General features: G+C 42.4%; 55 protein-coding genes and 1 pseudogene (2 of these 56 running past the window's edge). 26 read left to right on the forward strand and 30 right to left on the reverse strand.

The window, feature by feature from the left end:
* The 5 genes from pyrF to cmk form a co-directional block, all read right to left on the reverse strand.
* A protein-coding gene (gene pyrF / locus A391_RS0105615) for an orotidine-5'-phosphate decarboxylase (protein WP_019897967.1) crosses the window boundary here: on the reverse strand, positions 1 to 287 show its 5' portion. The gene continues 442 nt to the left of window position 1, outside the view; 287 of the gene's 729 nt are visible here — the first part of the coding sequence; the start codon lies at positions 285 to 287; the stop codon falls past the left edge of the window.
* Between the two features lie 16 nt (positions 288 to 303).
* On the reverse strand, positions 304 to 1,476 hold the full coding sequence (lapB, locus tag A391_RS0105620; protein WP_019897968.1) for a lipopolysaccharide assembly protein LapB: 1,173 nt from the start codon (positions 1,474 to 1,476) through the stop codon (positions 304 to 306).
* Positions 1,477 to 1,669: 193 nt separating this feature from the next.
* A complete protein-coding gene (locus tag A391_RS0105625) occupies positions 1,670 to 1,951 on the reverse strand; it encodes an integration host factor subunit beta (protein WP_015832458.1) in 282 nt (93 codons plus the stop codon).
* A gap of 41 nt (positions 1,952 to 1,992) precedes the next feature.
* The gene (gene rpsA, locus A391_RS0105630; protein WP_019897969.1) at positions 1,993 to 3,495 is read right to left on the reverse strand and encodes a 30S ribosomal protein S1; all 1,503 of its coding nucleotides are present in this window, start codon (positions 3,493 to 3,495) and stop codon (positions 1,993 to 1,995) included.
* Positions 3,496 to 3,816: 321 nt separating this feature from the next.
* Positions 3,817 to 4,503, reverse strand: a complete 687-nt coding sequence (gene cmk / locus A391_RS0105635) for a (d)CMP kinase (protein ID WP_019897970.1) — start codon at positions 4,501 to 4,503, stop codon at positions 3,817 to 3,819.
* A 108-nt stretch (positions 4,504 to 4,611) separates the two neighbouring features.
* Between cmk and A391_RS0105640 the strand changes: the two genes are divergently transcribed.
* Positions 4,612 to 4,836 (forward strand): DUF2061 domain-containing protein, encoded by a 225-nt coding sequence (locus A391_RS0105640; protein ID WP_019897971.1) that lies wholly within the window; start codon positions 4,612 to 4,614, stop codon positions 4,834 to 4,836.
* Positions 4,837 to 4,892: 56 nt separating this feature from the next.
* Here A391_RS0105640 and aroA read toward each other — a convergent pair whose 3' ends face one another.
* The 4 genes from aroA to aat all read right to left on the reverse strand — a co-directional run bounded on the left by aroA (position 4,893) and on the right by aat (position 8,751).
* Positions 4,893 to 6,173, reverse strand: coding sequence for a 3-phosphoshikimate 1-carboxyvinyltransferase (gene aroA / locus A391_RS0105645; RefSeq protein WP_019897976.1), 1,281 nt, complete (start codon positions 6,171 to 6,173; stop codon positions 4,893 to 4,895).
* A 104-nt stretch (positions 6,174 to 6,277) separates the two neighbouring features.
* Complete coding sequence (locus A391_RS0105650) at positions 6,278 to 7,159, reverse strand: prephenate dehydrogenase (protein WP_019897977.1); 882 nt, start codon at positions 7,157 to 7,159, stop codon at positions 6,278 to 6,280.
* A 78-nt stretch (positions 7,160 to 7,237) separates the two neighbouring features.
* Positions 7,238 to 7,972 carry an arginyltransferase gene (locus tag A391_RS0105655; RefSeq protein ID WP_019897978.1) on the reverse strand — a complete coding sequence of 245 codons (735 nt, stop codon included), beginning with the start codon at positions 7,970 to 7,972 and terminating at the stop codon, positions 7,238 to 7,240.
* Positions 7,973 to 8,061: 89 nt separating this feature from the next.
* The gene (aat, locus tag A391_RS0105660) at positions 8,062 to 8,751 is read right to left on the reverse strand and encodes a leucyl/phenylalanyl-tRNA--protein transferase (protein ID WP_019897980.1); all 690 of its coding nucleotides are present in this window, start codon (positions 8,749 to 8,751) and stop codon (positions 8,062 to 8,064) included.
* Between the two features lie 222 nt (positions 8,752 to 8,973).
* Here aat and A391_RS0105665 point away from each other — a divergent pair, with 222 nt between their 5' ends.
* From A391_RS0105665 to A391_RS0105675, 4 genes are all read left to right on the forward strand, one after another.
* Positions 8,974 to 9,261: a hypothetical protein gene (locus A391_RS0105665; RefSeq protein WP_232416143.1), complete on the forward strand. Its 288-nt coding sequence runs from the start codon at positions 8,974 to 8,976 to the stop codon at positions 9,259 to 9,261.
* Positions 9,262 to 9,388: 127 nt separating this feature from the next.
* A complete protein-coding gene (locus tag A391_RS14570) occupies positions 9,389 to 10,003 on the forward strand; it encodes a TolC family protein (RefSeq protein WP_232416144.1) in 615 nt (204 codons plus the stop codon).
* Between the two features lie 8 nt (positions 10,004 to 10,011).
* Positions 10,012 to 10,785 carry a TolC family protein gene (locus tag A391_RS14575; RefSeq protein WP_232416145.1) on the forward strand — a complete coding sequence of 258 codons (774 nt, stop codon included), beginning with the start codon at positions 10,012 to 10,014 and terminating at the stop codon, positions 10,783 to 10,785.
* On the forward strand, positions 10,785 to 12,191 hold the full coding sequence (locus A391_RS0105675; RefSeq protein WP_019897985.1) for a multicopper oxidase family protein: 1,407 nt from the start codon (positions 10,785 to 10,787) through the stop codon (positions 12,189 to 12,191). Before A391_RS14575 ends, A391_RS0105675 begins: the two co-directional genes overlap by 1 nt.
* Positions 12,192 to 12,211: 20 nt before the next feature.
* Here the strand turns inward: A391_RS0105675 and A391_RS0105680 are convergent, their stop codons facing one another.
* Positions 12,212 to 12,841: an exopolysaccharide biosynthesis protein gene (locus A391_RS0105680; RefSeq protein ID WP_019897988.1), complete on the reverse strand. Its 630-nt coding sequence runs from the start codon at positions 12,839 to 12,841 to the stop codon at positions 12,212 to 12,214.
* 206 nt (positions 12,842 to 13,047) lie between these two features.
* On the opposite strand from A391_RS0105680, the gene A391_RS13745 reads away from it, so the two are divergent.
* Both A391_RS13745 and A391_RS0105690 read left to right on the forward strand, forming a co-directional pair.
* On the forward strand, positions 13,048 to 15,201 hold the full coding sequence (locus tag A391_RS13745; protein ID WP_019897989.1) for a YgiQ family radical SAM protein: 2,154 nt from the start codon (positions 13,048 to 13,050) through the stop codon (positions 15,199 to 15,201).
* 39 nt (positions 15,202 to 15,240) lie between these two features.
* Positions 15,241 to 16,092, forward strand: a complete 852-nt coding sequence (locus A391_RS0105690) for a TraB/GumN family protein (RefSeq protein WP_019897990.1) — start codon at positions 15,241 to 15,243, stop codon at positions 16,090 to 16,092.
* Positions 16,093 to 16,110: 18 nt separating this feature from the next.
* On the opposite strand, the gene A391_RS0105695 is transcribed toward A391_RS0105690, so the two are convergent.
* From A391_RS0105695 to aqpZ, 4 genes are all read right to left on the reverse strand, one after another.
* Entirely contained in the window at positions 16,111 to 16,701 is a 591-nt protein-coding gene (locus A391_RS0105695; RefSeq protein ID WP_019897991.1) for a lipocalin family protein, read from the reverse strand.
* A gap of 91 nt (positions 16,702 to 16,792) precedes the next feature.
* Positions 16,793 to 17,377, reverse strand: coding sequence for a DUF502 domain-containing protein (locus A391_RS0105700; protein WP_019897992.1), 585 nt, complete (start codon positions 17,375 to 17,377; stop codon positions 16,793 to 16,795).
* Positions 17,378 to 17,488: 111 nt separating this feature from the next.
* Entirely contained in the window at positions 17,489 to 18,214 is a 726-nt protein-coding gene (locus A391_RS0105705) for a 16S rRNA pseudouridine(516) synthase (protein WP_029144018.1), read from the reverse strand.
* A gap of 118 nt (positions 18,215 to 18,332) precedes the next feature.
* The gene (gene aqpZ, locus A391_RS0105710; protein ID WP_029144019.1) at positions 18,333 to 19,022 is read right to left on the reverse strand and encodes an aquaporin Z; all 690 of its coding nucleotides are present in this window, start codon (positions 19,020 to 19,022) and stop codon (positions 18,333 to 18,335) included.
* 141 nt (positions 19,023 to 19,163) lie between these two features.
* Between aqpZ and A391_RS0105715 the strand changes: the two genes are divergently transcribed.
* On the forward strand, positions 19,164 to 19,955 hold the full coding sequence (locus A391_RS0105715; RefSeq protein ID WP_019897995.1) for a TrmH family RNA methyltransferase: 792 nt from the start codon (positions 19,164 to 19,166) through the stop codon (positions 19,953 to 19,955).
* 7 nt (positions 19,956 to 19,962) lie between these two features.
* A complete protein-coding gene (locus A391_RS0105720) occupies positions 19,963 to 20,487 on the forward strand; it encodes a pilin (protein ID WP_051089070.1) in 525 nt (174 codons plus the stop codon).
* 89 nt (positions 20,488 to 20,576) lie between these two features.
* Here the strand turns inward: A391_RS0105720 and hslO are convergent, their stop codons facing one another.
* The 5 genes from hslO to A391_RS0105745 all read right to left on the reverse strand — a co-directional run bounded on the left by hslO (position 20,577) and on the right by A391_RS0105745 (position 26,550).
* The gene (gene hslO, locus A391_RS0105725) at positions 20,577 to 21,488 is read right to left on the reverse strand and encodes an Hsp33 family molecular chaperone HslO (RefSeq protein WP_029144021.1); all 912 of its coding nucleotides are present in this window, start codon (positions 21,486 to 21,488) and stop codon (positions 20,577 to 20,579) included.
* Positions 21,489 to 21,812: 324 nt separating this feature from the next.
* Complete coding sequence (locus A391_RS0105730; protein ID WP_019897999.1) at positions 21,813 to 24,053, reverse strand: TonB-dependent receptor; 2,241 nt, start codon at positions 24,051 to 24,053, stop codon at positions 21,813 to 21,815.
* Between the two features lie 106 nt (positions 24,054 to 24,159).
* Positions 24,160 to 25,044 (reverse strand): tRNA glutamyl-Q(34) synthetase GluQRS, encoded by an 885-nt coding sequence (gluQRS, locus tag A391_RS0105735; protein WP_019898001.1) that lies wholly within the window; start codon positions 25,042 to 25,044, stop codon positions 24,160 to 24,162.
* Positions 25,045 to 25,053: 9 nt separating this feature from the next.
* On the reverse strand, positions 25,054 to 25,365 hold the full coding sequence (locus A391_RS0105740) for a DUF3301 domain-containing protein (RefSeq protein ID WP_019898002.1): 312 nt from the start codon (positions 25,363 to 25,365) through the stop codon (positions 25,054 to 25,056).
* Between the two features lie 15 nt (positions 25,366 to 25,380).
* On the reverse strand, positions 25,381 to 26,550 hold the full coding sequence (locus A391_RS0105745; RefSeq protein ID WP_019898004.1) for a PilT/PilU family type 4a pilus ATPase: 1,170 nt from the start codon (positions 26,548 to 26,550) through the stop codon (positions 25,381 to 25,383).
* A 170-nt stretch (positions 26,551 to 26,720) separates the two neighbouring features.
* Between A391_RS0105745 and A391_RS0105750 the strand changes: the two genes are divergently transcribed.
* The 6 genes and pseudogenes from A391_RS0105750 to A391_RS13750 all read left to right on the forward strand — a co-directional run bounded on the left by A391_RS0105750 (position 26,721) and on the right by A391_RS13750 (position 32,982).
* The gene (locus A391_RS0105750) at positions 26,721 to 27,395 is read left to right on the forward strand and encodes a hypothetical protein (RefSeq protein WP_019898006.1); all 675 of its coding nucleotides are present in this window, start codon (positions 26,721 to 26,723) and stop codon (positions 27,393 to 27,395) included.
* Between the two features lie 180 nt (positions 27,396 to 27,575).
* On the forward strand, positions 27,576 to 28,766 hold the full coding sequence (locus tag A391_RS0105755; protein WP_019898008.1) for an ammonium transporter: 1,191 nt from the start codon (positions 27,576 to 27,578) through the stop codon (positions 28,764 to 28,766).
* 281 nt (positions 28,767 to 29,047) lie between these two features.
* Positions 29,048 to 29,875 (forward strand): transporter, encoded by an 828-nt coding sequence (locus A391_RS0105760; protein WP_157261327.1) that lies wholly within the window; start codon positions 29,048 to 29,050, stop codon positions 29,873 to 29,875.
* A 97-nt stretch (positions 29,876 to 29,972) separates the two neighbouring features.
* The gene (ispD, locus tag A391_RS0105765) at positions 29,973 to 30,662 is read left to right on the forward strand and encodes a 2-C-methyl-D-erythritol 4-phosphate cytidylyltransferase (RefSeq protein ID WP_019898010.1); all 690 of its coding nucleotides are present in this window, start codon (positions 29,973 to 29,975) and stop codon (positions 30,660 to 30,662) included.
* Positions 30,662 to 31,135 carry a 2-C-methyl-D-erythritol 2,4-cyclodiphosphate synthase gene (gene ispF, locus A391_RS0105770; protein ID WP_019898011.1) on the forward strand — a complete coding sequence of 158 codons (474 nt, stop codon included), beginning with the start codon at positions 30,662 to 30,664 and terminating at the stop codon, positions 31,133 to 31,135. The genes ispD and ispF overlap by 1 nt, the downstream gene beginning before the upstream one ends.
* Positions 31,136 to 31,156: 21 nt before the next feature.
* Positions 31,157 to 32,982 (forward strand): annotated as a pseudogene (locus A391_RS13750) (ABC transporter ATP-binding protein).
* A 115-nt stretch (positions 32,983 to 33,097) separates the two neighbouring features.
* On the opposite strand, the gene A391_RS0105780 reads toward A391_RS13750, so the two are convergent.
* A complete protein-coding gene (locus tag A391_RS0105780) occupies positions 33,098 to 33,478 on the reverse strand; it encodes a flagellar protein FlaG (protein ID WP_019898012.1) in 381 nt (126 codons plus the stop codon).
* A gap of 414 nt (positions 33,479 to 33,892) precedes the next feature.
* Here A391_RS0105780 and A391_RS0105785 point away from each other — a divergent pair, with 414 nt between their 5' ends.
* From A391_RS0105785 to ccoG, 5 genes are all read left to right on the forward strand, one after another.
* Positions 33,893 to 35,368, forward strand: coding sequence for a SulP family inorganic anion transporter (locus A391_RS0105785; RefSeq protein WP_019898014.1), 1,476 nt, complete (start codon positions 33,893 to 33,895; stop codon positions 35,366 to 35,368).
* A 60-nt stretch (positions 35,369 to 35,428) separates the two neighbouring features.
* Positions 35,429 to 36,859 carry a PLP-dependent aminotransferase family protein gene (locus A391_RS0105790; protein WP_019898017.1) on the forward strand — a complete coding sequence of 477 codons (1,431 nt, stop codon included), beginning with the start codon at positions 35,429 to 35,431 and terminating at the stop codon, positions 36,857 to 36,859.
* A gap of 135 nt (positions 36,860 to 36,994) precedes the next feature.
* On the forward strand, positions 36,995 to 38,755 hold the full coding sequence (locus tag A391_RS0105795) for a nitrite/sulfite reductase (protein ID WP_019898018.1): 1,761 nt from the start codon (positions 36,995 to 36,997) through the stop codon (positions 38,753 to 38,755).
* Positions 38,748 to 39,272, forward strand: coding sequence for a DUF934 domain-containing protein (locus A391_RS0105800; protein ID WP_019898020.1), 525 nt, complete (start codon positions 38,748 to 38,750; stop codon positions 39,270 to 39,272). Before A391_RS0105795 ends, A391_RS0105800 begins: the two co-directional genes overlap by 8 nt.
* 88 nt (positions 39,273 to 39,360) lie before the next feature.
* Positions 39,361 to 40,797 carry a cytochrome c oxidase accessory protein CcoG gene (gene ccoG, locus A391_RS0105805; protein WP_019898022.1) on the forward strand — a complete coding sequence of 479 codons (1,437 nt, stop codon included), beginning with the start codon at positions 39,361 to 39,363 and terminating at the stop codon, positions 40,795 to 40,797.
* 124 nt (positions 40,798 to 40,921) lie between these two features.
* On the opposite strand, the gene A391_RS0105810 is transcribed toward ccoG, so the two are convergent.
* The 3 genes from A391_RS0105810 to A391_RS0105820 form a co-directional block, all read right to left on the reverse strand.
* Positions 40,922 to 41,455 (reverse strand): Smr/MutS family protein, encoded by a 534-nt coding sequence (locus A391_RS0105810; protein ID WP_019898023.1) that lies wholly within the window; start codon positions 41,453 to 41,455, stop codon positions 40,922 to 40,924.
* A 74-nt stretch (positions 41,456 to 41,529) separates the two neighbouring features.
* Positions 41,530 to 42,480: a thioredoxin-disulfide reductase gene (gene trxB, locus A391_RS0105815; RefSeq protein ID WP_019898025.1), complete on the reverse strand. Its 951-nt coding sequence runs from the start codon at positions 42,478 to 42,480 to the stop codon at positions 41,530 to 41,532.
* A gap of 168 nt (positions 42,481 to 42,648) precedes the next feature.
* Positions 42,649 to 43,113, reverse strand: a complete 465-nt coding sequence (locus A391_RS0105820; protein ID WP_019898026.1) for a Dps family protein — start codon at positions 43,111 to 43,113, stop codon at positions 42,649 to 42,651.
* Between the two features lie 140 nt (positions 43,114 to 43,253).
* Between A391_RS0105820 and A391_RS0105825 the strand changes: the two genes are divergently transcribed.
* The 5 genes from A391_RS0105825 to A391_RS0105845 all read left to right on the forward strand — a co-directional run bounded on the left by A391_RS0105825 (position 43,254) and on the right by A391_RS0105845 (position 49,973).
* Positions 43,254 to 45,566, forward strand: coding sequence for a DNA translocase FtsK 4TM domain-containing protein (locus A391_RS0105825; RefSeq protein WP_019898027.1), 2,313 nt, complete (start codon positions 43,254 to 43,256; stop codon positions 45,564 to 45,566).
* A 94-nt stretch (positions 45,567 to 45,660) separates the two neighbouring features.
* Positions 45,661 to 46,311, forward strand: coding sequence for an outer membrane lipoprotein chaperone LolA (gene lolA, locus A391_RS0105830; RefSeq protein WP_051089102.1), 651 nt, complete (start codon positions 45,661 to 45,663; stop codon positions 46,309 to 46,311).
* A 26-nt stretch (positions 46,312 to 46,337) separates the two neighbouring features.
* Positions 46,338 to 47,645 carry a replication-associated recombination protein A gene (locus A391_RS0105835; RefSeq protein WP_019898031.1) on the forward strand — a complete coding sequence of 436 codons (1,308 nt, stop codon included), beginning with the start codon at positions 46,338 to 46,340 and terminating at the stop codon, positions 47,643 to 47,645.
* 120 nt (positions 47,646 to 47,765) lie between these two features.
* Complete coding sequence (gene serS, locus A391_RS0105840) at positions 47,766 to 49,040, forward strand: serine--tRNA ligase (RefSeq protein ID WP_019898032.1); 1,275 nt, start codon at positions 47,766 to 47,768, stop codon at positions 49,038 to 49,040.
* A gap of 60 nt (positions 49,041 to 49,100) precedes the next feature.
* Positions 49,101 to 49,973 carry an EamA family transporter gene (locus tag A391_RS0105845; protein ID WP_019898034.1) on the forward strand — a complete coding sequence of 291 codons (873 nt, stop codon included), beginning with the start codon at positions 49,101 to 49,103 and terminating at the stop codon, positions 49,971 to 49,973.
* Between the two features lie 101 nt (positions 49,974 to 50,074).
* On the opposite strand, the gene mltF is transcribed toward A391_RS0105845, so the two are convergent.
* From mltF to A391_RS0105880, 7 genes are all read right to left on the reverse strand, one after another.
* Entirely contained in the window at positions 50,075 to 51,472 is a 1,398-nt protein-coding gene (gene mltF / locus A391_RS0105850) for a membrane-bound lytic murein transglycosylase MltF (protein WP_088177635.1), read from the reverse strand.
* A gap of 32 nt (positions 51,473 to 51,504) precedes the next feature.
* Positions 51,505 to 52,176: a ribose-5-phosphate isomerase RpiA gene (rpiA, locus tag A391_RS0105855; protein ID WP_019898036.1), complete on the reverse strand. Its 672-nt coding sequence runs from the start codon at positions 52,174 to 52,176 to the stop codon at positions 51,505 to 51,507.
* 127 nt (positions 52,177 to 52,303) lie between these two features.
* A complete protein-coding gene (gene efp / locus A391_RS0105860) occupies positions 52,304 to 52,864 on the reverse strand; it encodes an elongation factor P (RefSeq protein ID WP_019898041.1) in 561 nt (186 codons plus the stop codon).
* 36 nt (positions 52,865 to 52,900) lie between these two features.
* Positions 52,901 to 54,022 carry an elongation factor P maturation arginine rhamnosyltransferase EarP gene (gene earP / locus A391_RS0105865; protein ID WP_019898043.1) on the reverse strand — a complete coding sequence of 374 codons (1,122 nt, stop codon included), beginning with the start codon at positions 54,020 to 54,022 and terminating at the stop codon, positions 52,901 to 52,903.
* 6 nt (positions 54,023 to 54,028) lie between these two features.
* Positions 54,029 to 54,379, reverse strand: coding sequence for a DUF3147 family protein (locus tag A391_RS0105870; protein WP_019898045.1), 351 nt, complete (start codon positions 54,377 to 54,379; stop codon positions 54,029 to 54,031).
* Positions 54,376 to 54,870, reverse strand: a complete 495-nt coding sequence (gene greB / locus A391_RS0105875) for a transcription elongation factor GreB (RefSeq protein WP_019898046.1) — start codon at positions 54,868 to 54,870, stop codon at positions 54,376 to 54,378. Before greB ends, A391_RS0105870 begins: the two co-directional genes overlap by 4 nt.
* Positions 54,871 to 54,877: 7 nt before the next feature.
* Positions 54,878 to 55,270: a hypothetical protein gene (locus A391_RS0105880; protein WP_019898047.1), complete on the reverse strand. Its 393-nt coding sequence runs from the start codon at positions 55,268 to 55,270 to the stop codon at positions 54,878 to 54,880.
* Between the two features lie 75 nt (positions 55,271 to 55,345).
* On the opposite strand from A391_RS0105880, the gene A391_RS13755 reads away from it, so the two are divergent.
* Positions 55,346 to 57,671 carry the 5' portion of a PD-(D/E)XK nuclease family protein gene (locus A391_RS13755; RefSeq protein ID WP_019898048.1) on the forward strand. 386 nt of this gene lie beyond the right edge of the window, so only the first 2,326 of its 2,712 coding nucleotides appear in the window; the start codon lies at positions 55,346 to 55,348; its stop codon lies off the right edge, out of view.

The raw sequence follows: 57,671 nt of genomic DNA on the forward strand, positions 1-57,671 counted from the left end.
ACGTTCAGCATCCATACCCCTAAATTACTTGCTGCGGTACAGGCTTTAGCGACGGTATTAGGAATGTCGTGGAATTTTAGATCTAAAAATACACCGAAATTTGAGCGAGCTAAGGTCTCAACAAATTGCGGACCTGCACTCGTAAATAACTCTTTGCCTACTTTTAATCTGCAAAGCGCAGGGTCTAATTGCTCAACAAGTGTGAGTGCGCTTGCACTATCAGCGTAATCTAGTGCGACGATGATTTTTGGGTCAGGTTGTTTGGGTGAGTTTAGTGATGTAGTCATGGTGTGAGTAGATTTATTAAATGGCAGTCGGTTCTGATGGGAGCGCTTCCCACGCGTTGCAAGCTGGGCACTGCCAGTGATGGTATTTAGCTTTAAAGCCGCATTGTCCGCAATGGTAAGCGGTTTTGTTGCCAATTGCATGGCGTACTGCCTGTTGCATGAGTTGCGTGTCTTGAAGGGTGCTAAGCTCTGGTTGATTGTTCTCAACAATAGCTCGCGCCTGTAGTAGTAAATCCAATGTGTTTAAGCTAGGCATTTTGATCAGTTCAGTACGTGCCAGTCTAGCGGCGTTTTCAGCACCTTCTTCTACTAAGGTAGCTTCATACAATACGTTGAGTAATGAACTGAGTTGGTATGTTTGTAAGTAAGTGCTTAATAAAGCAAGGCCTTCTGATGTTGCATTTAAAGCGCGGTAACTTGTCAGTAGTTTCGGTGCGATAAGACCTAAATATTCTGGTTGCTGAAACTCTACGCGCTTCCAGGTAGAGATTGCAGCTTTATGCTCACCAGCTTCAGCTTCTAAGTCTCCTAGCAGTACATTCGCCCGCACGCAATTCTTATTAGCACTCAGGGCTAAGTCCAGTTCAAATCTTGCGCTATGTGTGTCATTAGCGAGCTTGGATTTAACTGCCATTTCGCAATAGTAGTGTGAGATTTCAACACGGAATGGCACGCCTGAAAGACGCTCTAGTTCTGTTGCAGCCTTGATTGCACGTTCCCACTCACGTTCACGTACATAAATTTCAAGTAAAGCGCGAAGTGCTGGTTGGCGATAGCGGTCATCGTCCAATGTTTCAAAAAGCTCTTCAGCTCGGTCAAGTAAGCCAGCTTTCAGATAATCTTGTGCGAGCTCTGCTGTTACGGCAAGTTTTTGTTGTGGTTCTAGTTCTTTTTTCGAGAGTAAGTTCAGGTGTAAATGAATAGCGCGATCTACCTCACCGCGTCTTCTGAACAAGCTACCTAATGCAAAATGTAGCTCGAGCGAATCTGTATTGGCTTGCACAGCCTCTGAAAAAGCTTCAATTGCTTTATCGTGCTGATTGGTGATGAGGAAATTAAGGCCTTTAAAGTAGGCGGCGGGCAGGGCAGTTGATTCAGCTAAGAGTTGTTTAAGGTCAACGCGAGCGGCTATCCAGCCTAAGCTAAAGAATAAAGGTAATGCTAATAGCCACCAAAACTCGAATTCCATTTTATTCTACTTTATTAATTGATTAAGGATGTTGCGTTAAATGTGAGTGCTTAATACATATAGCATGCGACATTTAAGTCTGATTAAGAGGTTTAATCTAGCGTTAGCGTTATTTTACCTTAATTGTATATCCCATCATAAAAAAAACGGCAACCAAATGGTTGCCGTTTAGACTGGAACTTAAAAGCAAATGCTAGCTTAAATCCACACGTTCACGTAATTCTTTACCAGCTTTAAAGTGAGGTACATGTTTCTCAGGTACCTCAACTTTGCTACCAGTTTTTGGGTTGCGACCCAAACGTGGTGGACGGTAATTTAAGCTAAAGCTGCCAAAGCCTCTTATTTCAATGCGTTCGCCTGTCGCTAGGTTGTCAGACATTGCGTCTAAGATTGCCTTCACTGAAAGCTCTGCATCTTTCATCACTAATTGCGGAAAACGTTCTGCAAGTAGTGTGATTAGCTCAGATTTTGTCATGCTTATATGCCTTTTTTCTTGATACTAAAATAACGGGCTAATTATTTCTTGCTGTCTAACTTAGCTTTTAACAATGCGCCTAAGTTAGTTGTACCAGCAGCAGCACCGTCATCAGGCATTGGAGCAGGTTCTTTTGTTTTAGCAGATTTAGCTTTAGGTTTAGCATCTGATTTTTCTTCAGAAGTTGCGCCTGAAGGATCAGCAGACAATTGTTTAACGCCTAAAGAAATGCGCTCTTTTTCAACGTCGATTGCCAAGATCACAGCTTGCAACTCGTCACCTTTTTTGAAGTTACGGATTGCTTCTTCGCCAGTTTGAGTCCATGATAAATCTGACAAGTGAACTAAACCATCAATGCCACCTGGCAAGCCAATGAACACGCCGAAGTCAGTGATAGATTTGATTTGGCCTGAAACTTTGTCGCCTTTAGCGTGAGTTGCAGAGAAGTCATCCCAAGGGTTAGCTTGGCATTGTTTCATACCTAAAGATAAACGACGACGAGCTTCGTCGATTTCAAGAATCATTACTTCAACTTCGTCGCCTAATTGAGCGATTTTGCCTGGGTGAATATTTTTGTTTGTCCAGTCCATTTCTGAAACGTGAACTAAACCTTCGATACCTGGTTCGATTTCAACGAATGCACCGTAGTCAGTCAAGTTAGACACTTTACCGAACAAGCGTGTGCTTACTGGGTAGCGGCGTGTTAATGCAACCCATGGGTCGTCGCCTAATTGTTTGATACCTAATGAAACACGGTTTTTCTCTTGATCGAATTTCAATACTTTAGCTTCAACTTCTTCACCTACTGTTAATACTTCAGATGGGTGTTTTACACGACGCCATGCCAAGTCAGTAATATGTAGCAAGCCATCGATGCCACCTAAGTCTACGAACGCGCCGTAGTCAGTAATATTTTTAACGATACCTTTAACAACAGCACCTTCAGCCAATGTACCTAGTAAAGCTTCGCGGTCAGCACCAGCAGAAACTTCCATGACAGCGCGGCGTGAAACAACGATGTTGTTACGTTTACGGTCTAGTTTGATCACTTTCAAATCACATTCTTTGTTTTCGAATGGAGTAGTGTCTTTTACTGGACGTACGTCAACTAATGAACCTGGTAAGAATGCCATGATGCCGTTTACAGATACGCGTAAACCGCCTTTAACTTTACCGCTTACGAAACCTTTAATGATGCGGCCTTCGTTCATTGCATCTTCTAGGTCTAACCATGTTTCCATGCGTTTAGCTTTTTCGCGTGAAAGAACAGTTGAACCGAAGCCGTCTTCTAGCTTCTCAATTGCTACTTTAACAAAGTCGCCCACTTGAACTTCAAGTTCACCTTGAGCATTACGGAATTCATCAGCGTTGATTACGCTTTCAGATTTAAGACCTGCGTTAACGATCACATGATCATTATCAACAGAAACAACTTCAGCAGTGATCACTTCGCCAGAACGCATTTCTTGGCGAGCTAAGCTTTCTTCGAAAAGCGCAGCAAAAGATTCCATAGATGAAGCAGTAGAATTAGAAGTAGAAGCCATTAATTAAAATTACCTAAAATATCCCACCTAGCAGTGGGGTAGTTAAAAAGCTACGAATCGGTGCGATGCGTAGGACGATACCGAGTTTTAGAAACCCAAAGATGGAATTATAACTAAAACATTGAAAAATAAAAGACTATTTACAAATTTTTGCTAATAATTTTGATATAAATAATACTTTTTAAGTACTATTTTTGGCGAAATCAAGATGTTGCAATGTAAACTTGATTCTATTTCGAAATATGAATAGTTTTAAGTTTAATCTGGATAGCCTTAAGTTTTAAGTCAGATTCTCTAAACTTAAGGTTAGATATGCTGTTTTTAGCTAGTTTTAACGTTCTTATAGGCATTTAAAACAGTATTAACGGCGTCTGTGATCCCTAGGTTGTCAGTTTCCAGCAATATTGCATTTTCTGCCATCACTAAGGGAGCACTGGCTCGGCCTTTGTCTCTTGCATCGCGTTCTTGTAAGTCTTGCAAAATATTTTCATAGTTAGCTGGCTGATTTTTGCCTAGCAGTTGCTTGTAGCGACGTTCTGCTCTAATTTCAGTTGATGCGGTAAGAAATATTTTGAGTGGTGCAAATGGGAAAATCACTGTACCCATGTCACGGCCATCAGCAACTAAGCCGGGAGCTTGATGAAAGCTATGCTGTAAGTCAACTAAGGCAGCTCTTACTGATGCATGTACTGCAACTTGTGAAGCACCTTTACCCATCAATTCTGTGCGAATCTCATTTGAAATGTCATGATCGTTTAAGAGTATCTGATCGTTTTTGAATTTGATATTGAGTGTTTTTGCACATTCAGCAACGGCGTTGGCATCATTCCACGCAATGTTATTTTGTTGCGCAGCAAAAGCAACAACGCGATATAGCGCACCTGAATCTAAATAGGCAAATCCAAGTTTATCTGCAACCAATTGTGCGACGGTACCTTTACCTGAAGCGGATGGACCATCGATGGTAATGACTGGGATGTGTTGCGCTGGTGTTGTGTTCACTTGCATTTTATTCATTTGTAAAATTTATCGTAGCGTTAATAACAATCAATTAGATTTAATTGTTGCTTGGGTGGATGATAGTCTCATTGCAATTAGTAATTTCTGGAGAGCAACATGGCTAAAACATTTTCATTTGCGATTTTACACTTTACCGTCGCATTTACGGTAGGTTATTTATTGACAGGTAGCGCTATGGTAGGCGGTATGCTCGCTGTGATTGAGCCTGCTTGTAACACGGTGGTATTTCACTTTCATGAAAAAGCTTGGAAAAAGTTTTCTGAAGCTGATCCTAAAATGCATGCAAACGCAGTGAAGGCTGGTTGGCTTCATATTCATTAATTATGAGTAATCAATCACATTATTGCAATGAAGCCATGTTGATTTGGATGCTAGATTTAAGCGATTAATTTTTTAAATTCGGCGAAATAGTTAGGGAACGTTTTAGCCACACAATTGGGGTCATTAATGGTAATAGGTACGCCACCTAAACTCACTAGTGAAAAACACATGGCCATGCGGTGGTCGTCATAGGTGTCAATCACTGCGTTTGGAGTCAATTGTGCTGGTGGCGTGATTTTAATGTAATCAGCACCTTCTTCAACAATCGCACCTACTTTGCGTAGCTCTGTTGCCATGGCGGAAATACGGTCAGTTTCTTTAACGCGCCAGCTTGCGATATTACGTAATATGCTAGTGCCTTTTGCAAATAAGGCCACAATTGCGAGCGTCATCGCTGCGTCTGGAATGTGGTTGCAGTCAATATCTATAGTCTTGATATTGGCTGCTTTAGTTGCAGTAATATGATTATCACCGTAGTTGATATTGCCGCCCATCAGCGCTAGTGCATCTGCAAAACGTACATCGCCTTGAATGCTGTCTTTACCTAATCCAGCTACCGTTACATTGCCTGCAATTGCACCTGCTGCCAAAAAGTATGAGGCGCTAGACGCATCGCCCTCTACAAAAATTTCTTTGGGTGAGATGTAGTGGCTGTTGGCAGGAATGATGAAACTTTGCCAGCCATTACGCTCAACTTGAACGCCAAATTTTGCCATGAGGTTGAGTGTAATCTCAATGTAAGGTTTGGAGATTAGCTCACCTACGACTTGAATGGTGGCTTGTTGGGTAGTCAATGGTAATGCCATTAGTAGCGCGGTTAGAAACTGGCTAGATACATCACCGCGAATCTTAATCGGCTTGGATAAGTCAATTTGAGGCTGAGCAATTTTTAATGGAGGAAAGCCATCGTTGCCTAAATATTGAATATCGGCACCTGCTTGTTTTAAGGCATCCACTAAGTCACCAATTGGGCGCTCATGCATACGCGGCACGCCAGACAGGACATAATTGCCACTACTGAAAGCTAAGGCAGCAGTCAATGGACGGAACGCAGTACCTGCATTGCCTAAAAATAAATCTGCATTTTTGTTAGGAAAGTTGCCGCCACAACCAGTTACGCGCCATGCGTTTTCAGCAAAGTTATCTAGTTTTACGCCTAAGATTTGCAAGGCTTCTAGCATGCGTGATGTGTCGTCAGATGCCAGTAGGTCGCGTATTTCGGTAGTGCCATTAGATAGTGCCGCAAGCAGTAATGTGCGGTTAGAAATACTTTTTGAACCTGGTAGGGTAATGGTGCCTTGTGCTTGGCTGCTGGCTGCGAGTGTAAGTTGTTCCATGGTTAATTCTTTAGCTTTAGGTGATTACGCATTAAGTGTGTAATTTTTGAAATTTACAGTCCTTAAAAAGTTATTGTTCTTTAAATTTTTTTGTTCTTTAAAAATTATTGCTCTTTAAGTTTTGCCCAGTTGTTGCGAGCCGTACTGGCACGCTCAAACAAGGCATGTAACGCATCGCCGTCATCATGTTCCAGCATTTGTTTTAGTCGAGATAATTCATCTTGGTATGCTGTGATTTCATTCAGTAATGCAGTTTTGTTTGCCAAGCTAATATCACGCCACATTTCAGGATGGCTACCTGCAATACGCGTAAAGTCTCTAAAACCGCTAGCTGCAAATCCAAATAGTTGCTCTGCATTAGCGCGTGATGCAATGTCATCTACCAACGCGAAAGCGAGTAGATGTGGAAGGTGGCTAACGGCGGCAAAGATACCATCGTGTGTTTCTGCTGGCATTTCAGTGACATTTGCACCGCAATTTTGCCATAGTTCACGTACACGTTGGACTGCGTTCTGGTTAGTGTCGAGAGTCGGTGTTAATACTACGTTTTTGTTGATGTATAAATCTGCCGTAGCTGCTGTCACACCGCTTTTTTCTGCGCCCGCGATTGGGTGCCCACCAACAAATTGAGTAAATTGCTCTCCTAGGATTTCTTTAGCACAGGCGAGTACATCACTTTTAGTGCTGCCAGCATCAGTCACCACGGTATCTGCATGCAGGTGAGGCTTAATGGCGTTTAGAATCAGCGGTGTTTGTGCCACTGGTGCGGCAATTAATACGATGTCAGCATGCAAAAGTGCTTCAGCGATGTTGCTGCTTGCCGTATCAATGACGTTTAAATCGATGGCTGTTTGCAGACTTTCGCTAGATCGACCAACGCCTACAATTTCTGCCGAGCTTCCTGCTTTTTTTAGTGTAGTTGCAACAGAGCCGCCGATGAGACCTACGCCAAAAATAACGAGTTTTTTTAGAACCTGATTTTTCAAAGCATATTCATTCTTTTATCAATATGCCTAATTGTAGCATTGAACCTTATTACTCTGCTTTAGCTAAAGTGGATGTGTTTACTTGATCCATTCGCCGTCGATGAGTTTTTCTAGTGGTTGATAATTTTGTTTATAAGCCATTTTTTTGCTATCTCTAATCCAATAACCTAGGTAAAGGTAAGGTAGACCAAGCTCTTTAGCCCAAAGTGTTTGCCATAGCACATTGTAAGTCCCGTAGCTGGTCGCAGTATCTTTAGTTTCATAAAAGGTATAAACCGCTGATATGCCATCCCGAACAATATCGATAACACTGACCATTTTAAGTTGTTCGTTTTCACGAAATTCAACCATGACGCTTTCTACGTTGGATTGGCATAAAAAGCTTTGGTATTGCTCAACATCATTTTCTTGAGGTGCTGTTTCATCTTGTATTTTTTCTTCACTATGACGGGCACGTTGATAGCTTACGTACAGATCATAGTGCTCTTCATGAAAGCCTACTGGCAATATGGCGGTGGTGAGGTTGTTGTGTTGTTTAAAAGCGCGTTTCTGGCTACGGTTTGGACTGAATTGATCTAAAATGATTCTGACTGGTATGCATTCTTGACAGCTTTCACAATGGGGTCTGTACGAAAACTTACCGCTACGTCTAAATCCTTGTTGAATCAAGCCGCTATATACTTTTGCATCGACCAGATGCTGTGGTGCTGCAATTAAACTTTGTGCCATTTTGTTTGGCAAATAGCCACAAGTGTAGCCTGTGGTGACATAAAATTGCAGTTTTTGCAGTGGTGTATCGCTAGGTAAACTCATGGCAAAAGTATAATCCTAATTTTCAATCAAGGTTGCTAAGCTTGGTGTTTTCCACACTTAATTATCTGTCAGTTTAGTATTGATAAGCATTAGCTAATGGTCAATTTTTCTAGTCGAGTTGCAAACTCTTCACGGTTGATTTCACGTGCGCCAAAGCTGGATAAGTGTGCTGTTTTCATTTGGCAGTCAATCAGCGCTACGCTTTGCGCTGTTAGGTGCTGCACTAGACTTACAAATGCGACCTTGGAGGCATCAGTTTTGTGATGAAACATGCTTTCACCATAAAACATATTGCCTATGCGTACTCCATAGCAACCGCCGACTAATTGGTTATCGAAATAAGCCTCTGCTGAAACTGCAAACCCTGCCTCATATAATCTACAATAGGCTTCAATAATATCTTGTGTAATCCAAGTGCCAGCTTGTTGAGACCGTGTGGTAGCGCTACAGGCAGTGATAACCTCGCGAAATGCAGTGTTGAATCGAACTTCGAAAACTTTTTTCTTCAATGTTTTTTGTAACGAGTTTGATATTTTTAGCTCGTTTGGAAATAACACCATGCGTGGGTTAGGGCTCCACCACATAATGGGTTCGCCATCACTAAACCATGGGAAGATGCCTTGGTGATAAGCTGCGAGCAAGCGCGGTAGAGATAAATCTCCGCCAATCGCGACTAAACCATTGGGGTCTGTCAGTGCTTCGGTGAGCGGTGGAAAGTCACAATCACCATCAATACTGGCAACTCGACCATTGGGTAGTTGATAATATCCGTGGCTCATAAACTTTGGTCTTGATTCTCTTGTCTTATTCGTATTATGCTAACAGTGTAAGGTAAGTATGTTGCTTAGATATACCATTTGAACGTAAGTTTAGATATCTAAATTTCAAATATTAGATAATCATACATATTGATGAAATTGTTTAGGTCACCTTTTTTAAGAGTTTTCGTAGTTATGCTACTTGCTGTGTTTGTTACAAATACAGTTTACGCGGCGGGAATAATGACGTCTAAACCTTTTGAAAATGTAAAAGAAAGTATTGTTGTACAACATCAGGATCATTCACAAGATGCAGCACATTGCCACAATCAAGACAAAAGTGCTGATCAAGATGTTGATGTGCATAGTCGTTGTAATCAATGTCATCATTGTTTTGCTTGTTTTTCTGCGCTTCCACAAGCGCCATTAAGCGCAGTTGCTATTAAGCCTAAAATGGTTTTGGCGGTTTTATTTGCGCCAATTTATCTATCCCCAGTTACTATTCAACCGCAAAAACCCCCTATTCTTTGAGATTACAGCCTAGCGTATGAGCATAGGCTGTTTTTTAGCTATGCTCATCGTTTTAGCGCACTTTAACGAGTGTGTATCGATGTTTGTGGATTCTCACCACAAGCTTCTGACTGAATATGGAGGTTGTATGAATAGGGAACAAAAATTCTTGAATGAATTGCACTCCCCCTACAGGTTTATTGCCTGTGTTTTTACTGGTTTATTGCTCACAGGATGCGCCACTTTTTCTCAAGATGGCGGCCTAGGTGAGGTGAAGTCTGTCGTTCAAAAGCATATCAAACAAGAAGTTGTTTGGCCAAAATCAGCGGATGAGCAAGCGACTATCTCTACACGCGTTGATGAGATGTTGGCGAAGCCAATAAGCGTTGAAGATGCAGTACAGATTGCATTACTCAACAATAAATCCTTACAGAGTTCGCTTTATGATTTAGGCATTGCCGAGTCTGATATCGTGCAAGCAGGCCGTTTACCTAACCCCAAGTTCTCAATGTTTTATGCACGCAATCATGGTGAGTATAAAATTGAGCAGGCGCTCACGTTTAATATTTTTTCATTAGTGACAATGCCTAAAGTGTTGGAAATTGAGCGCCAACATTTTGAGAAAACCAAACAAGATGTCGCGCTTAATGTGTTGCGATTGGCATATCAAACAAGGGTTGCATATTTCAATGCAATATCCACTCATCAACAGCTTGATTACAGCTTGCAGGTAAAACGTCTGCAGAGGCAAGCGCTGAGTTAGCAAAGCGTATGAAGCGCGCTGGTAACTGGAATAGTCTTGAGCTGGCAAGGGAGCAAGGGTTTTTTGCTGATGCGGTTTTGGGTGTGCTGGAAGCTAAAAATCAGCAGATACGTGCGCATGAGGCATTGTCTCGATTATTAGGGGTATCTGTAGAAAAAATAAAACTACAGAAACTATTACCTGATCTGCCAAAAACGACGGTTGAGTTAATGAAGTTTGAGCAAGGCGCTTTTGAACAAAGGCTGGATTTACAAGCGATGCGGTTAGAAACGCAAAACTTGGCAAAGCGTTTAGGCTTAACTAAGGTGACAAGATTTATCAACGTTTTTGAAATAGGCCCTGCCAGAGTGTTAGAAGGGCGGCGAGGCGATGAATACAAAAAAGGCGTTGATTTGTCTTTTGAGCTACCTTTGTTCGATTGGGGTAGTGCAAAGGTAGCGCGTGCCGAGGCGAGCTATATGCAGGCGGTTAACCGTACCGCACAAATGCTGATTGATACGCAATCTGAAATTAGAGTGGCCCATAATCACTACTTAGCTAGTTATGAAATTGCTAAGCAATATCGAGACGAAATTGTACCTTTGCGTAAAAAAGTATTGGATGAGAACCAGCTACGTTATAACGGTATGCTGGTGAGCCCATTTGAGCTTTTTTCAAGCGCGCGTGCTCAGGTAGATAGTGTCAATACTTATATTAAAAAACTACATGCATTTTGGCTAGCAGAAGCGGGGCTGCAAATGAGCATGATAGCGAGTGTTAATTTGATTGAGGGAAATGAATAATGGATACGCCAAAATCAACAAAAAATATAACAAGGCGTGATTTTTTTAAGTTGGCTGGGGCTGGCATTGCATTAACCGCTGTCAATAAAGTTGCCCTTGCTGCATTACCTGAAATAGTAACAGCTGAAAAAGCTAACACCCAAGCGCCATTGCATCCAGATAATGGGCGACCATATAACCCTGTGGTAACGCTGAATGGTTGGAGCCTGCCTTGGCGGATGCGAAATGGTGTTAAAGAGTTTCACCTTGTGGCAGAACCAGTGATACGTGAAATGGCGCCAGGAATGAAAGCACATTTATGGGGTTATAACGGGCAAAGCCCTGGGCCTACCATCGAAGTGGTAGAGGGTGACCGTGTTCGGATTTTCGTGACGAATCGACTTCCTGAAAAAACCAGCGTGCATTGGCATGGTCAGCGTGTACCTAACGGCATGGATGGCGTAAGCGGCTTAACTCAGCCCGCTATACCACCAGGTAAAACTTATGTGTATGAGTTTGAAGCAAAGCGGGCGGGTACTTTTATGTACCACCCTCATGCAGATGAAATGACACAAATGGCGATGGGTTTAATGGGTAGTTGGGTGACACACCCCAAAAATCCAAAGTTTATGCAAGTTGACCGTGATTTTATCTTTTTACTCAATGCCTATGATATTGAGCCTGGTAGTTACACGCCGAAAACTAACACCATGCTGGATTTTAATCTGTGGACATTTAATAGCCGTGTTTTTCCTGGGATTGACCCTTTGGTTGTGAATAAAAATGACAAGGTAAGAATAAGAGTGGGAAACCTCACGATGACCAATCATCCGATACATCTGCATGGCCACGAGTTTCAAGTAACTGGCACCGATGGCGGATGGGTGCCACCATCAGCTAGATGGCCAGAAGTCACCACGGATATTGCGGTCGGGCAGATGAGAGCGATTGAGTTTGTTGCAGATGAGTTGGGTGACTGGGCTTTTCATTGTCATAAAAGTCACCATACCATGAATGCAATGGGCCACGATGTGCCAAATATGATAGGGGTTAAACAGCATGACCTTGTAAAAAAGGTTGGTGATTTATTGCCAGATTATATGGCAATGGGTGAAACAGGCATGGCGGAAATGAGTGAGATGGCGAGCATGATGGAAATGCCCTTGCCTGAAAACACATTGCCGATGATGACGGGGACGGGGCAATATGGTGCCATTGATATGGGCGGGATGTTAACAACGCTAAAAGTGCGAGAGGGACTTGCTAAAAATGACTATCAGGACCCTGGCCCCTATCAGCATCCTAAAGGGACGGTAGCTTACGAGTACGTTGGTGAAGTGCCTGCTGTGACCAGACCACCAGCGACTGATGAGCAATCAGCAGTGGAGGTTCAAGTGCGCAAACCTTCAGGGCATTCAGGTCATTAGCATTGTCAGGGCATTAGTATTTAGCGTATGTTGAAAAATGCTAATGCCTTTTCACCAAAATACCAAAGTGCAAAAAAGAACACGGCGAAATAAATCACCGTGATGATGAGCCAAAAGAATGCAATCAAGTACATGAGCCCATCATCTTCAAGTTCACCGATGCAGTAAAACAGGATGGCTAAGCCAGGGAGGAAGTTATTGAATGGCAATACCCCAAAAGGGATTGCCATCAATCCGCCAGCTGCCAATAAGATAAAGCCACCAATTTTCTGACCACGCCTTCCTTCTGCGATTAGTGGATAGCGTGGCTTACTAATTTTTCTGCATAAACCTAAAATCTCTATGCAGACTTTAACTAGCATTCTCCAAGTTTTCTCATTAAATTCAATGGCTAATATTTTCTTTGGCAATATGGGAGATTCATGACCACGTAACAATTGCCAGCCTAACGTGCCAAAAGCGATTCCCCCAAGTACAGTGAATGGACCTAGAGGGATAGGTTGCAGAAATGGCAGTACCAGAATGATGCAAATAAATGCATAGCCAGCTTCATCTAGGGTATCTAGCGCTTCGCCTACCGTTAAAGGCTTGTCTTTTGCTTTTTCTGCGAATTGATGCAAAGTTTGTACTAAACTTTCGTAGCTGCGCATAAGTTTTTGTCTAGATTCATGGATGGTATGTGCTTATATTGTAAGTAATAATGCGGGTTATAGTCTTTAAAAAGTGATATTAAATTTATTTAGTTTGCATTCCATAACGATTGAACTATAAAAAAGCTTTTTAATCATATGATTAGCGCGTAAAATGCGCGCACTTTTATCGATTTATAGCAGATACCTTGGAACAATATTCAACAATGTTAGCAAAACCTATTCCTAGCTATCGTCCTTACTGGGCGAAGCGGTTTGGGCCTGCACCAATTTTACCGATGTCGCGCGCAGAGATGGACGCTCTTGGCTGGGATAGTTGCGACATCATTTTGATTACAGGGGATGCTTACATTGACCACCCTAGCTTTGGTATGGCTTTAGTTGGCCGCTTGCTAGAGGCGCAAGGCTTTAGAGTAGGGATTATCGCGCAACCAGATTGGCAAAATGCCAATGCGTTCAAAGTATTAGGTAAGCCTAATCTTTATTTTGGGGTCACCGCAGGCAATATGGATAGCATGGTGAATCGTTATACTGCAGATAGAAAAATCCGTAGTGACGATGCCTATACGCCAGATGCCGCAGCTAATAAACGTCCAGACCGAGCTGTGTTGGTATATAGCCAACGTTGCCGCGAAGCATATTCTGATGTACCTTTGGTGATTGGTAGTATCGAAGCGAGTTTACGCCGTATTGCCCATTATGACTATTGGTCTGACAAAGTACGTCGCAGCATTTTAGTGGATTCTAAAGCTGATATTTTATTGTATGGAAACGCAGAGCGCGCTTTAGTTGAGCTTAGTCACAGAATTGCGAAAGGCGAGAATATTGCCGATATTCAAGATATCCGCGGCACCGCTTTTTTACGTAAAAAGATTCCAGAAGGTTGGAGTGAGATTGAAAGCACCAAGCTAGACCGTCCTGGTGCTGTAGATAAGCCAGTTGACCCTTATGAAATGAAAATGGGTAAATCAGACGCTAGCTGTGCAGCAGATGAAGCAAAGGCTAAAACAGAGTTGCCTGATGGTGTTAAGGCAATTGAGGTTGTGCCTAACCTAAGATTAAAAGCAGCAAAGGCTGATAGAACTAAGCAAGTGGTACGTTTGCCTGCGTATGAAGAGGTCGCTAATGACCCTGTGCTCTATGCCCACGCATCAAGGGTGTTGCATTTGGAGGCTAACCCAGGCAATGCGCGTGCTTTAGTACAAAAGCATGGCGACCGTGAAGTCTGGCTGAACCCGCCACCTATCCCGCTCACCACTAAAGAAATGGATTACGTGTATGACATGCCTTATGCACGCAAACCTCATCCTGCCTATAAAGATGCAAAAATCCCAGCATGGGAGATGATACGCTTTAGCGTCAATATCATGCGCGGCTGCTTTGGCGGCTGTACGTTCTGTAGTATTACTGAACATGAAGGCCGCATTATTCAAAGCCGTAGTGAAGCTTCTATTCTTAAAGAGGTAGAAGAGATTCGAGATAAAGTGGATGGGTTTACTGGGGTGATTTCAGACCTAGGCGGACCTACTGCCAATATGTATCGGATTGCATGTAAATCTGAAACGATAGAAAAAAATTGCCGTAAGTTAAGCTGCGTTTATCCAGGTATATGCGAGAACTTAAATACCGATCATAGTGCTTTGATACAGTTATATCGTAAGGCGCGCGCTATCAAAGGCGTGAAGAAGATTCTCATCGGTTCTGGTTTACGCTATGACTTAGCTGTGAAGTCGCCAGAGTATGTCAAAGAATTGGTACAGCATCATGTTGGTGGATACCTGAAAATCGCGCCAGAGCACTCAGAAGAAAATGTGCTGAGCAAAATGATGAAGCCTGGCATGGGTGCTTATGACGAATTTAAAGCCATGTTTGAGAAGTACAGTGCAGAAGCAGGTAAGAAGCAATATTTGATTCCGTACTTTATTGCGGCGCATCCTGGCACGACAGATGACGACATGCTGAACTTGGCTTTGTGGCTAAAGAAATACGACTTCAAATTAGACCAAGTACAAACCTTTACCCCTACGCCAATGGCGATGGCAACTGCGATGTATCACTCAGGCAAAAACCCCTTGCGTAAAGTGACGGCAGATTCTGATGATGTGCCTATCCCTAAAGCAGGTAATGTACGTAAGTTACATAAAGCATTTATTCGCTATCATGACCCTAATAACTGGCCGATGTTACGCGAAGCACTCAAAAAAATGGGCCGTGATGATTTGATTGGCAGTGGTAAGCATTGTTTGATTCCAGCCTGGCAACCACTTTCCACTAAACCTGTGACGACGGTACGCGGTGAGCAGTTGGAGCGAACTGTGCGTCCTAGAAGAACCACAGAGAAAAAACGTAAATACTCTTAGGCAATTCTGCATGAGAGTGGTGTGACTTTAAGGTGATTGATGCTTAATTTTTGTAAATCCCTCATTTATGCTTTATTGCTGTCTTTACTAAGTATTACAGCTTTTGCTGAGCAAGGGCTGTTCTGGAAAGCCGAGTCAAACTCGAGCAAGCCCATTTACTTGTTTGGTACGATTCATACTGACGATAATCGGGTCACTGAGTTCTCCCCTCGAGTGATAGAAGCACTAAAAGCTGTCGATGTTTTTATGATGGAAGTTGAACCACCTAAAGACACTAGTATTTTGCAGATGCAAGATGCTAATCTCAGCACTATCTTGAGTGCACAGGAGTTGGAACAGGTATATGTATTAGCAGATTTTCATGTGATGCATCGAGATGCCGTGTTGCGTACAAAGCCTTGGTTGTTAGCCGTGGTCTTTGATTCACCAAGACCATTAACCCCTTACGCGCAAGATAATTTACTAATGCGTTTGGCTGAAGATTTAGGTAAGGATGTCATTGGCTTAGAAACGGCTGATGAGCATTTTTCTGTGATGGATGGCTTAACGCTTGATGAGCAGGTGGCTTTTTTACGCAAGGTGTTAAGGCGTAGTCAGAAAACTAAAGAGCGAGATTACGAGCAGCTAGTAAAAGCTTATTTAAAAGGTGATGCAGATAAGCTGAGTGCCATGAATGATAAGATGACAGGGAGTATGCTTCCTGCCGAATTGTGGGCGCGTATGCGTGTTAAATTGTTAGACGAGCGTAACTTGGCGATGGCTGAGCGTATCCTAGCTAAAGCACATGATAAAAGCTTGTTTGTGGCAGTAGACGCTTCACACCTAGCTGGTAAAACTGGGCTTGTGGCTACACTGAAAAAAGCTGGTTACAAGATCAGCGTAGTTAAATAATTACTAATCTAACCGCACTTATTGCGTCACATGACGCCCAGCTTCGTAATTGACCACTTCTGGCGACTGATTTACATAAATCAATTTGTCTGTATCAAATCCAAGCTCTTTAGCTTGTGCAATTAAATGTTGCTTAATTGGGTAGGATAGCTGTGGCGTGCGCGAAAGAATCCAGAAGTAAGATTTGTCTGGGCCGCAAATCATTACGTAGTTGTAATATGGTTTATCCAACTCAATAATGTTGTACGCGCCATAAAACGGCCCAAAAAACGACACCTTCAGTTTGCCAGTGTTAGTTTTGTCTGCATTAACGGGATCAATAAAATAGGCTTTACCCACTGCTTGTTCCCACTCTTTGGTTTTTGAATTAAATCCACGATTAATTACTTTAATTCCGCCATCATCACGCAGGCTGTAGGTCGCTGTGACATTATCTAGGCCTCGTTCGAAGCTATGATCTAGTCGTGCAATCTCATACCAAGTGCCTAGATATTGGTTGGCATCAAAGCTTTCAATCACTTTTACATTGTCGGGTACACTCATGCATGAAGATAGTAGTAAGCAGCTTGAAATAAGTAAGTGACGTAATGAATTATTGAGTAGTGTCATCGTGAGCAAATTCTAATATTTTATAGTTAGTCATCTGACCATTAAGTGGTTTAAAAATTCTATTGATCATTATTTAAATAATTGACTGACATTAATCTGGTTTTAACATCCACGCAAACAGTGAAGATCGCATGACTTCTTCTGCTGACATATCAATTGGCATTAACCAATCACGCGGCACAAAAACAGTGTAACCACCAATCATATAACCCATCGGTAAGTAGACAGCTACACGGTCACCCTGAATAAATCCATCAGGCAAACCATCTGTATTTTGTCTGGTAATTAAGCCTACCATTTCAAGCGCATGTCCAGGAATCTTTAAGGTAACGGCTTGCTGAGAGCTGCCTTTTTTATGCGGTGAAAAATAATCAGCAAAACTTTTTAATGATGAATAGATGCTTTTTACAACTGGTAGGTTTGTAAAGGGAAACTCGATCAGCGATAGCACTTTGTATATATGTTTGTGTGACACAAGGTAGCCGAGTAGGACGATACCGCCCAAACCTAACACAAGACCTAGGCCTGGGATGTAGAAATCGCCAATGATTGGGCGTACCCACCACATGGCAATTTGCTCTGCCCATGATAGGAATGTAAATAGCAGGTATACGGTAAGCCCTAATGGTAAGGCTGTAAGTAAGCCACGAAAAAAGTATTGATAGATGCGCTTCATCGTACTCCTAGTTTAAATAGTGTTACTGTTTGAGCGATTGATCAGATGCAGTTTGTTTTATCACTATATTTGCGTTATTGCTATGTTACAAACTGGGTTGGTAATAAGTGATTAATTTTGATTTTCTGCTTTTAATGCATTGAGGTCGGCTTCACTTAACCAGCGCCATTCACCAAGCTTTAAATCTTGCGGTAACTCCAAACGCCCAATTTTGATGCGTTTTAATGCCTCTACACGGTTGCTAATCGCAGCAACCATGCGTTTTACCTGATGGTATTTCCCCTCTGCTAGCGTCATGTGAATCACGTGGTCGCTTACTTTTGTGCAGGCGAGGGCTGCAATCGGAGCATCCTCATCAATTAATTGTACGCCCTTCAAAATATGAGCAATTTGCTCATCACTTACGGCGTGCTTGCAAGTCACTTCATATACTTTAGGCACCTTGTGTTTCGGTGAGCTCATGCGATGGATAAACTGGCCATCATCCGAAATCAAAATCAGCCCAGTGGTGTCTTCATCCAATCGGCCAATACATTGTACGCCTCTCTCAACCAGCGGGTGTGGGAGTAAGCTGTAGATGGTTGGGTGATGCTGAGTTTTATGCGAGCACTCGTAATTACTTGGTTTGTGCATCATGAGATAAGATTTTTCACGATAGTCCCATGCCTCACCTTTAATTGTGTAGTGCAGGTTTTCTAGCTCAAATGTTGCATCAGGGTCATCGCAAGGTTCACCATTGACCGTCACTTCTTCGTTGATGACTAGAATGCGGCATAGCTTGCGTGCCCCAAATCCTTGGTTGTGTAGAATGCGTTCGATAGAAAGTTTTTTAGCCATAGACGCCATTATAAAGCACAAACAAAAACGTCCGTACGGTTAAGTGCGGACGCTGGAATAAACTGGATTATTTCGTACAGAGTTTTGTGCTATTTAATTAATTCAGCTACATTAAAGCTTAATCTGGTTGACTAATAGTTTTGTAAGCCACAGCACCAATGACAGCGCCAATGGTAGGTGCAATCCAGAACAGCCATAGTTGTTGTAATGCGATGCCACCTTCTATCAGTGCAGGGCCAGTGCTACGTGCTGGGTTGACAGATGTGTTGGTGACAGGGATGCTGATTAAGTGAATGAGTACCAATGTAAAACCAATGGCTAATGGTGCTAAACCTCCGGGTGCGCGTTTGTCTGTTGCGCCCATGATGATAAATAGAAACATTGCAGTCATGACTATTTCAATGATTAAGCCTGCCATCATGCTGTAGCCGTGCGGGGAGTGTTCAGCGAAACCGTTAGACGCTAAGCCACCAGCATAACCCTCCATGCCACTTGCAATGGTGCGAATCAGCAATGCAGCCAAAATAGCGCCTAATACTTGCGCAATAATATAGTGAGGAAGTTCTTTAGCGTTGAAACGGCCGCCTGCAACTAAGCCAATAGAAATAGCAGGGTTAAGATGGCAACCTGAAATATGGCCGATGGCATAGGCCATGGTCACCACTGTTAAACCAAATGCGAATGAAACGCCAAGGTAACCTAAGCCTAACTCTGGGATGCCAGCAGCAAGCACTGCGCTGCCGCAGCCGCCTAATACCAGCCAGAATGTGCCGATTAACTCAGCAAGTGAACGTTTTGATAATGACATAATTCCTCCGATAATATAACGATTATTAGATTTTAAATGGACAGCATGCATATCAATTGCCTCGCTAATTTACTGCAATCATGATGTGACTACAAGCAAGATTAGGTTAAACTAGGCCTTTAAATTGTAAACAATCGTCATATGTCTTTTAAGCACATCGTCTCACGCGACAATCCAGTTTTTAAACAACTTAAGAAATTTGCGGATAACGCACGAGAGCGCCGTGCTGAAGGCAAAACACTGCTGGATGGCGTGCATCTTATTGAATCCTATATGGCTACGTTTGGTGAGCCAGATTTGGTGATTATTCCAGAAGGCAAAAGTACCGTGGAGGCAACAGGGCTGATACAAGCCTTAGTCGATATACCAACCATCATGTTGCCTACTTTGATGTTTGCAGAGTTAACCCCTGTGACTAACGCAACAGGTATTTTGGCGTTGGTCAAAATACCGCAATTGCCTGTTCCAGAGATGCCAGTATTTGCATTAATGCTAGAAGATATACAAGACCCAGGTAATATTGGTAGCATGTTGCGCACAGCGGCTGCAGCGGGTGTTGAAGTGGTGTATTTAAGTACTAGCTGCACTGATGCGTGGTCACCTAAGGCGTTACGAGGCGGTCAGGGCGCACAGTTTGTGCTGCCGATTGTCGAGCGTGCAGACTTAGTGAAAACATTGCAAGCATTTGAAGGAAATAGCTACGCAACTGCGATGCAGGGAGAGTCTCTTTACTCACAAGATTTATCTGCACCCACTGCGTTTGTGATTGGTAACGAAGGTGCAGGATTACGTAGCCAGACGATTGCTGCCACAACCAAGAGGATTACCATTCCGATGGCGCAGACATCCTTGGGCTCGGTTGAGTCTTTAAACGCCGGTGCAGCTACGGCTGTTTGTTTGTACGAGCGTATGCGGCAAGCAAACTTAATTTAGCACTATCATGACGAATTTTAGGGTCAATAATATGCCAATCAAACTTAAACAGTTGAAGTCTAAGTTGTTCGGGTTTAGTCTGATAGAAATGATGGTAGTCGTCGCTATTTTAGGCATATTAGCGATGGTGGCAATTCCATCAAGCATGAGCAAAATTATTAGGGAGCAAATAACAGCCGCTATGCCATTGGCAGATATTGCTAAAGCACCTATTGCCGCAGCTTGGTCAATTTCTCAGGTGATGTTGGCTGATAACGCAGAAGCTGATCTACCTAACCCAGATAAAGTGGTGAGTAATTTTATTAGTGCATTAGAAATTGATAACGGCGCTATTCACATGACTTTTGGTAACAAAGCCCATCCACAAATTAAAGATAAAGTACTTACTTTAAGACCAGCCGTGATTGAAGAATCAAAAGTAGTACCGGTAACTTGGGTGTGTGGTCATGCCAAGGCACCGGAAAATATGACAGTAAAAGGTGAAAACAGAACTAATATTTCATCTGAGTTTTTACCACAACTATGCAGATAAACTTAGTTCTAATTGTGGTTCCCTTGTTATTTGATTAACAAAGCTGTTGTCCAAGCCTGCTTAAGTTTAAATGTGCTTGTTTAGATGAGTTAATGTATCTTAGCGCTTGCTTTCGTTGCAACTTCAGTCACCATTAGTTGCGTTGCATCTACTTTATCAAAGCTGTAGTGTGCATTGCAGAAGTCACAATTGACTTCAATTTTTCCTTGCTCTTCGATAATGCTTGTAATCTCTTCATTGCCTAGCATACGCAGCATGCCTGAAACGCTTTCTCGAGAACAACTGCAATAAAATTTTGTATTACTTGCTTCAAAAAGACGAACATCCTCCTCATGGAACAAGCGTTTTAATAAAATCTCTGTTGGCAGATTAAGTAGTTCATCGTCTGTAATAGTGCCAGCTAAATGACCGATACGGTTCCATGCATCTAGATCTTGAGAGCTCAAGTCTTCTGTTTGTGTGATTTGATTCATTGTTTCAGGTAGTTTTTGCAACAACATACCGGCTGCAGAGTTTCCATCGCAATGTAGCCAAATTCTGGTATCAATTTGCTCAGAACGTAACATGTAGTTTTCAAGAATAGTACTTATGCTATCCCCCTCAAGCGGTACGATGCCTTGATATGCTTGGCGCCCATCTTTGGGGTCTAGCGTAATCATAAATTGCCCATGAGCGATGAGGTCAAATAAGTTCTGCTCATCCGATACTTCACCTTTCCACTTAGCTGTGGCGCGAATACCAAACTCAGAATTACACTCTACAACGAGTAGTTTTAATGCACCTTTGCTTTGAATTTGCAGTACAAGTGAGCCACTCATTTTGAGCGTTGCGGTTAGTAATGCACTAGCAGCCATTAGTTCACCAAGCGCACGTTTTAAACCCGCTGGTAAATGCTGTTTATTGAGCGCTAGTTGTAGCGTACTTGTTAAATTAACAAGGTTGCCACGTATTGGTGTGTTTTCAAATACAAAGCGTTGGAGAGTGTCTGGTAATTTATTCATCATCGCATTTTAACAGTTGCGCCGATGATATAAAAATATTTGCTTGGGATTATTTAATTAAGAACTTGTATGAGTAGATAGGTAATGACAATTACGTGTATTAGTTAGAGTGTAGATTGTTGTTAATTATTTGAATGGAATAATAGTGTTAGAACGTTTAATAAATCGTTTAATAAATCGTTTAATAAATCGTTTTGGTAGATAGCTAACTTAAAATTTACTATTTGTTTTAAACGACTATTGAGACTTAGTGATGAAATTGGCCCAACCATTCTCTTAAGATGGTTGGGCCAATTTTTAGGGCAGTATTACTTTTTTAACTGATTAGAAGTTGTAAATCATCGTTGCTCTACCAGTGATTGGAGAGCCCGGTGTGATGTTGTTGTTGTTATGTGCATACAGCGCATACTCTTTATTAGTTAAGTTTTCGATGTTCAATTGCAGTTGCAATTTATCACTTAACTTGCCAAAAATAGCAGCATCGTAGCGCGTGTAACCAGGTAACAATGTGCTTTGTGAGGCGGTAGGTGACGCTGCATACATTTCTGATCGGCTAATCACACCAAGAGCGACAGCCCACATTGGGTTTATTTGATATTTGTTCCACAATGACAATGTACGATCAGGTGTTTGTGCTAATTCCGCGCCTTTGTTGATGGTGTTGTTAGCATTCGCATTTACTTGTTGTTTAGTCACTTCGCCATCTTGAAGCGCTATACCTCCATATATGCTCCACTTATTAGTAATGTTTCCAGTTAAACCAAGTTCAATACCTTTTGTTTCCTGACCATCTAATAGCATTGATATACCTGTATTGCTTGGGTCGGCTACTTGCACATTCTCACGTTTCAATTGGTAAATTGCTGCAGTAAACGCTAAGTTGGAATTTAAATCCAATTTCGCGCCGATTTCGTAGTTTGTAAACTTCTCAGGCTTAAAAGTTGAATTAGTTACAGTTAGTGAAGTTAATTGGTCGCCAGCACGGGGGACGTATGAAACACTGTAGTTTGCGTAAAGCGATACAGGCTCTAAAGGTTTGAATATTAAACCAGCACGTGGCGACAGTAAGTTGTCGCTAGCTTTGATTATATTTCTGTTTTGTACATCAGTGTAATCAGTATCAAAGTTATCATGGCGTAATCCGACAATCGCTTGCCATTTAGGGGAGAGTTTAATTTGGTCTTGAACAAAAAATCCCGCTACAGTAACGTCGCTTTTTTGGTCTCTGCTTACTGTATTGAACGCAATGTTTGATACGAAAGGATTGCTAGCAGAAACAAGAGGTGTTAAATTTTCACCGCCAGTTGGAGTTAAGCGTTTATTAGTTGTGTCTTGAACAGAGAATTCTGCACCTGCAAGTAACTTGTGCTCAGTAGCACCTAATTTAGCTGTGTAGGTAATATCAGTCTGATTAATTAAATTTTCGCGAGTAGTATCATCACGATACGCGCCTAGTTGTATTTGACCGTTGCTTCTGACTGCGCCAGCTGCGTATACGTTTTGATAGAACTTATCATAATGAGCGTAACGTGTACTATTTTTTACAGCAATACCATTATCAAAAGCGTGTTCAATTTTTGCATTAAATGCGATTGTTTCTGTTTCCGTTGGACTCAAGCGTGCATTACCAAAAAATTGGTCTTGGTCACCAATTTTATATGGGCGGCGATTGAAATCTGGATTAGCTACGCTAGGGTTAGCATTTATAGTACCTGATGATGGTACACCACGATCTGCAATACGTTTGTCCTCGAAGAACTCTGCACTTAACACAATTTTTGTTTTATCTGAAGGGCGAATGGTAAAAGTTGGTGTAAAGCCGTAACGCTCGATATTCACTCCGTCACGGTATGAGCCTGAATCTTCATAGACTGCATTCAAGCGAAAAGCAACTTCATCATTTAATGCTTGCCCAAAATCTCCGCTTATACGCTTAAAGTTGTATGCGCCATAGCTAGCAGTAACTTCACGGATTGGATCCCAGCCAGCTTCTTTTGTCACACGGTTAATAGCGCCACCTGCGCCACCGCGACCGAAAGCCATACCATTAGGACCTTTAAGGACTTCAATTCGGTCTGTATTGTAGATATCACGATACGTTTGTACATCATCGCGGAGTCCGTCTAGGAAAAAATCTCCCGTAGTTGCATTGCCACGAAATACCAGTGCGTCGCGGTTTCCTTCACCTTGCGCGGCCGTTACACCAGGCACATATTGCACCGCTTGTGAAATACTTTGTATAGATTGGTCTTTAATTAAGTCTTGTGGAATCACAGAGATAGATTGTGGGGTATCACGTAACTCAGTATCTGTTCTGGTGGAAGATGTAGTTTTTTTCGCGTTATAGCCTTTTACTGGGCGTGTGTCGCTTAATGCTGGTGCAACGACATCAACTACTTCAAGTGTGATTTCTGCATTGGGTTCTGCTGATGCAATTAAAGGATTCACCATTAATATAGCGCTAGTGCCGATCAAAACACTATGAATCGCTAATTTTAATTTAGATACTTTAAATCCATCGTTAGGTTGTTCATTTGCAGGAATCTGCTTACCAATAAACTGCATTGCTATCTCCGTGTGATTTTATATTTAATATTCTGCAAATTTTAACACAAATGAGAATTGTTTCCATTCATAAAATAATCAAAATGTGCAATGTCTTTGATTTTTATTAAATATTAATGGATGGTTTGTGACTGATTTTCGAAAGTTGCCAGTTTGTGATTGCCCATTCCCAGATTTCTGAGAGGGTACTTTGCTTAATTGATAAAGGAGGATTTTGTCCTAAAAATACAAGTGCATCAAAGATTAGCTGAGGTGCGTGCTCTTTCTTAATTGGCTGCGCAAGGTTTTGCTTACTAAGTTTATCGCCGCTCTCATTTACCACAAGAGGAATATGTGCATAATCTAACTTATTAAAGCCCAATAATTGTTGTAAATAGATTTGCCTAGGCGTTGAGTTGAGTAAATCTGCACCGCGCAAAATATGGGTAATGTGTTGTGATGCATCGTCTACCACCACAGCAAGTTGATAGGCGAATAAGCCATCAGCACGTTTTAAAACAAAGTCACCAATGTCACGACTCAAAAGTTGCGACTGGTGGCCTTGTATTGCATCATTAAAGCTTATCATTTCGTCAGTCACTTTGACACGCCAAGCATGCTGACTGCGTAATTGAAGCATGCCATTTCTACAGGCGCCTGGGTAAACTAAGCCTTCAATGCCATTGTTTGCAGAGTCGGCGATCTCTTTGCGTGAGCAACTACATGGGTAAATAAGCCCCTTACGTTGCAGTTGCTCAAATGCTTCTTGATATAGTGATGTACGCTGACTTTGGTAGACCACTTCATCATCCCACTGAAAACCAAAGGCGACTAATGTGTGTAAGATATCATCAGCGGCACCTATCATTTCGCGAGGTTTGTCTAAATCCTCCATGCGGACTAACCATTGGCCTTGGTTAGCTTTTGCTTCGCAGTAGCTCGCAACAGCGGCTACCAGTGAGCCAAAGTGCAGCGGGCCGGTGGGCGAAGGGGCAAAACGACCAACGTACATAAATCTGGCTTAATTGACTGCTTGTAGATAAGGCGGAATATGCCAATAGCCTAGTTGATTACCTAGCAGCATAAGATGGCAATGGAGGCGATCATTGCCATTGGCACTTACATCAAATTCGTAAGTGCGCAAAAACTGTACGTGTCCGCGACGGTTGCGTCCAAGCCAGATTCTGCTACATGCAACTGACTCATCCAGTAGCTGCAGATTAAACCTTGCCGCAAGTTCACTGCCCAATAATATTGCGCGCTCGCGTTTATTTAAACTATCGATCCAAAACCAGCCGATGCCTAACAATATAACAATTAAAATGGTTTCCATTAACTCGTGCTCATTCTATAAAGGTTCTATTTCCGATTCTTTAGGTTCATCTTCATGTAACGATAGGCTGTCAAAATTTGATGAGTTGTTTGTTGCCCCTGCGTGCTTACCATGCAATTTGAATCGAAGTCTTAATTCATTGATAGAGTCAGCATTACGCAGAGCATCATCTTGAGTAATGCGGCCTTCTTCGCATAAATTAAAGAGGGCTTGGTCAAATGTTTGCATGCCAAGTTCTGTAGATTTAGCCATGACATCTTTAATCATGTTTGTCTCACCTTTTAGGATAAGGTCAGAGATTAGGGGTGAGTTGAGTAAAATCTCAATGGCTGCACAACGGCCACCACCTGTTCTTGAGACTAAACGTTGTGAAACAAATGCACGTAGATTGAGTGACAGATCCATATGCAATTGTGCGTGACGCTCTTCTGGGAAGAAATTAATAATGCGGTCAATCGCCTGATTGGCGCTGTTCGCGTGCAAAGTGGCCATACACAGGTGGCCAGTTTCTGCAAACGCTAAAGCAAACTCCATCGTTTCTCTATCGCGAATTTCACCAATTAAAATAACATCGGGTGCTTGGCGTAATGTATTTTTGAGCGCATTAAACCAACCGTTAGTATCTCTGCCAACTTCTCGGTGTGTGATTAAGCAGTTTTTACTTTGGTGCACATATTCGACTGGGTCTTCAACAGTAATAATATGCCCATAAGTATTTTCATTTCGATAATCAATCAATGCAGCCAATGTTGTTGATTTGCCTGAACCTGTGCCTCCAACAAGAATGACCAAACCACGTTTTGTTAACATGACGTCTTTTAATGTGCTAGGTAATCCTAAATCATCAAATTTTGGGATTTCAGTTGTAATGGTGCGTAGCACCATGCCTACTTTTTCTTGCTGAACGAATACATTGACACGGAAACGACCTATCTCTTTAGGCCAAATGGCAAAGTTACATTCTTTCTCAATCACAAACTCTGATCTTTGTTTATCGTTCATCAATGCATCAGCAAACGCTTTGGTGTGCTCTCCTGTCAGTTTCTGTTGCGTGACTGGAGTCATTTTCCCATCAATTTTCATCGCAGGAGGAAAATCTGCAGAGATAAATAAGTCTGAGGCTTTTTTATCAAGCATGCCGCGTAGAAGATTGTGCATGTAATTAAGCGCTTGTTCGTTTGTCATTCAATAAACCTTATCTATTGGGGTTACAATATGCCACGACTTAATCCATAATTAAACAAGTCTTCAAGACCGAATTAGTTGTTGAGCCAATTGTGTTTAGCTCAATTGTAAGCGAACATTCGTATCATCTTCCATTGTTTCATATGATTAATGATAAGAGCCACCACTGAATGAATGAAATGCGTGAAAAAGAAGCTATCGATGCTTATCTTAAATTGTTGCAAACTAAAGGTGCCAGCAGTGGGTTGTTGCATAAACGATCCTTGTTTTTAGATCAATTGGCAACAAATCTTAGAGGCCATGCGCCAGATGGTGAGTCTTATCGAGATGTAGTTGAAACAGTGATGGAGTCAGTTCCTGCTGATTGCTGGCATGATAGTCTCACTACAGCTCGTGAATTTTATCCGTTTTGGGTGAAAGACTTTAAGGCGATAGCAGCGATTAACATTAATCCTGGATTTGACGTGAAGCCAACTGATTGGAAGCCTGTTCAAGCAACATTAAAGTTATTATCAGATAGTTTGGAAACAGAAAAGTTTGAAGCTTCAGAGAATTGGCCATTAAAAGCCTATACCCAAGCGTTACGCTTTGAAGGGGCAGAACAGTCCTTAGTTGATACTCGCATTAAACTGGCGAAAATTATACTAATTCGCTTGCGTACGGCCCCAGATAAAGATAATAAAGCCTATCGTGTAGCAGTTGACCTTACCTTGCCGCTGTTCACGATTAAACATAGCCGACGCTTATTTTTAGTGGTGGTGCGTGAGTTCTATCATTTTTGGTCTGGCAATCCTAATGCTGCTAGCATGGTACTTAAAGAAGGCTCTGGTAGCACACTCATATAAATATCTACTCCCAGCTCAAAGTGATTTTTGCACAAAGTTAGTGCAATGCACTCGAGTGTGCACGTATTGTGTGCACACTATTCTGTGTATATGATTTGATTCTTATATAAAACAATAAGTTATGTTTTGGCTTGATATTTGCTTATTGTGCGGGGCTTAAAATATTTATAGGTGATTGAAATGGAAGCATTAGTCTCAGCAAATGATGTTTTATTTGTATTGCTTGGCGCCATTATGGTGCTTGCAATGCATGCAGGTTTTGCCTTTTTAGAAGTCGGTACAGTTAGGCATAAAAATCAGGTCAATGCATTAGTAAAAATCATGGTGGATTTTTCAGTATCTACCATTGCATACTTCTTTATTGGCTATAGCATTGCTTATGGCGTAGATTTTTTTAGTGGCGCCGAAGTATTGGCCGCAAAAAATGGTTTTGATTTAGTTAAGTTTTTCTTTTTACTGACATTTGCAGCAGCGATTCCTGCGATTATTTCAGGCGGTATCGCAGAGCGAGCAAAGTTTAACCCTCAAATGTTCGCGACTTTTGCACTTGTTGGCTTTGTATATCCGTTCTTTGAGGGAATTGCTTGGAATAACCACTACGGCTTGCAAGATTGGTTAAAGGTGACAGCAGGCGCGTCATTTCATGACTTCGCTGGTTCTGTTGTAGTACACGCAATGGGTGGTTGGATTGCATTGGCTGCTGTTGTATTGTTAGGTGCACGTAATGGCCGTTACAGTAAAGATGGCCGTTTGCACGCTTATCCACCGTCAAATATTCCATTTTTAGCACTAGGTGCATGGATACTGACAGTAGGCTGGTTTGGCTTTAATGTAATGTCAGCGCAATCTATTCAAGGTATTACTGGACTGGTGGCAGTGAACTCCTTGATGGCAATGGTGGGTGGCACGTTAGCTGCCTTGATCATGGGTAAAAACGACCCAGGTTTTGTACATAATGGTCCATTGGCTGGCTTGGTCGCAGTATGTGCTGGTTCTGATTTAATGCACCCTTTGGGCGCATTAGTGACTGGCTCTATTGCCGGGGTGTTATTTGTTTGGACATTTACATTAACACAACAACGCTGGAAAATAGATGATGTATTAGGTGTGTGGCCACTACACGGGCTATGTGGAGCTTGGGGTGGTATTGCTGCGGGTATTTTTGGTATGAAAGCGTTGGGCGGTATGGGTGGTGTTAGCCTAACTTCTCAGTTGATTGGCACGGCTACAGGTGTTAGCGTCGCGCTGATTGGTGGCTTTATTGTATATGGGTTATTAAAAATGCTTGTTGGTATTCGTCTAACTGCAGAAGAAGAGTATGACGGTGCAGATTTGACCATACACAAAATTCCATCTACGACAAATGACTAGTTTTAATTAAAATGTAATAGCACTAAAATAGAAGACAGGCTTTTAGTAAAAGCCTGTCTTTTCACCATAAAAGAGAGTATTACTTACTAAGTACAAAGTTGGTTAACAACTATTTTATAAAAAATCTGTAGTGGATGTATTTCTCTGAGCAACCTCTCTTTAGCTAAGAAAAATCATAAATTTATCGTTCGCTTGATGCTGATATTGGATACATATTGGGTTTAATCAAATCTTTATCTCAAGTACTATGGCAATTGCTGTGCATAGTTTTTGGTTTGCTAGTGCACAGTAATCAAGTGCTTGCGATAGACTTGCAGCCAGGTGAGATTCGTGCTCCAAAACCTGATAGCAATGTGCTGATGCTTTCTTATCAGCAAAGTGAACGAGGTGATCGCTATCTGGATGGAGATAAGCAAGCAGGACGCCCTGAAATACATACGTCACAATTACAAGTGCGAGTGGGTCACTCTTTTGAAGTAGCAGAGTATCCTGCGCTTTGGTACGTACAAACACCAATTGGATATGTGCACCCAGAAGGCTCACTTTCAAAACAACAGGGTGATAGTGGCGTTGGTGATACCACTTTTCTTTTGGCTTTTTGGCCTTATACTAATCACGAGTCAAAAACATATTTTGCTACCGGCGCTTACCTTACAATTCCTACCGGTAGCTATGATCATGAGCGTACTTTTAATGCTGGACAAAATCGATATGTAGCAGCGTTACAGGCCGCTTATCAGGCCCCTCTCATCGGCAATTTGAATTGGATGGCAGCATTCGATACCGCTTGGTTTGGTGAAAATGATGCATTTGGTGCCCAGCGTAAAACGCTTTCACAAGCTGCGATGCATACGACACAAATAGGGTTGCAATATATACTCAACACTCGTTACTCAGTTGGGGCAACTTATTTTTATACCGCTGGTGGGGAAACGAGAGTTGACGAGGTTAGACGTAATGATAGAGCGGAATTGCAACGTTATCAAATGACTGCGGCAGCCAATTTTTCTTTTGGGCGAATCACTTTGCAATATGGCGCTGATATTAAAACTAATAATGGTTTTATCGAAGATTGTCGCTACATATTAAGATACACCAAAGTTTTTTAGTGTTAGTTATCTCTTGGTATCCTGCTTTATTTTCCAAATCAATTAAGGTGGCCATGTTAAAATCTGCGCATGATTTATAAATTATTCACAGATTAATATGGCACGCTTTCACATCGTTATTCCAGCAGCTGGCATTGGTAATAGAATGGAAACGGCAATTCCTAAGCAATACTTACCAATTTCTGGTAAGCCTATGATTTCTTACAGCATTCAGACTTTTTTTGCATCACCTCGTATCGCAAGTATTCATTTAGCCCTAAGTGCAGAAGATTACTTTTGGCGTAATTTAGAACTGGCGGCTAACAGTCGGTTACAGTTGCATTACACAGGTGGAGAAACGCGCGCGCAAACTGTATTGAACACCTTGTATGCTATGAAGTCGCAAGTTGATGTAGATGATTGGATACTTGTGCACGATGCAGCTAGGCCTGGGCTAACATTAGCGTTGTTAGATACATTGCTCGATAGCTTAGAAAACGACGCGGTTGGCGGGCTACTTGCGTTGCCGCTAGCTGACACATTGAAGCAATCTAATGCGGATGACCGTGTAAAAACTACGATTCCTCGTGATGGTTTATGGCAAGCGCAAACGCCGCAGATGTTCCGCTATCGTTTATTAACCAATGCATTAGAAAACTTTGACGGTGTCCCCACGGATGAGGCACAGGCGATAGAAGCACTGGGTTTTGAACCTAAGTTAGTGACAGGGTCACTAAGAAACATGAAAGTGACCTATCCCCAAGATATGGCATTGATGGAACTATTCATACAAAAGGAAATAGTCTGATGAGAATTGGTCATGGATTTGATGTACACGCCTTAGTTGTCGGTCGAAAGTGCATCATTGGTGGCGTGGATATCCCCTTTGATAAAGGGTTGGATGGGCATTCAGATGCAGATGTATTGTTACATGCAATTTGTGATGCCTTACTGGGTGCGGTAGCGCTTGGTGATATTGGTAAGCACTTTCCGCCTACAGATATGCGTTATCAAGGCATTGATTCTCGTCAGTTACTTAAGCATGTAGTGAGCTTGGTTAAAAATAGTGGCTATGTAGTCGGCAATATTGATGCTACTGTGATGTGTGAAGCACCTAAGTTGGGACCACATACTGCAACGATGTGTGAATATATTGCCGCAGATTGTGGTGTTGAGGTATCACAAATCAATGTTAAAGCCACCACCACTGAAAAGCTTGGCTTTACTGGGCGTGGTGAAGGTATTGCAGCTGAAGCAGTATGTCTGTTGCAGTCTATTTAAACGCAGACCGAAAAGAATCCTATGCTGCGCTGGTTTGAAAATCTATTAAATCCATTCCCTAGTAACGAAATAGCTCCTCCACCTAACGCACTATGGCCATTTTTATGGTCCTGCACTCGTGGTTCGCGGTTGTTTATTCTGGTCATGACATTCTTCACCGCAATGATTGGTGGCTTTGAAGCAATGCTGTTCGCTGTGATGGGTAAGGTCGTTGATTGGCTGAGTAAAACCTCACCAGAGCTGCTATGGCAAACAGAGAAGCATCGATTGTTGTTATTAGCTGGCTTGCTGATGTTTAGTGCCATATTAATTGCTGTGCAAACGTTGATTAAGCATCAAACTTTGGCAGGAAATTTTCCAATGCGTCTGCGTTGGAACTTCCATCGTTTAATGCTCGGTCAAAGTATGAGTTTTTATCAAGATGAGTTTGCTGGCTAGTGTCTGCGAAAGTGATGCAAACTGCTTTGGCGGTGCGTGATGTGTGGTTTATTGTTGCGGATATCTTAGTCTTTGTGGTGATTTACTTTGTCACCATGGTAGCAGTCGTTGGGCATTTTAATGCGATTGTCGTTTTGCCATTTTTGGTTTGGGTGGTCTGCTATGTGATTTCACTCAGCTACTTTGTGCCACGTTTAGCTAAAGTTTCACAAAATCAGGCAGATGCTCGCTCCTTAATGACTGGGCGTATTACTGATGCATACACCAATATCAGCACAGTTAAATTGTTTTCACATGCAGGGCGTGAAGCCTATTATGCGAAGTCTGCCATGAGCGAGTTTTTAAGCACTGTGCACAAACAAATGCGTTATGTGTCGGGTGTGGAATTTACCAATCATATTCTAAATATGCTATTAGTGATTGCAACTTCAGGTGTCGCATTATGGTTATGGACAAAAGGTGAGGTGAGTGTTGGTGGTGTTGCTGCCGCAACTGCTATGGCATTACGTTTAAATGGTATTTCACATTGGGTGATGTGGGAGCTTACTTCACTCTATGAGCATATAGGCACAGCACAGGATGGCGTTAACACACTTTCGTTAACGCAGCAGATTGTCGATAAACCCGATGCAAAACCTTTAATAATCAGCACGGGTGAAGTTAAATTTGATCAGGTAGATTTTGCGTATGGTATGCAGAAATCTGTATTGAGCGCACTAAATCTTACCATTAGGCCTGGCGAGAAGGTGGGTTTGGTAGGACGTTCCGGTGCTGGTAAATCTACGATTGTTAATTTGTTATTACGTTTTTATGATGTTGAGCATGGTCGCGTATTAATTGATGGGCAGGATGTGCGTGATGTGACGCAAAATAGCTTGCGTAGTCAAATTGCCATGGTGACACAAGATACATCGTTACTGCATCGTAGTGTGCGCGATAACATCTTATATGGACGCCCAAATGCGACTGAAGAGGAAATGGTTAAGGCTGCAAACCGCGCAGAAGCGCATGAGTTTATTTTGGGATTACGTGATGCTAAAGGGCGTGTAGGATACGATGCACATGTCGGTGAGCGAGGCGTTAAACTGTCTGGTGGTCAACGTCAGCGCATTGCAATTGCCCGCGTGATATTGAAAGATGCGCCAATTTTACTGTTAGATGAAGCAACTAGTGCGTTGGACTCTGAAGTGGAGCAGGCGATTCAGGCTAGCTTATATGATTTGATGCAAGGGAAAACTGTTGTGGCAATTGCGCACCGCCTATCTACCATTGCCGCGATGGATAGACTGATCGTGCTGGATGAGGGCAGAATAGTAGAAGAGGGTGACCATCAAGCGCTGATTAAACAAGGCGGCCTCTATGCAACTTTATGGGCACACCAGAGCGGTGGTTTCCTAGGAGATAGCTGACTTATTAAACTTTAGGTGATTGGTATGACTGACTGAGCATTTGCAATCAATATGCAAATGCTCATTTCATGGACACTTTAGAACTATTGCGTCTGATTTGATACTAGAAATCTGTTTAAGCGCGTTCTCTTACTACTAAGCCCTGAAGTCTGCCTAGCGTTTTTGAAAAAGCTAACACCTCTTCATTAGGAATTTGTCTAATGGTTTTTTGCGTAGCCGTATCAATCACTTTTACAATCATGCGCCCAGCTTCTTCATCCATCGAGAACTGAACTGTTTGTAAAGCAGGTGCCACTAATTCATTTAGTTTATTTACTGCGGCAGTTAGCATCGCTTTATTCGCTTCAGTTGAGGTTCTATTTTCGGTAGTTTCAACTGACTTAAGCGCAGGACGATTAGTGCTGCTACTTTGTGCAACAACTCTAGCCTCTGTCGTTTGTTGAGGTGCGATTGGCATTTTTATGCCGCCGTAAGCATCTAATGAAGAATTGAACATGGGTTAGCCCTTATTATTGCGTCTTAAATCTTTATTGGTTAATAAATTAAGTTAAATCTTGCCGTATCTCATAGGTCTTTATCGGCAGCGAATTTGGATAATTTAGGGTAAATGCAAAAAATAATTAAAATAATCTCAATATTTTTTTAATTTATTTACTATTCAATAGGTTACGACTTGAATATTTTTCATTTAATTTTGTTTTTTTATATTTTATTTGATGAAAATGACTAAAACGCTATAATTTCCTAATCAAATTACAAAAAATACTTCGGAATCTACCCTTGTAAATTTCAGATACCCTCACTTGGTTTTTTAAAAATCTTAGTTTTTTAAACCTAAATACTTGCAGGTAGTGCTTAGCTAAAAGTTAAGCACTAGTTCGCACATACTCGCTATATCACGGAATAAAATATGAATTCATTACGTCTGGACTGGTTTTCCAATGTCCGTAACGATCTGCTTGCAGGTCTTGTTGTTGCACTTGCGCTCATTCCTGAAGCAATTGCATTTTCAATGATTGCAGGGGTTGACCCAAAGGTAGGGCTTTATGCCTCCTTCTCTATTGCTACGGTAATTGCCTTTGTCGGCGGTAGGCCAGGGATGATTTCGGCAGCCACGGGTGCAATGGCACTTGTGATGGTGCTGCTAGTGAAAGAGCATGGTTTACAATATTTGCTGGCCGCAACAGTACTCACTGGGCTGCTACAAATTTTAGCTGGCTGGTTTAAGCTGGGTTCATTAATGCGCTTTGTTGGACGTGCTGTCGTTGTCGGGTTTGTGAATGCGCTGGCAATATTAATTTTTATGGCGCAGTTACCAGAGCTTACTCATGTAAGTTGGGTGGTTTATGCAATGGTGGCTGGTGGATTAGGCATTATTTATTTGTTCCCATATCTCACTAAGGCAATACCATCACCATTGGTCACTATTATAGTGTTAACGGCAATTTCATTGATGATGGGTTTAGATATTCGTACCGTGGGTGACATGGGTCAGCTGCCAGATAGCTTACCAATATTCTTAATTCCAGATATCCCATTGAATTGGGAAACATTACGTATTATTTTCCCTTTTTCTGCGACATTGGCAGTGGTTGGTTTGCTTGAGTCTTTAATGACAGCTTCAATTGTGGATGATTTAACTGATACTTCAAGTAATAAAAACCGTGAGTGTGTTGGGCAAGGTGTTGCTAATATTGCTACTGGGTTTCTTGGTGGGATGGCAGGTTGCGCTATGATTGGCCAGTCTGTGATTAATGTAAAATCTGGTGGTCGCGGGCGACTTTCTACTTTAGCTGCTGGTGTTTTATTGTTATTAATGGTGGTGTTTGCGGGAGATTGGGTGGCAAGGATTCCAATGGCGGCATTGGTTGCTGTGATGATTATGGTGTCTATTGGTACTTTCAACTGGGCTTCAGTGAGAGATTTACGATCAAACCCAAAAAGCTTTAGTGTGGTGATGTTGGCCACGGTGGCTGTTGTTGTAGTAACGCACGATTTGGCGCAAGGTGTGTTAGTTGGTGTTTTACTCTCAGGTTTCTTTTTTGCTAACAATATTTCAAAAGTTTTACATATTGGATCAGTACTAGAAGACCAAGGTCGCTTACGTAGCTATAAAATCACTGGGCAGGTGTTTTTTGCTTCAGCAGACCGATTTATTAATGCATTTGACTATAAAGAGCTGATTGAGAAAGTACGTATTGACGTGAGTCGTGCACATTTTTGGGATGTCACAGCCGTTAGTGCGCTAGACAAAGTGGTGATTAAGTTTAGGCGAGAAAATATTCAGGTTGAAGTGATTGGCTTGAATGAAGCGAGTGCTACCATGGTTGATCGATTTGCTGTACATGATAAACCTGAAGCTGTTGAACAATTAATGGGGCATTAAACTAGTATATTTATTTAGTTAAGATAAGATTGGTTATCTTGATTTTATCACTAGGAAGCTATGAAACTTTACGAGCTACTTGCTAACTCTATTGCTCAATCGATTCAGGAGGGTGTGCTTTGCCGTGGAGATAAGCTTCCTTCTGTGCGGCAGGCAAGTGCAAGTCGCAACGTGAGTGCTGCTACTGTACTAGAGGCTTATTATCTTTTAGAAGCACGAGGATTGATTACTGCACGCGATCGCTCTGGATATTTTGTCACTAGCGGTACTATGAATATCCCATCTTCGCCAGCGCCAGCTATTCTGAATCAACTAGAATCAACACAAGTCGATGTCAGCGAACTCGTATTTGAAGTACTGGAATCCATTCGGCTTAAAACCGTTATCCCTTTAGGGTCAGCGTTTCCAAGCCCGTTATTATTTCCGAGGGCTAGTTTGGCCAAAACCATGGCGTCAAGTGTTCAGGTGATGGATCCTTGGGCAAGTGTAGATAATTTAAGTGCTGGTGATATTAATCTTAGGCGTCAGATAGCATTGCGCTACATGATAGATGGTCTGCATGTGACTACTGACGATATTGTGGTGACTAATGGTGCTCTAGAAGCATTGAATCTATGTTTGATGGCGGTGACGCGCCCTGGTGATACCGTTCTGATAGAGTCCCCCACTTTTTATGCAGCATTGCAATCAATAGAGCGAATTGGCTTGCGTGCTGTAGCAATCCCCAGCCATCCCAAGGATGGGATTGATTTAGCCGCCATGGAGCGTGCTATTCAGCAGCATCAGCCTAAAGCCTGCTGGTTGATGACTAATTTTCAGAATCCGTTGGGAAGTTTGCTCTCTGATGAGAAAAAGCAATCATTGGTGGCGCTTATCACGCAATACCAAATTCCTTTGATTGAAGATGACGTGTATAGCGAGCTATATTTTGGTGAGAAACGTCCAATACCAGCCAAAGCGTTTGATACAGAAGGCTTGGTGATGCATTGCTCGTCATTTTCTAAATGCCTTGCGCCTGGCTATCGCGTTGGTTGGGTTGTCCCTGGTAGGTATACAAAAGCGGTCGCGCGTCTTAAATTAACCACAACCATCTCTGCATCTGTGCCAGCACAGGTGGCAATTGCCAAGTATCTGCAAAAAGGTGGGTATGACAAGCATTTGCGTAATTTACGCCATACCTTATTAGTGAATCAAATCAAGTTTGTAGAAGCGATTGAGCGTTACTTCCCTGAAGGGACTTGCTTAACTTTACCGCAGGGTGGTTATTTCTTATGGGTCAAGTTACCAGATGAGATTAATGCACTTGAGCTGCATAAGCTTGCACTTAATAATGGCATTAGTATTGCACCAGGACCCATATTTTCTGCTCAAAAGCATTTTACTGATTACATTAGGCTGAACTATGGGCATATTTGGGATGCGCGAATTGAGGCGGCATTGTCTACGCTAGGTACTTTAGTCTTTGGGTTGATGAGCTCGTCATCGTCATAGCGTCACAGAACATCTGTTATGCTTTTTTTCTCTGCATCTGTCTCTGTTATTAATTGTTACCAAACCTTAAGCTTTAGTCACTGTTAAAAATAATCATTTGGCGATTTATCAACGCTAAATTTTTAAGGTGATTAAATGTATATCTATGATGAAATAGATCAGAAGTTGGTGGAGCAGCGTGTTGCCCAGTTTAGAGGACAGACACAACGATTCCTAAATGGCCAGCTTACTGAAGATGAGTTTCGGGTTTTGCGTTTGCAAAATGGTTTGTATATTCAACGACATGCGCCAATGCTACGCGTCGCGATTCCCTACGGCATGCTAACCTCAAAGCAACTGCGTACTTTAGCGTATGTTGCTCGGCGTTGGGATAGAGGTTATGCCCACTTAACTACCAGACAAAATATTCAGTTCAATTGGCCTAGGCTAGAAGATGTGCCAGAAATCTTGGCTAAGCTTGCAACTGTGCAGATGCATGCGATTCAAACCAGTGGTAATTGTATTCGCAATACGACAACAGATCATTTTGCGGGTGTTGCGCATGATGAAATCATCAACCCCCTTATTTGGTGTGAAATCATTCGGCAATGGTCAATGCTGCATCCTGAATTTGCGTTCTTACCACGTAAATTCAAAATTGCAGTGAGTGGTGCAGAAGTAGATAGAGCCGCGATTGGTGTGCATGATATAGGATTGCAAGCAATTGAGCAGGATGGTGTTTTTGGCTTTATGTGCTTTGTGGGAGGTGGCTTGGGTAGAACGCCTATCATAGGCAAGCTCATCAATCCATTTGTTGCTTGGCATGATTTGTTAACTTATTTGCAGGCGACACTACGTGTGTACAACCTTCATGGCAGACGAGATAACAAATATAAAGCACGAATTAAAATTCTTGTAAAAGACCTTACGCCAGAAGTGTTCGCGCAACAAGTGAATGATCAGTGGGCGCTGATTAAGGGTGGTGCTGACACGGTGACTGAAGAGTTTGTAAGTAGTATTGCCAATAAGTTTTCATGGCCTACCTATGAAACGGTGAGTGAAAATGATAACGCAGTCATGGCACATCATTTGACAACTAATACTGCGTTTGCAAGATGGTTTCGCACTAATGTTCATCATCATAAAGTTTCAGGATACTCTGCAGTGACAGTTTCACTGAAGGCAACGGGTTCTCCGCCTGGTGATATGACGGCTGACCAGATGGAGGTACTTGCTGAAATGGCTGATAGCTATGGGTTTGGCGAGTTACGTGTGTCTCACGAGCAAAATATTATTCTACCAGATGTGAAAACAGAGGCGCTTTATGCTTTATGGCAAGAGCTCAATGTGCTTAATCTTGCAACGCCAAATATTGGGCTAATTACCAATATTATCGCTTGCCCAGGCGGTGATTATTGCAGTTTGGCGAATGCCGTTTCTATTCCAGTCGCAACTGCGATTCAAGAACGGTTTGATGATTTAGATTACGTGCACGAAATTGGTGAGCTTGATCTTAATTTATCAGGATGCATGAACTCATGTGGGCATCATCATGTTGGTCATATCGGAATTTTGGGGGTGGATAAAGCAGGTGAGGAGTGGTACCAAATCACCATCGGCGGCAGGCAATCTGGTGCACTCCATTTAGACAAAAAATCCAGTCAAGACAACGATGAACGTTCAAGATGTGGCGCAAGTGCGGCAATTGGTCGGGTGATTGGACCTTCATTTGCTCGTGAGCAAGTGCCCGATGTGATTTCACGTTTAATTCAAACATATTTAACGCTAAGGGAAAGTGAATCTGAGCGGTTTATCGATGTGGTTGATCGAGTTGGTATTGAACCTTTCAAAAAAGATGTCTATGCGGACCCTTTACTTTCGAAGTATTCAAACTTAGTGAGGGAATCTAATGTCTGAACGTAACATGAACCTAATACGTGGTGGCCAACTTGAGGTGAATCATGTGCAATGCTTTGGCGTTGCACATGAAAAAGCATGGTCGGTTCCGCCTGATGAGTCAAACTGGATGGTGACATTAGATACCTGGTTTGAGCATCAGTTGTCATTGTCTAATCGTCAATTTCCTATCGCTATATTAATCCCATCAGATGCTGAATTTGATGATGATTCTAATCAGCAGATAAAAGAATTATGCCAAGCAAATATTGCGTTTATTGCGATAGATTTCCCTACTTATACAGATGGACGTGGATATTCATTGGCGCAGTTACTAAGAAATGTCTATGGATGGACTGGCGAGTTAAGAGCTGTAGGTGATGTGATGATTGATACTGTCTACTACTTGGCCAGGTGCGGTTTTGATAGCTTTCTGGTGAAGCAAGGACACAATGCTCAATTGGCATTAGAAGCTTTAAGCACATTTACCGATACCTATCAAAAATCATACCGTCAACCGATTCAGAAGTTAAGTTAGCGAAATTAAGCAGTTATTACCAAGTAACCTTGAAAATAACTCTTGATAATTTAAACGTGAGTCATTTAATTGTAAGTAAGGACCTCAAATGACAGATGCTAAAACCACATCTAAAAAAATAATCCCCATTGTCAGTGACCCTGCAAAAGGTGGGTTTATGCCGATGTATGAAGCGCAATCTAAGATATACCCACGCAATACTTTTGGGTTCTTCAAGAACTGGCGCTGGGTGATGATTTGGATTACACAAATTGTGTTTTATGGTGTGCCATGGTTGCAGTGGGGTGAACGGCAGGCGATGTTGTTAGACATTAGTACGCATCGTTTTTACATTTTTGGCTTGGTGTTATACCCGCAAGACTTGATTTACTTAGTCGTCATCTTAATTATTTCTGCATTAGCTTTATTCTTATTTACAGCGGTTGCAGGCAGGCTTTGGTGTGGGTTCTCTTGTCCTCAGTCCGTGTATACGGAGATATTCTTATGGATGGAACGTAAAATTGAAGGGGATAGAGCTGCTCGTATACGTTTGGATGGTATGAAGTTTGGCTTTAAAAAACTTTACATAAAGTCGCTAAAACATTTTGCTTGGATCAGTTTCTCAATGGTGACTGGTTTTACGTTTTTGGGCTATTTTTCACCCATCCGTGATTTGTTCGATAGCATTATTCAGATTCGTTTAAGCCCTTGGGAAACATTCTGGATTTTCTTTTATGGCTTAGCGACTTATGGTAACGCAGGTTTTTTGCGTGAGCAGGTATGTAAGCATATGTGTCCATACGCACGTTTTCAAAGTGCGATGTTTGATAATGACACGCTAATTGTCACTTATGATCAGGAGCGTGGGGAGCCACGTAGTGGTCGCTCTAGAAAAGTAGATGCAAAACAAGAAGGTTTGGGTGACTGTATTGATTGCAACTTTTGCGTGCAAGTATGCCCAGTAGGTATCGATATCCGTAATGGTTTGCAATATGAGTGCATTAGTTGCGGGCTATGTGTAGATGCATGCAACAGCATTATGGATAAGATGAACTATCCGCGTGGTCTGATTCGTTTCACTACTCAAAACGGCCTTGCTCAGCATTGGACAAAACATCAAGTCATACAAAAGATACTACGTCCGAGAGTGCTTATCTATAGCGCGCTATTGTTGCTTCTTTCGGCTGGTTTGGTTGCATCATTAGCCATCCGACCTGCGTTTAAGGTAGATGTGAACCGCGACCGTGGCGTAATGTCTAGGTTGGTTGCTGGCGGTAAGATAGAGAACGTCTATCAATTACAAATCACTAATGTTACGGAAATAGCTGAATCCTATCATGTCACTGTGAGTGGTTTAGAAGGCCTGGCAATGGCATCAAAAAATCAATTCACTGTAGACCCTGCCAATGAGCGATTGGTGGCAGTGAGCTTACAATTACCCGACGGCGCGGTACGAAGCGGCACACATCCTATTATGTTTGAAATTGAAGCATTAGGTAGTAAAGAGCGAGTCACGCAAAAGTCTATTTTTTACATGCCAAGATAGAGGTTGGCTTTAGGTTGAAATCAAGAGGTAGCTAATTGCCTCTTGGTTGGCGCGCAGTCTGAATAATATTTGGTGTATTTAAACTATTTTCAGTATTTGTAATACAGTTTGATTTGTCATTATTTTAGGCTTTTAACAGCACGATTACTGCGCCACTGCCGCCATCTTGTCTGCGTGCTTCTGCATAGGCAATCACCTCATCACGCTGCATTAGCCAGCCGCGTAATTTATGTTTAAGCACGGGCTCGCGGTTCCTTGAGCCTAAGCCTTTGCCGTGCACAATACGTACACAGCGGATGCCACGTTTTTTGCAGTCGTTTAAAAAAGTGGCAACGTAAAGCCTTGCTTCGTCACTGATTAAGCCGTGCAGGTCAATAGCCGCTTGTATTACCCAATGGCCGCGTCGTAACTTGCTTAAAATGTCAGGAGCATGGCCATCACGTAGGTAAAGTAACTCTTCACCAGTTTCTAAATCATGCGCTGGGATGTAGTAGTCACTTAACGAGTCAGCCAGTGCCTGTTGCTCATCGCGAATGAATTGTTTTGGAATTGGTTTCGGGCGTAGTGGTGCGTGGTGAACGCGTTTTGGTTTGAGTGGTCGCGCATCTTTAACTGCTTCTAAAAACAGGTCAACTTCGTTGTCGTTAGCGTCTTCCACAATGTTGATAGCTCTATTGAGTAAATGAGCGCGGTAAGGTTACCGCACTCATCATACTTATTTCAAATAATCACTTATTTAGCGTGATCTAAATAACGCTCTGCATCTAGTGCTGCCATACAACCTGTGCCTGCACTCGTCACTGCTTGGCGATAAATATGGTCTTGCACATCGCCTGCGGCAAAAACGCCTGGCACGCTAGTGGCTGTTGCGTTACCAGCACGACCCATTTGCGTCACAATGTAGCCGCCCTCCATCTCGAGTTGGCCTTCAAAGATATCAGTATTTGGCTTATGGCCAATTGCAATGAATACACCCTGTAATGCAATGTCTTTAGTGCTACCGTCATTCACATTTTTAATGCGCATACCAGTCACACCAGTGTTGTCACCAAGTACTTCATCTAGCGTAGCAAATGTTTCTAGTACGATTTTACCTTCAGCCACGCGCGCCATCAGCTTATCGACCAAAATGGCTTCTGCTTTGAATTTATCGCGGCGGTGCACTAGTGTTACTTTGCTTGCAATATTCGCTAGGTATAAAGCTTCTTCAACTGCAGTGTTGCCGCCACCAATCACAGCGACCTCTTGGTTTCTGTAAAAGAACCCATCGCAGGTTGCACATGCAGATACACCTTTACCTGAGAATGCTTCTTCACTTGGCAGGCCTAGGTATTTTGCAGAGGCACCAGTTGCAATAATTAGCGCATCACAAGTGTATTCGCCACTATCACCCACTAAACGAATTGGTTTTTCAGTTAAGTGTGTCGTGTGAATATGATCAAAAATCATTTCAGTGTTAAAACGCTCTGCATGCTTTTGAAAACGCTCCATCAGCTCTGGGCCTTGTACGCCATCTGCGTCAGCAGGCCAGTTATCAACCTCAGTGGTGGTCATCAGTTGGCCGCCTTGAGCAATGCCGGTAATTAACACTGGTTTAAGGTTGGCGCGTGCAGCGTAAACAGCAGCTGAGTAGCCTGCAGGACCTGAGCCCAAAATGAGTAGTTTGGCGTGACGTGTTGCCATAATGTATTGCTTTCTTGATTAATATTGAGTTTTATACGTTGGGTGTGTCGGTCTGTTTTTCAAGTAAACAGCATAAAATCCAAGTGCTTTTTAAACTTCGGGCCAGCTAAACAGTTAACATTGTGCTAGTTAGCTGGGATTGTATCCAAAAGTGCTGAAAATGCTTTGTTACTTTTCTAACAAGCTACGTAGCATCCATGCGGTTTTTTCATGTACTTGTAAACGTTGCGTGAGTAAGTCAGCAGTTGCCTCGTCCGATGCTGCATCTGCACTAGGAAACACAGCGCGTGCTGTGCGACAAACTGCTTCGTGACCAGCGACTAATTCGGCAATCATGTCTTGTGCTTTCGGCACTGAATCAGATTCTTTAATAGAGCTTAGTTTAGCAAAATCTCGATAGGTACCGGGTGCGTATACATCAAGCGCACGGATACGCTCAGCTACTAAATCTACCGCGAGTGCTAATTCAGTATATTGCGTTTCGAACATTAAGTGTAGCGTGTTAAACATCGGGCCAGTGACGTTCCAATGAAAGTAATGTGTTTTTAAATATAAGGTATAAGTATCTGCTAAAAGATGTGAAAGGCCTTGTGCAATATTTTTTCTATCTTCTTCTTTAATGCCAATATCCATAGTGAACTCCTGATGTGACCTTTGTTCAAGGTCTTACAACGTTTTATGATTCAAATTGAGAATGATATTCTAATCCCTACGCAGCGACTTTGATACTGCTATAATTAAATCTGACATTCAAAATACGTTAAAGGTTTATCTTGTTTTTCAAAAAATCTAAACCAGTTAATGCTCGCCGTGAAGCTGAAGTAATTAAATCCAATGCCCTGGCTAATACGCTCATTAAAGAAGCTTGGTGGTTGGGTTTGGTGCTCATCGGGCTGTATATTACTGTCATTCTTTTTACTTACAATCCTAATGACTCGTCTTGGTCGCATATCGCACCAGATGGCGCCATCATCCAAAATAGTGGTGGTAGTGTAGGGGCTTGGATTTCTGACTTATTACTCTACGTGTTTGGCTTTTCAGCTTGGTGGTGGGCTGTCTTAGCTTTTTATGCCATGTGGTTTGTCTATTTAGCGCTAGAAGCAGTGGATCAGAGCGAAAAACCATTCCTGCTATTTAATTTTTTTGGCTTTGCTTTGTTGCTGGTTGCATCAAGCGCACTAGAAGCTGGGCATCTGGTTAAATTACCTGCACTATTACCTGATAGTTCAGGCGGTATGTTAGGGGTTGCTGTTGACGCAGGCTTACGTAGCTTATTTGGCTATACCGGTTCTAGCATGTTGTTATTGCTCATGTTTGTGGTTGGGTTTAGTTTATTCACTGGTTGGTCTTGGATCATGATCACCGAGAAGTTTGGTGCATTTTTGATTGCTAGCTATGAGTTCATCAAACTTAAATGGCAAGATTGGCAAGATAGAAAAGCAGGCAAAGCAGTAGAGCAAGAGCGCATGGAGTACGTAAAAAGTGAACGTAAGCGTGTGGTGGATCGTGAGCCTGTACAAATTGAAACACCAGTGCTTGAAATCGCACAAAGTGCTCGCGTTCAAAAAGAAAAACAAGTGCCATTGTTTGATACACATCCAGATACCCCATTGCCACCGATACACTTGCTGGATGAGCCATCTGGTACTGTGGAGTTGCCATCTGCTGAAACCTTAGATTTCACCTCGCGTTTAATCGAACGTAAGTTGATGGACTTTGGTATTGAAGTGAAAGTGTTAACCGCTTTGCCAGGGCCTGTGATTACCCGGTACGAGCTAGAGCCTGCTGCGGGCGTTAAAGGTAGCCAAGTGACTAATTTGGTGAAAGACTTAGCGCGTGCTTTATCTGTGGTCAGCGTACGTGTAGTAGAGACGATTCCAGGCAAAACTTGCATGGGTTTGGAGATTCCTAACCCTAAACGACAGATTGTCTATTTATCTGAAATCATGGGTAGTCAAGCGTATGCCGATGTACATTCACCATTGGCGATTTCTTTAGGTAAAGACATTGGCGGTAAACCTGCCGTGGCTGATTTGGCCAAAATGCCGCACGTACTGGTGGCTGGTACTACTGGTTCTGGTAAGTCTGTTGCCATTAATGCGCTGATTTTAAGTCTGCTATATAAAGCAGATGCTAGCCAAGTGCGTATGATTTTGATAGACCCTAAAATGCTGGAATTGTCAGTTTATGAAGGTATTCCACATCTATTAGCACCTGTTGTGACTGATATGCGTCAGGCGGCGAATGCCTTAAATTGGTGTGTGGCTGAGATGGAGCGGCGCTATAAATTGATGTCCATGCTTGGTGTGCGTAACTTAGCTGGCTATAACCAAAAGATTAAAGAAGCCGACAAAGCTGGTGAAAAAATCCCGCATCCATTTAGTTTAACGCCAGATGAACCTGAGCCGTTAGAAGAGATGCCGTTAATTGTTGTCGTGATTGATGAGTTGGCTGATTTAATGATGGTCGTAGGTAAAAAAGTAGAGGAACTGATTGCGCGATTAGCACAAAAAGCCCGTGCTTCTGGTATTCACTTGGTGTTGGCAACGCAACGCCCATCAGTTGATGTGATTACTGGCTTAATTAAAGCTAACGTGCCAACGCGAATTTCTTTCCAAGTGTCTAGCAAAATTGATTCACGCACGATTCTTGATCAAATGGGTGCGGAAGCCTTGTTAGGGCAGGGCGATATGTTGTACATGCCACCAGGCACAGGTTACCCAACACGTATTCATGGTGCTTTTGTATCAGACCAAGAAGTGCATAAAGTGGTTGATTATCTTAAAGCCCAAGGTGAACCGAATTACATTGATGGCATTCTAACGAATGAAGCCGAAGAGGGTGGTGGTGATTTTATCGCTGGCGCTTCTGGTAGCAGCGGCGCAGAGGTTGATCCGCTCTATGATGAAGCCGTTGGTATTGTGCTTAAATCGCGCCGAGCCAGCATTTCTTCTGTACAGCGCCAACTGCGCATTGGCTATAACCGTGCGGCACGTTTAATTGAAGATATGGAACGTGCTGGCTTAGTTTCTGCCATGCAGAGCAATGGTAATCGCGAAGTATTAGCGCCGCACCATGAGCCTTAGCCTTAAAACTTTCAGTTTTAGAGCCTAAGTTTTGAGAGCCTTAACTTTTAAAAGAAATGACACTTTGAATTTAATGAATTTGAATTTAATGAAAATGATAAAACCCCAAAACCTTACCTCTTTGTACCCTAAGCTGATAAAAAGCCTGCTTGTATTGCCTGTTATGCTAGCGGTGCAAACTGTACAGGCAGATGGTATGGACAGTGTGAAGATGTTCTATGAAAAAACACAGGCAGTTCGTGCAAATTTTCATCAAACGGTAACCGATAGACAAGGGCGTAAAGTGCAGGAAGTACATGGCACTATGCAACTTAAACGACCTAATAAATTCAGGTGGGATTACAACAAACCGTATGAACAGCAAATTATCAGCGATGGTAAGCAGGTGTGGCTATATGACACCGAACTAGCGCAGGTCACCGTACGTGATACGACTAAAGCCCTTGGCTCTAGCCCTGCAGCTTTATTGGCGGGCGGAAAAGCGATTGAAGAGAGCTTTACGCTGACCAATACAGATAATAAAGATGGTTTAGATTGGGTGAACGCACAACCTAAAAATAAAGAGTCTGGCTTTGAGAAAATATTGTTAGGGTTTAAAGACAATCAAATTCAAGAAATGACATTGTTAGACAGCTTTGGACACCATACAAAAATAGTCTTTACAAATGTTGAGGTCAATCCGTCACTCAATGAAAAGTCATTTTTATTTAAAGTGCCTAAAGGTGTTGATGTGGTGGGCGAGTAATACGTGGTGAAAGATACCAATTTATTTTGAATAGTTTATTTACACCCAACACACCAGAAGCACCATTAGCCGAGCGGCTCCGACCTAAAGCCTTAGATGAGGTTGTGGGGCAGTCCCATCTGCTTGGTATTGGTAAGCCCTTACGTTTAGCGTTTCAGTCTGGCAAGTTGCCCTCGATGGTTTTGTGGGGGCCACCAGGGGTGGGTAAAACCACTTTGGCGCGGTTGATTGCCAATACCGCAGATGCTGAGTTTATTCCAATTTCTGCCGTGCTATCTGGCATTAAAGATATTCGCGAAGCTGTAGAGCGTGCAGAACTAACCTTGCAGCAGCATGGGCGTAAAACGATACTTTTTGTAGATGAAGTGCATCGCTTTAACAAAGGTCAGCAAGACGCATTTTTGCCTTTCGTTGAAAGTGGCCTGATTACCTTTATTGGTGCGACTACTGAAAATCCATCTTTTGAGGTCAATAGTGCGTTACTGAGCCGAGCACAGGTGTTTGTGCTTAACTCGCTTTCTGAAGCGGAGCTATCATTATTGCTTGACCGCGCACAACAGTTAGTAGCGGCAGAGTTAACTATCGCACCAGAAGTACGTGAGCAAGTGTTGGCCTATGCTGATGGCGATGCAAGGCGATTGCTCAACTTTGCAGAAGGTTTATTTAACGCGGCACAAGGTGCAGGCATCTCTAAAATTGATGAAGCATTTTTGCAAACCACGATGGCAAGTAAGTTGCGTCGGTTTGATAAAGGTGGTGAAGCATTTTACGACCAAATTTCTGCATTGCATAAATCGGTACGTGGCTCTAATCCAGATGCCGCTCTATATTGGTTTTTACGTATGATTGATGGCGGTGCAGACCCACTTTACCTTGGGCGACGTATTGTACGAATGGCGGTTGAAGATATTGGGATTGCAGATCCGCGTGCACAGACCATGGCGCTAGAAGCTTGTCAGATTTATGAACGGCTTGGTTCGCCAGAGGGTGAGTTGGCATTGTCAAATGCAGTCATTTACTTGGCAGTCGCCGCAAAAAGTAATGCCACTTACATGGCTTATAACCAAGCTAAAGCCTTTGTTGCACAGGATAAATCTCGCTCAGTGCCACTGCATTTAAGAAATGCGCCCACTAAGCTGATGAAAGCCTTGGATTACGGTAAAGAGTATCGTTACGCTCACAATGAACCAGATGCCTATGCTGCTGGGGAGAGTTACTTTCCTGATGATTTACCGCCGCAACAGTTTTACTCTCCCACACCACGTGGTCTTGAGGGTAAAATAGCGGAAAAATTAGCGCATTTACGTGAGCTTGATAAAAAAGCAAAGAAATAAGCAGCGATAAGGCAGTTATCTTAGTCAACTATTTAAGTGAAGCCTTTTGAGTATCATCATTCAAAAGCCTCTTACATAGCGGCCTTAGTCAGCATGCAACAGCATAAATAAGGGATTCAAATGTTAGACATTCAAGCATTAAGAAATGATTTAGATGGCGTAGTAAGCCAATTACAAGCGCGTGGTTTTGAGTTCGATGCAGCTAAATTCAGTGCGTTAGAGCAGGAACGTAAAACCGTTCAAACCAATACGCAAGATTTACAAGCAAAGCGCAATAATGCATCTAAGCAAATCGGTTTTGCAAAGTCTAAAGGTGAGGATGTTAGCGCCATCATGGCCGAAGTGTCTGGTTTGGGCGAGCAGTTAAAAGCGGGAGAAACACGTTTGGCAGAGTTGCAGGCCGAGCTACAAAGCATGTTGTTGAATGTGCCAAACTTGCCACATTTAAGCGTCCCTGTTGGTAAGTCAGAAGCAGATAACGTTGAAGTACGCAAAGTAGGCGCACCACGCTCTTTTGATTTTGAAATTAAAGACCACACTGATGTTGGTACTCCACTTGGCTTAGATTTTGATACTGGGGCTAAACTATCAGGTGCTCGCTTTACGTTAATGCGTGGACTGATTGCCAAATTGCATCGTGCACTTGCGCAGTTCATGCTGGACACTCAAACCGAACAGCATGGTTATGAAGAGTGTTATACCCCATATCTCGTCAATGCTGAAACCTTGACTGGCACAGGCCAATTGCCGAAGTTTGAAGAAGATCTATTCTCTTTAGCGCATAATGACAGCAAGTTGTATCTGATACCAACCTCAGAGGTCACGCTAACCAATACGGTGCGCGATGAAATTGTGCCGTTTGAATCCCTGCCGATTAAACTCACTGCACATACGCCTTGTTTCCGTTCTGAGGCTGGCTCTTATGGACGCGATACCAAAGGGATGATACGCCAGCACCAATTTGATAAAGTTGAAATGGTGCAAATCGTTCATCCAGAAACAAGCTATGACGCGCTAGAGGAAATGGTCGGGCATGCTGAAAATATCTTAAAAGCCTTAGGGTTACCTTACCGTGTGGTGTCATTGTGCACGGGTGATATGGGCTTTGGCGCCGCTAAAACTTATGATTTAGAAGTGTGGCTGCCAGCGCAAAATACGTATCGTGAAATTTCATCCATCTCTAATTGTGAAGCTTTCCAAGCACGTCGTTTGCAAGCAAGATTCCGTAATGAAAACGGTAAGCCTGAATTGGTTCATACCTTAAATGGCTCTGGTTTAGCAGTAGGTCGTACGCTGGTTGCTGTGTTGGAAAATTACCAGAATGCAGATGGTAGCGTGACCATACCAGAAGTATTAAGGCCGTATATGAACAATCTTGCAGTGATTAAAGCTTAAGCTTGGTGTAGTTGTTCGCCAATATTATATTTAATACTGTAGTTCTAGCACCTTAATTAAGTGGAAATCGTTTACGTATGTGGACGCCTGATATTTTCTCTGGCGTCCAATGTCTATCAGAAAAAACTCTCACATCATGGCTTGCATCCGTTTTACATCGTTGCGACCACCTATTGTGTCCTGAGCTTGTTAGCAGCACCTTTTCTAGGTGTGATTGAACTCAATCATTTAACCTACAACTTCTTGGTAAATGTATCGCTAGCCTCATTGTTTGATGTGGCTGGTTGGATGTTTTTGGTGCTTTCGCTCTCTAAAACAGACCTTTCAGTGTTTGGGCCATTAAACGCATACAAAGTTGCCGTCTCCATGTTGCTGGCGATGCTATTTCTTAATGAGATACCAAGTGTTCAGGGATTTTTAGGGGTGCTGATTATTATTGTCGGTAGTTTCTTTTTGATGCCGCCAGTACGTACGCACCAAGCAAACAGGTTGATAAACTTGCTTTCAGACAAAGGTGTTCGAGCACGCTTTTTATCTATTATATTGTTCTCAGTAGGAACGATTTTTCTTAAGAAATCAGTGGGTGATGGCGGCGCTCTAGCTACCATGATTTTTTGGTCATTAATCGGGCTTCCACTTATCCTAATTAGTAATTACTTTTTTCTTCCTCATAAAATTCAACAAGAAATAAAAGCGACTAAGCCCCATTTGTACAGTATCTTGCTAATTGGTCTTACGGTGTTTTTCATGCAGTATCTGACGTTATTATTACTTGAACATATGCTGGTAGCTTATGCTTTGGCGCTTTTTCAATTGGGCATGGTGTTACAGGTGTTCATTGGCTATCGAGTATTCAATGAAAAAAATATTCTCAGAAAATTGCTGGCCAGTGTCGTGATGATGGTTGGAAGTTTCTTGGTATTGGTTGCTTAGCGCTCCAACTATCATGCATTTAGCCTGTTTGCCTAAATAATCACTATCTGAATCAGTAGGTCTAACTCTATATTGTTTGCTTAGTCCATATGCAAAACAGGCTAATTACGAGCAATCCTAAACTTATCCAACTCAGGGTTGTGGCTAGGCTGATGTTTTTCTAATATACGCTGATAACTACGTACTGACTCTACAAAAATAACGGGGGCACCGCCGCTGGCGTAGCCGTATTTGAGTGTGGTGTAGTACTCAGGGTTTTTCAATAGCACTAATGTTTTTTTCACATCCGCCCAACTATCTGGGTTTAATCCTAGTCTTTTTGCCAGTACCCGAGCGTCTTCAACGTGTGCATAGCCAATATTGTAAGAGGCGAGTGCCATGTAGGTCCTGTCTGGTTCTGGGATGCGTTCAGGGATAGTGTCGATTAGTTTAAGTAGGTACTTAGCACCCGCTGGTATGCTTTGCTTGGGGTCTAGTCGATCCGTCACACCCATCAGGTCTGCCGTGCCTTCTGTTAGCATCATCAGTCCTCGTACATTGGTTGGTGATGTGTTGTAGGTATCCCAATGTGACTCTCTATAACTCACTGCCGCGAGTAATCGCCAATCTATCCCTGTGATATCTTGAGCTTGTTTAAATAAATGAATATATTTAGGTAGTAGGCTATTGGTACGTTTTAGGAACGTGGTCACGTCTAGTGAATTAAGACGTTTGTTATGACCATAATAGCGATCAAGGAGATTGCGTAAGGTGCCATCTTTTTTGATTTTTGAAAAAAACGTATTTATCTTCGCAATGAGTTGTGGCTCAGAGTTTTTAGACATCGCCCATGCAATTTTATCAGCAGTTCCTATAGGCATGGCCACATCAAGGTTAGGGTGATAGTTTTGCATTAACGCAGCTAAATGGCTGTCAGCCACAGTGAAATCTAGCAAGCCATCTGCTACTTCCTCTAACAAAGACTCAGTGTTGGTACGTTTTGCACTATGCCATTTGAGTAAGCTATGCTTCTTCTGTAAAGCCGCTAGATGTTCCTCGTAACTTGTTCCTTCTGGCACGCTAATTTTCTTGTCGAAGATGTCGCTGATATCTTTTGGTTTTTTATTGACTTCATTGTTGAAAATGAGTTGTTGTTGAGTTTCTTGATAGGGGGTTGAGAATATAACGAGGTGCTTACGCAGGTGAGTGACACTTAGGTTGGCGGCGGCAATATGTGCCTTACCTTTCAGTAAGCTAGGAATAACATCACTGATACTGTTTACTAATAAAAAACGAACTTCATGATCAGGGAAGTAGGTTTTAACAAATAGCGAGGCTAGATCGTATTCAATCCCTGCTGGCTGGTTGTCGTTATTTAAATAATAGGTAGATGGGCCATTGTGGGTAACAAACACAATTTCCTTTTTATTGGGGTCGATAGCAGGGGCCTTGTCGACTTCATCTGCCGGTTTACAGCCAATAAAACAAATACAGAAAAGTGCGATAGAGATAGATCGCATCCACTGCTTATTTTTTAAAAAAGCTAACAAGCTTAGCGCTCGCTCACCACGCCATCTTGGGCGATTAATACAAGGTCAGTGAGTTGATGGAAAATTCCGTGTTCAACTACTCCTGGCGTGTTGTTGATTAATGCGTTTAATGTGCTGGCATTAATACTAGCATCAAATCTCATGTCAAGCACATAGCTACCATGAGAGGTAATCCAAAATCCATCTTTTGCTGCATTTGGACGTAAATCACCTATTCCGCCTACTGCTTCTAAATTCTTTTTTGCCATTTGCCATGCAAAGGGAATGACTTCAATTGGGATGGTGAAATTTTGCCCAATATAGCTCACCAGTTTACTTGCATCTGCAACGGCAATAAATTGCGTAGCAGCTTTAGCTAATAATTTCTCTTTCACAAGATCACTACCACGGCCTTTGAGCAAGGTGTTGTCAGGCGTGATTTCATCTGCACCGTCGACATATAGGTCAATGCTGCTGACATGCTCAATTGCAACGATCGGTAATTGTAATGACTGTGCTTTTTGCGCGCTAATGGTAGAGCTAGCGATGGTTGTAAACTTCAGGCCTTGTTCTTGCTGTAATCTTGCAAGCTCTTCAATGAAAAAATTTGCTGTTGAACCTGTACCTAGACCAACTAGCATGCCATCTTTGACGTATTTAGCAGCATGTAGCGCGACTAATTGTTTGTCATTCATTTTGCATCCCCATGACTTTTGTACTTATTATTTGACTATATTAACGCGATTTACTTTCCTTAGTCATAAAAAAAGGGAGCTAGTTGCTCCCTTTTAAAATTATTTTACTATTTTTTAGATAGTTAAATTATTTCATCACGCGGTTTTTGTATTCGCCTGTACGTGTGTCAATTTCAATTTTATCGCCTTGGCTGCAGAATAAAGGCACTGGTAATTCAAAGCCTGATGCAATTTTAGCTGGTTTCATTACCTTACCTGAAGTGTCGCCTTTAACTGCTGGCTCAGTGTAAGTGATTTCACGCACAACAGTTGTTGGTAACTCAACTGTAATTGCTTTACCGTCGTAAAAGCGTAAGTCAGCCGGCATGCCGTCTTCTAGGTATGGTAACGCATCTTCCATAAACTCTGCGTCTACATCGTATTGGTTGTATTCAGCATCCATGAATACGTAAGTTGGGTCAGCAAAGTAAGAGTAAGTCACTTCTTTTTTCTCAAGCACGATCACGTCAAACTTATCACCTGCGCCGTAAATGCTTTCGCTAGGTGCTTCTGTTAATAAGTTTTTGAACTTCATTTTTACGACCGCAGTGCTACGGCCTGATTTGTTGTATTCTGCTTTTACTACAACTAGTGGAACGTTATCCACCATAATCACGTTACCGGCGCGGAGTTCTTGTGCTGTTTTCATAGGTTGCCTTAAATTCTAAATGCGTAAAATCGCGCATTATACCTTATTTTCTTCGATATTTTTTATCATTTTTTCACTAAAAATCACTAACTTAGTAGCAAGGTCAGTTTGCTGCGAGTGTGTGTAGGATTGTTGTGCGACATATTGTTTGATTTTGTCCAAATGGATTAAATATGCTTGCCATGTTGTGCTTGATATTTCTTGAGATAGCCATGCGTCATGTAAAGCGAATATTGATTCTTTGCTTGTTGGTGGGCAGTCTGAATAATATAAGTTTAAGAACGCATGCAGTTTTTTAATATGTGTTTGTTCCGTTTGCAGGTAGGGTTGCCAAATAAATGGTTTTCCCGCCCAAATGGCGCGTATCCAACTATCTTCACCGCGCACAAAATTAAGGTCGCAGCTGCTGAGTAGTTTGTCGTAATCATCTTGGCTTAAGAATGGGATGACGTGTAGGGTCAGGTTTTTATATGTAAGTTGATCGCCAGGGTGTAATGATTCTCGCTCAAAAAACTTGGCTACACTAGATAAAGTATTGCTGTTAGGTACATAACAGCTTACTTGTTGGTTTGAGTTTACTATGGCTGTTAACAGTGAGGCAATAGGTGCGTGCGGATAACAAAATAACGATACTTTTAAGTGGTCATGGGCGGGTAATGTTGAGCTTTTCAGAAGGTGTTGTTGCTTAGCATTAACAATATCATGTTCTCGCAATAGTCCGCCAGTCTTGGAGGTGAAGCCAGGAAAGAAGAAGTGGCGTGTTAATTGACCTCGTTTTGAGTTTTTTGCATGAAAATCATCGACCCAAGTTTCGGCTGATAAGTATTCTAAATTAATCCAGATGGTATCAGGATGCATTAATGCTAAATATGGCGGTGGTAATTCGCAGGCAAAGCTTTCAATCACAACCTGTGCGGCATTGGCAAATTTGGTGTCTGTATGCCATGCAATAATGGTGATGTTTTGAATCGTTTGCTGCGCTAGTGATGTGTCTAGCGTTGGAATCAGGTGTTTAGCAACATGGAGATCATCAATGAATAAACGGATTGTTAATTGGTGCTCGTTCTGTAATTGCTTAGCAAGACGCCAACAAACGCCAATATCGCCGAAGTTGTCGACTATTTTGCAGAAGATATCCCAATGTTTGTTGGTTGCCATTTGAATCTACAGCAAATGAATATTAAAAACTTTAAGCAATTGGGCGTACCCATAAAACAGCACTACAGTCAGTAAAATGCAGGCTGTTAATGTAGGCCAGAATCCAAATTTTGGTAAGAGTAGTGCAAAGACTGGGAACATGGGTAATGTTGGTATCACATACCAAAACGTATAGTAAGCGTGGTTAGCGATTTTAGCTGTGGGTTGGTGTTCAGCGTATAACCAAATTAAACTGATAATTGTGATAATAGGTAGTGCAGCTACTAAGCCGCCAACTTTATCGCTGACTTTAGCGATTTCGGAAATAAGGACGATAGCTAAAGCAGTTAGCAGATATTTGATAATCAGATAGGTCATGGTTTTAGATATTGAATCTCGATGATTTCAAATGTTTCTTCACCTTTAGGTGTCGCCGCACGGACCGTATCACTTATGGATTTGCCTAATATAGATTTTGCTAGTGGTGAAATCCAGCTAATATAGCCTTTGCTGGGCTCTAACTCGTCTTTGCCTACGATACGGTAAGTATGCTCAGTATCGTCATCTAAACTATATAAAGTGACCCATGCGCCAAAATATACTTTTTCTAGGTGCTGTTGTTGGCTTGCGTCCACAATTTCTGCTAAATCCATACGCCGCATAAGGTGGCGGCATCGGCTATCGATTTGGCGCAGGCGACGCTTTCCGTAAATATAGTCGCCATTTTCGCTACGGTCACCATTGCTTGCAGCCCACGAAACAGTGCGGACGACTTCTGGGCGTTCAATTTTATAAAGTTGATGAAATTCTGCTTTAAGTGCGGCAAAGCCTTCAGGGGTAATGTAGTTTTTTTCGTCGGTAGCAGCCATGAGGTAATTATTGCTTAGCTTTAGTTTCGCCTAGCAATTTCACATCTTTGATGTAAAAGCTGGTTTCACCAAAACAAGTGGTAGGCACGCCTTTGTGTTCTTCGTAAATTAATCGAACGCGATCACCAACAGTTGCGTTGATTTTTTTAGCGACATTTTCATCTCTGACGGTAAAAAAGAACTTTTCAGCTTGCGTGCCTGGCATGGATACTAAGATGAGCTCACCTTCATAAGTTTTGCAAATCCAGCCTTTTTGCGAGAGTTTTTGTACATAGCCTGCACGCTCGCCAGAGGAGTATACCCAGCTCAATGAAGCCCATGTATAAAGTGCGGCCAAGCCAGCAGGTACTAGCAATAACAAGATGAAATAAGTAAGAATTTTTTGAAATCGATTGACCATGATTCTTTTCAGGCTTTCGTTTGTGAATGAAGCTATTTTATTTGCCTATTACAAATAATCCAATAGAATTGTGAAATGACTTTAAAGCCTCTTATTCTTTGCCCATCAGCCCGCTTGGCACGCAGTATTCAAAACGACATTGCGAAGCAGCAGATTGAGGCACAGAAAAGCCAATGGCTTAGTCCAGAAGTACAGACTCTATCACAATGGTTAGATCGTATCATTGAAGAGGGCTTGCTAACAGGTGAGATTGTAGCGCAATCATCTCCCTATGCTTTAAGTGTATTTAACGAGCAGTTGTTGTGGGAAGAGGTGATTACACAGTCGCTGAAGAAAAATGCATTTGGCGAGTTGTTTGATGTTTCTGGTTTGGCAAAAGCGGCGATGGAGGCAAACCGTTATGTGGTTGCCTGGCATTTGCATGTGTCGCGCGAACACCAGGCAGAGGAGTCGCGCCAATTTATGCTGTGGCAGCATGCTTTTCAGGTGCGTTGTGGCGAACTGAATGCATTGGAAAGTGTGCGTTATTTAGATTGGCAGTTATCGCATTTGGCTAATGTTAGTAGCGCGTTGCCATCTCGTATTGAGTTTGCAGGGTTTGATCAAACCGCACCACAAGAAAAACGATTGCGCGATATTTTGATGCAGCGCGGTGTGGAGGTGGCTGACTATATCACGATAGCAAGTGAACCTGCGCAAACACACCATGTAGGCTTAGAGCATGGTGATGCAGAATGTAGAGCCGCAGTAGCATGGGCAGCGCAATATCTGAAAGAGCATCCTAAAGCGACGATTGCTATTGTCACACCCAGATTAAGCGAGATAAGAAACCAACTAGCCGATTTGCTGGATGATGTTTTTTACCCTGAAAGCGTGCGCCCTAGCTTGGCGGCTATGCCACGACGTTATAACTTTTCTTTAGGTACGCCGCTAGCTCAACAGCCTGTGATTCAGTCAGCACTGAATCTGTTAAGGTTAGTGACAGCGTATCAGTTAGCTTATGCTGATGTGTCTGCCATGCTGCTTTCCCCGTTTTGGTCTGCGAGCCAGCAAGAAGCAGATGCAAGAGCCTTGCTTGATGCAAAAGTGCGTGAAAAGCTACCTATGCAGTTTACTTTGGCGCATTTTATTGAGTTTCTACAAAGGCAGCATGACGATGGGCTGAACTTAGCGCAGCTATTGCATGATCTTAAATCAGTAATTGCAGCCATTCCCAACAAAGTCGTGTATGCGTCACAGTGGGGGAGTTTGTTAGACGGCTTGCTTGACCATTTGCGTTGGCCAGGTGAACGCAATATTAGTAGCCTTGAGTATCAAGCGATGAACGCATGGCAAAAGGCATTACAGCAATTAGCGCAGTTGGATGTGCTGGGAAAGCGTATTTCAGCAAAACAAGCGGTGGCTTATTTGCAGCAAATTTGTACTAATCAAGTATTTCAGCCAGAAACTGAGCAAGTACCCGTGATTCAGATATTGGGGATTATGGAAGGGCTGAGTCAGCCAGTCGATGCCATTTGGTGTATGCATATGAATGACCATGTTTGGCCGCCTCCGGCGCGTCCTAACCCATTGTTACCTGCTTTTATTCAGCGCTTGGCAGGGTTGCCGAATGCTGATGACAGTGTTCAGGCAACGTTTGCGGCAACCATACATCAGCGCCTTTTGCATTCTGCTCGTGAGCTTATATTCTCAAGTAGTCGTACTGAAGGCGAGAGCCAGTTACGCGCATCACCATTGATGCAAAATATTCCAGTATTGAATAGTGAGCTACCGTTGGCCGAGACTTTAGCCGAACAGTTAAGCGCTAAAACACATGAAACCCTAGCATATGAAACTTTGGCTCACATCGATGACCATATGGCGCCGATTGTGAATGAAGGTGAGCACGTTTCTGGCGGCACAGGCTTGCTGAAAGCGCAGGCGGTTTGTCCTGCTTGGGCTTTTTACCAATATCGCTTAGGGGCGAAGGCACTCAAAGTGCCAACCAGTGGATTAGATAATATTACACGTGGTTCATTGGTGCATGATGTGCTGGAGCGGTTTTGGCGTCAACGTCATTTTGCAGATTTACGCGATATGAGTGTGGATGACTTTACCAAAGCGTTAACGCAGGCGGTGACGCTTACTTTAGAGGCTTTTGTATCAGAAAATGATGTTGCATCACCAGCGATACTTGAGCTGGAGCATGAGCGGCTTTTTAAACTGGTTGGTGATTGGCTAAAGTTTGAAAAAGAGCGTGGTGTTGTATTTAAAATAGTGGGTTGTGAAGTCACTAAAGTCGTGCAAATTTGCGGGATTGAAGTGACTTTGAAAATCGACCGCATTCACCAGTTAGAGAGCGGTGGTTTAGAATTTATTGATTATAAAACTGGGCAAACACCCAAAACCAAGAACTGGGGTG

The organism is Methylotenera mobilis 13 (assembly GCF_000384255.1).
Taxonomy (GTDB): domain Bacteria; phylum Pseudomonadota; class Gammaproteobacteria; order Burkholderiales; family Methylophilaceae; genus Methylotenera; species Methylotenera mobilis_B.

Coding starts and splice junctions, on each gene's coding strand:
- ispD (WP_019898010.1), top strand. CDS start 29,973: ATGGCACGCTTTCACATCGTTATTCCAGCAGCTGGCATTGGTAATAGA.
- A391_RS0105800 (WP_019898020.1), top strand. CDS start 38,748: ATGTCTGAACGTAACATGAACCTAATACGTGGTGGCCAACTTGAGGTG.
- cmk (WP_019897970.1), bottom strand. CDS start 4,503: ATGCAAGTGAACACAACACCAGCGCAACACATCCCAGTCATTACCATC.
- lolA (WP_051089102.1), top strand. CDS start 45,661: ATGATAAAACCCCAAAACCTTACCTCTTTGTACCCTAAGCTGATAAAA.
- aroA (WP_019897976.1), bottom strand. CDS start 6,173: ATGGAACAACTTACACTCGCAGCCAGCAGCCAAGCACAAGGCACCATT.
- A391_RS14570 (WP_232416144.1), top strand. CDS start 9,389: ATGAATAGGGAACAAAAATTCTTGAATGAATTGCACTCCCCCTACAGG.
- aqpZ (WP_029144019.1), bottom strand. CDS start 19,022: ATGTCATTATCAAAACGTTCACTTGCTGAGTTAATCGGCACATTCTGG.
- A391_RS0105680 (WP_019897988.1), bottom strand. CDS start 12,841: ATGCGCAGCTACGAAAGTTTAGTACAAACTTTGCATCAATTCGCAGAA.
- A391_RS0105695 (WP_019897991.1), bottom strand. CDS start 16,701: ATGACACTACTCAATAATTCATTACGTCACTTACTTATTTCAAGCTGC.
- trxB (WP_019898025.1), bottom strand. CDS start 42,480: ATGGCAACACGTCACGCCAAACTACTCATTTTGGGCTCAGGTCCTGCA.
- A391_RS0105820 (WP_019898026.1), bottom strand. CDS start 43,113: ATGGATATTGGCATTAAAGAAGAAGATAGAAAAAATATTGCACAAGGC.
- ccoG (WP_019898022.1), top strand. CDS start 39,361: ATGACAGATGCTAAAACCACATCTAAAAAAATAATCCCCATTGTCAGT.
- A391_RS0105655 (WP_019897978.1), bottom strand. CDS start 7,972: ATGAGTTTACCTAGCGATACACCACTGCAAAAACTGCAATTTTATGTC.
- A391_RS0105755 (WP_019898008.1), top strand. CDS start 27,576: ATGGAAGCATTAGTCTCAGCAAATGATGTTTTATTTGTATTGCTTGGC.
- A391_RS0105780 (WP_019898012.1), bottom strand. CDS start 33,478: ATGTTCAATTCTTCATTAGATGCTTACGGCGGCATAAAAATGCCAATC.
- A391_RS0105720 (WP_051089070.1), top strand. CDS start 19,963: ATGACGAATTTTAGGGTCAATAATATGCCAATCAAACTTAAACAGTTG.
- A391_RS0105740 (WP_019898002.1), bottom strand. CDS start 25,365: ATGGAAACCATTTTAATTGTTATATTGTTAGGCATCGGCTGGTTTTGG.
- A391_RS0105690 (WP_019897990.1), top strand. CDS start 15,241: ATGCTTAATTTTTGTAAATCCCTCATTTATGCTTTATTGCTGTCTTTA.
- A391_RS0105640 (WP_019897971.1), top strand. CDS start 4,612: ATGGCTAAAACATTTTCATTTGCGATTTTACACTTTACCGTCGCATTT.
- serS (WP_019898032.1), top strand. CDS start 47,766: ATGTTAGACATTCAAGCATTAAGAAATGATTTAGATGGCGTAGTAAGC.
- rpsA (WP_019897969.1), bottom strand. CDS start 3,495: ATGGCTTCTACTTCTAATTCTACTGCTTCATCTATGGAATCTTTTGCT.
- A391_RS0105790 (WP_019898017.1), top strand. CDS start 35,429: ATGAAACTTTACGAGCTACTTGCTAACTCTATTGCTCAATCGATTCAG.
- greB (WP_019898046.1), bottom strand. CDS start 54,870: ATGGCTGCTACCGACGAAAAAAACTACATTACCCCTGAAGGCTTTGCC.
- A391_RS0105730 (WP_019897999.1), bottom strand. CDS start 24,053: ATGCAGTTTATTGGTAAGCAGATTCCTGCAAATGAACAACCTAACGAT.
- A391_RS0105745 (WP_019898004.1), bottom strand. CDS start 26,550: ATGACAAACGAACAAGCGCTTAATTACATGCACAATCTTCTACGCGGC.
- A391_RS0105705 (WP_029144018.1), bottom strand. CDS start 18,214: ATGGCTAAAAAACTTTCTATCGAACGCATTCTACACAACCAAGGATTT.
- rpiA (WP_019898036.1), bottom strand. CDS start 52,176: ATGAATGACAAACAATTAGTCGCGCTACATGCTGCTAAATACGTCAAA.
- aat (WP_019897980.1), bottom strand. CDS start 8,751: ATGAGCCACGGATATTATCAACTACCCAATGGTCGAGTTGCCAGTATT.
- A391_RS0105750 (WP_019898006.1), top strand. CDS start 26,721: ATGAATGAAATGCGTGAAAAAGAAGCTATCGATGCTTATCTTAAATTG.
- earP (WP_019898043.1), bottom strand. CDS start 54,022: ATGGCAACCAACAAACATTGGGATATCTTCTGCAAAATAGTCGACAAC.
- A391_RS0105700 (WP_019897992.1), bottom strand. CDS start 17,377: ATGAAGCGCATCTATCAATACTTTTTTCGTGGCTTACTTACAGCCTTA.
- A391_RS0105625 (WP_015832458.1), bottom strand. CDS start 1,951: ATGACAAAATCTGAGCTAATCACACTACTTGCAGAACGTTTTCCGCAA.
- A391_RS0105715 (WP_019897995.1), top strand. CDS start 19,164: ATGTCTTTTAAGCACATCGTCTCACGCGACAATCCAGTTTTTAAACAA.
- A391_RS0105665 (WP_232416143.1), top strand. CDS start 8,974: ATGACGTCTAAACCTTTTGAAAATGTAAAAGAAAGTATTGTTGTACAA.
- gluQRS (WP_019898001.1), bottom strand. CDS start 25,044: ATGTACGTTGGTCGTTTTGCCCCTTCGCCCACCGGCCCGCTGCACTTT.
- A391_RS13745 (WP_019897989.1), top strand. CDS start 13,048: ATGTTAGCAAAACCTATTCCTAGCTATCGTCCTTACTGGGCGAAGCGG.
- A391_RS0105785 (WP_019898014.1), top strand. CDS start 33,893: ATGAATTCATTACGTCTGGACTGGTTTTCCAATGTCCGTAACGATCTG.
- mltF (WP_088177635.1), bottom strand. CDS start 51,472: ATGCGATCTATCTCTATCGCACTTTTCTGTATTTGTTTTATTGGCTGT.
- A391_RS0105880 (WP_019898047.1), bottom strand. CDS start 55,270: ATGGTCAATCGATTTCAAAAAATTCTTACTTATTTCATCTTGTTATTG.
- ispF (WP_019898011.1), top strand. CDS start 30,662: ATGAGAATTGGTCATGGATTTGATGTACACGCCTTAGTTGTCGGTCGA.
- lapB (WP_019897968.1), bottom strand. CDS start 1,476: ATGGAATTCGAGTTTTGGTGGCTATTAGCATTACCTTTATTCTTTAGC.
- efp (WP_019898041.1), bottom strand. CDS start 52,864: ATGAAAACAGCACAAGAACTCCGCGCCGGTAACGTGATTATGGTGGAT.
- A391_RS14575 (WP_232416145.1), top strand. CDS start 10,012: ATGAAGCGCGCTGGTAACTGGAATAGTCTTGAGCTGGCAAGGGAGCAA.
- A391_RS0105675 (WP_019897985.1), top strand. CDS start 10,785: ATGGATACGCCAAAATCAACAAAAAATATAACAAGGCGTGATTTTTTT.
- A391_RS0105795 (WP_019898018.1), top strand. CDS start 36,995: ATGTATATCTATGATGAAATAGATCAGAAGTTGGTGGAGCAGCGTGTT.
- A391_RS0105870 (WP_019898045.1), bottom strand. CDS start 54,379: ATGACCTATCTGATTATCAAATATCTGCTAACTGCTTTAGCTATCGTC.
- hslO (WP_029144021.1), bottom strand. CDS start 21,488: ATGAATAAATTACCAGACACTCTCCAACGCTTTGTATTTGAAAACACA.